Annotated in this window: 61 protein-coding genes, 1 tRNA gene and 4 pseudogenes (1 of these 66 running past the window's edge); 40 read left to right on the forward strand and 26 right to left on the reverse strand. The window is 39.2% G+C overall.

Going from position 1 to position 56,351, the window contains the following annotated elements:
- Positions 1 to 17 precede the first annotated feature (17 nt).
- Positions 18 to 1,133 carry an OmpW family outer membrane protein gene (locus RFW85_RS18795; protein ID WP_309171783.1) on the reverse strand — a complete coding sequence of 372 codons (1,116 nt, stop codon included), beginning with the start codon at positions 1,131 to 1,133 and terminating at the stop codon, positions 18 to 20.
- A 206-nt stretch (positions 1,134 to 1,339) separates the two neighbouring features.
- Positions 1,340 to 2,164 carry a type I methionyl aminopeptidase gene (map, locus tag RFW85_RS18800; protein WP_046811653.1) on the reverse strand — a complete coding sequence of 275 codons (825 nt, stop codon included), beginning with the start codon at positions 2,162 to 2,164 and terminating at the stop codon, positions 1,340 to 1,342.
- A 210-nt stretch (positions 2,165 to 2,374) separates the two neighbouring features.
- On the opposite strand from map, the gene rpsB reads away from it, so the two are divergent.
- From rpsB to RFW85_RS18830, 6 genes are all read left to right on the forward strand, one after another.
- Entirely contained in the window at positions 2,375 to 3,127 is a 753-nt protein-coding gene (gene rpsB, locus RFW85_RS18805) for a 30S ribosomal protein S2 (protein WP_002118204.1), read from the forward strand.
- A 137-nt stretch (positions 3,128 to 3,264) separates the two neighbouring features.
- The gene (gene tsf / locus RFW85_RS18810) at positions 3,265 to 4,140 is read left to right on the forward strand and encodes a translation elongation factor Ts (protein ID WP_002118238.1); all 876 of its coding nucleotides are present in this window, start codon (positions 3,265 to 3,267) and stop codon (positions 4,138 to 4,140) included.
- 65 nt (positions 4,141 to 4,205) lie between these two features.
- Positions 4,206 to 4,691 carry a DUF3465 domain-containing protein gene (locus RFW85_RS18815; protein ID WP_170248673.1) on the forward strand — a complete coding sequence of 162 codons (486 nt, stop codon included), beginning with the start codon at positions 4,206 to 4,208 and terminating at the stop codon, positions 4,689 to 4,691.
- 105 nt (positions 4,692 to 4,796) lie between these two features.
- A complete protein-coding gene (locus tag RFW85_RS18820; RefSeq protein ID WP_170248672.1) occupies positions 4,797 to 5,621 on the forward strand; it encodes an AraC family transcriptional regulator in 825 nt (274 codons plus the stop codon).
- 88 nt (positions 5,622 to 5,709) lie between these two features.
- Entirely contained in the window at positions 5,710 to 6,426 is a 717-nt protein-coding gene (locus RFW85_RS18825) for an AzlC family ABC transporter permease (RefSeq protein WP_309171784.1), read from the forward strand.
- Position 6,427: 1 nt separating this feature from the next.
- Positions 6,428 to 6,745 carry an AzlD domain-containing protein gene (locus RFW85_RS18830; protein ID WP_086265825.1) on the forward strand — a complete coding sequence of 106 codons (318 nt, stop codon included), beginning with the start codon at positions 6,428 to 6,430 and terminating at the stop codon, positions 6,743 to 6,745.
- A gap of 44 nt (positions 6,746 to 6,789) precedes the next feature.
- Here RFW85_RS18830 and RFW85_RS18835 read toward each other — a convergent pair whose 3' ends face one another.
- From RFW85_RS18835 to RFW85_RS18870, 8 genes are all read right to left on the reverse strand, one after another.
- Complete coding sequence (locus tag RFW85_RS18835) at positions 6,790 to 7,239, reverse strand: DUF962 domain-containing protein (RefSeq protein WP_108011225.1); 450 nt, start codon at positions 7,237 to 7,239, stop codon at positions 6,790 to 6,792.
- A gap of 574 nt (positions 7,240 to 7,813) precedes the next feature.
- The gene (locus RFW85_RS18840) at positions 7,814 to 8,425 is read right to left on the reverse strand and encodes a septal ring lytic transglycosylase RlpA family protein (protein ID WP_086265827.1); all 612 of its coding nucleotides are present in this window, start codon (positions 8,423 to 8,425) and stop codon (positions 7,814 to 7,816) included.
- A gap of 288 nt (positions 8,426 to 8,713) precedes the next feature.
- The gene (mltB, locus tag RFW85_RS18845; protein WP_170248670.1) at positions 8,714 to 9,715 is read right to left on the reverse strand and encodes a lytic murein transglycosylase B; all 1,002 of its coding nucleotides are present in this window, start codon (positions 9,713 to 9,715) and stop codon (positions 8,714 to 8,716) included.
- A gap of 19 nt (positions 9,716 to 9,734) precedes the next feature.
- Positions 9,735 to 10,877 (reverse strand): rod shape-determining protein RodA, encoded by a 1,143-nt coding sequence (gene rodA / locus RFW85_RS18850; protein WP_170248669.1) that lies wholly within the window; start codon positions 10,875 to 10,877, stop codon positions 9,735 to 9,737.
- A gap of 126 nt (positions 10,878 to 11,003) precedes the next feature.
- Positions 11,004 to 11,654: a hypothetical protein gene (locus RFW85_RS18855; RefSeq protein WP_033847654.1), complete on the reverse strand. Its 651-nt coding sequence runs from the start codon at positions 11,652 to 11,654 to the stop codon at positions 11,004 to 11,006.
- Positions 11,655 to 11,677: 23 nt separating this feature from the next.
- Positions 11,678 to 12,490, reverse strand: coding sequence for an NADPH-dependent 7-cyano-7-deazaguanine reductase QueF (gene queF, locus RFW85_RS18860; protein WP_170248668.1), 813 nt, complete (start codon positions 12,488 to 12,490; stop codon positions 11,678 to 11,680).
- Positions 12,487 to 13,260 (reverse strand): ABC transporter permease, encoded by a 774-nt coding sequence (locus tag RFW85_RS18865; protein ID WP_002118099.1) that lies wholly within the window; start codon positions 13,258 to 13,260, stop codon positions 12,487 to 12,489. The genes queF and RFW85_RS18865 overlap by 4 nt, the downstream gene beginning before the upstream one ends.
- Entirely contained in the window at positions 13,257 to 14,192 is a 936-nt protein-coding gene (locus RFW85_RS18870) for an ABC transporter ATP-binding protein (RefSeq protein ID WP_002118101.1), read from the reverse strand. The genes RFW85_RS18865 and RFW85_RS18870 overlap by 4 nt, the downstream gene beginning before the upstream one ends.
- A 298-nt stretch (positions 14,193 to 14,490) precedes the next feature.
- Between RFW85_RS18870 and RFW85_RS18875 the strand changes: the two genes are divergently transcribed.
- Complete coding sequence (locus tag RFW85_RS18875) at positions 14,491 to 15,477, forward strand: site-specific integrase (RefSeq protein ID WP_000135932.1); 987 nt, start codon at positions 14,491 to 14,493, stop codon at positions 15,475 to 15,477.
- Here the strand turns inward: RFW85_RS18875 and RFW85_RS18880 are convergent.
- The 3 genes and pseudogenes from RFW85_RS18880 to RFW85_RS20085 all read right to left on the reverse strand — a co-directional run.
- Positions 15,474 to 15,743, reverse strand: coding sequence for an AlpA family transcriptional regulator (locus RFW85_RS18880; RefSeq protein ID WP_000123991.1), 270 nt, complete (start codon positions 15,741 to 15,743; stop codon positions 15,474 to 15,476). The genes RFW85_RS18875 and RFW85_RS18880 overlap by 4 nt on opposite strands.
- Before the next feature lies 1 nt (position 15,744).
- Entirely contained in the window at positions 15,745 to 16,002 is a 258-nt protein-coding gene (locus RFW85_RS18885) for a hypothetical protein (RefSeq protein WP_309171785.1), read from the reverse strand.
- 3 nt (positions 16,003 to 16,005) lie between these two features.
- Positions 16,006 to 16,188 (reverse strand): annotated as a pseudogene (locus tag RFW85_RS20085) (hypothetical protein); the annotation flags it as partial.
- Here RFW85_RS20085 and RFW85_RS18890 point away from each other — a divergent pair.
- The 7 genes and pseudogenes from RFW85_RS18890 to RFW85_RS18920 all read left to right on the forward strand — a co-directional run.
- Positions 16,171 to 16,815, forward strand: a pseudogene (locus tag RFW85_RS18890) (ATP-binding protein); the annotation flags it as partial. The pseudogenes RFW85_RS20085 and RFW85_RS18890 overlap by 18 nt on opposite strands.
- Positions 16,812 to 16,925, forward strand: coding sequence for a putative phage replication protein (locus tag RFW85_RS18895; protein WP_002059542.1), 114 nt, complete (start codon positions 16,812 to 16,814; stop codon positions 16,923 to 16,925). The pseudogene RFW85_RS18890 and the gene RFW85_RS18895, both read left to right, overlap by 4 nt.
- Positions 16,922 to 17,326, forward strand: coding sequence for a DUF559 domain-containing protein (locus RFW85_RS18900; protein ID WP_002059524.1), 405 nt, complete (start codon positions 16,922 to 16,924; stop codon positions 17,324 to 17,326). Before RFW85_RS18895 ends, RFW85_RS18900 begins: the two co-directional genes overlap by 4 nt.
- Entirely contained in the window at positions 17,323 to 17,799 is a 477-nt protein-coding gene (locus RFW85_RS18905; RefSeq protein ID WP_001277128.1) for a hypothetical protein, read from the forward strand. Before RFW85_RS18900 ends, RFW85_RS18905 begins: the two co-directional genes overlap by 4 nt.
- Positions 17,771 to 18,025, forward strand: a complete 255-nt coding sequence (locus RFW85_RS18910; protein ID WP_000861102.1) for a hypothetical protein — start codon at positions 17,771 to 17,773, stop codon at positions 18,023 to 18,025. Before RFW85_RS18905 ends, RFW85_RS18910 begins: the two co-directional genes overlap by 29 nt.
- 485 nt (positions 18,026 to 18,510) lie before the next feature.
- Complete coding sequence (locus RFW85_RS18915; RefSeq protein ID WP_002059547.1) at positions 18,511 to 18,729, forward strand: hypothetical protein; 219 nt, start codon at positions 18,511 to 18,513, stop codon at positions 18,727 to 18,729.
- A 213-nt stretch (positions 18,730 to 18,942) separates the two neighbouring features.
- A complete protein-coding gene (locus tag RFW85_RS18920; protein WP_002059523.1) occupies positions 18,943 to 19,494 on the forward strand; it encodes a hypothetical protein in 552 nt (183 codons plus the stop codon).
- A gap of 174 nt (positions 19,495 to 19,668) precedes the next feature.
- Here RFW85_RS18920 and RFW85_RS18925 read toward each other — a convergent pair whose 3' ends face one another.
- Positions 19,669 to 19,902 carry a hypothetical protein gene (locus RFW85_RS18925; protein WP_000401164.1) on the reverse strand — a complete coding sequence of 78 codons (234 nt, stop codon included), beginning with the start codon at positions 19,900 to 19,902 and terminating at the stop codon, positions 19,669 to 19,671.
- A 644-nt stretch (positions 19,903 to 20,546) separates the two neighbouring features.
- Here RFW85_RS18925 and RFW85_RS18930 point away from each other — a divergent pair.
- The 18 genes and pseudogenes from RFW85_RS18930 to RFW85_RS19015 all read left to right on the forward strand — a co-directional run bounded on the left by RFW85_RS18930 (position 20,547) and on the right by RFW85_RS19015 (position 36,999).
- A complete protein-coding gene (locus tag RFW85_RS18930) occupies positions 20,547 to 20,891 on the forward strand; it encodes a hypothetical protein (protein ID WP_001039312.1) in 345 nt (114 codons plus the stop codon).
- Between the two features lie 208 nt (positions 20,892 to 21,099).
- On the forward strand, positions 21,100 to 21,336 hold the full coding sequence (locus RFW85_RS18935) for a hypothetical protein (protein WP_000152665.1): 237 nt from the start codon (positions 21,100 to 21,102) through the stop codon (positions 21,334 to 21,336).
- Positions 21,337 to 21,996: 660 nt separating this feature from the next.
- Positions 21,997 to 22,452, forward strand: coding sequence for a hypothetical protein (locus RFW85_RS18940; protein WP_139845890.1), 456 nt, complete (start codon positions 21,997 to 21,999; stop codon positions 22,450 to 22,452).
- A gap of 60 nt (positions 22,453 to 22,512) precedes the next feature.
- Complete coding sequence (locus tag RFW85_RS18945; RefSeq protein WP_078377864.1) at positions 22,513 to 22,947, forward strand: hypothetical protein; 435 nt, start codon at positions 22,513 to 22,515, stop codon at positions 22,945 to 22,947.
- On the forward strand, positions 22,916 to 23,557 hold the full coding sequence (locus RFW85_RS18950) for a putative metallopeptidase (RefSeq protein ID WP_309171786.1): 642 nt from the start codon (positions 22,916 to 22,918) through the stop codon (positions 23,555 to 23,557). Before RFW85_RS18945 ends, RFW85_RS18950 begins: the two co-directional genes overlap by 32 nt.
- Positions 23,558 to 23,615: 58 nt before the next feature.
- Complete coding sequence (locus tag RFW85_RS18955) at positions 23,616 to 24,131, forward strand: DUF2280 domain-containing protein (RefSeq protein ID WP_309171787.1); 516 nt, start codon at positions 23,616 to 23,618, stop codon at positions 24,129 to 24,131.
- Positions 24,091 to 24,576 (forward strand): annotated as a pseudogene (locus RFW85_RS18960) (terminase large subunit domain-containing protein); the annotation flags it as partial. The gene RFW85_RS18955 and the pseudogene RFW85_RS18960, both read left to right, overlap by 41 nt.
- 5 nt (positions 24,577 to 24,581) lie before the next feature.
- Positions 24,582 to 27,854: a transglycosylase SLT domain-containing protein gene (locus tag RFW85_RS18965; RefSeq protein ID WP_309171788.1), complete on the forward strand. Its 3,273-nt coding sequence runs from the start codon at positions 24,582 to 24,584 to the stop codon at positions 27,852 to 27,854.
- 80 nt (positions 27,855 to 27,934) lie between these two features.
- Positions 27,935 to 28,360: a hypothetical protein gene (locus tag RFW85_RS18970; RefSeq protein WP_000089177.1), complete on the forward strand. Its 426-nt coding sequence runs from the start codon at positions 27,935 to 27,937 to the stop codon at positions 28,358 to 28,360.
- A gap of 445 nt (positions 28,361 to 28,805) precedes the next feature.
- Positions 28,806 to 29,282 (forward strand): hypothetical protein, encoded by a 477-nt coding sequence (locus tag RFW85_RS18975; protein WP_309171789.1) that lies wholly within the window; start codon positions 28,806 to 28,808, stop codon positions 29,280 to 29,282.
- Positions 29,283 to 29,789 (forward strand): DUF1833 family protein, encoded by a 507-nt coding sequence (locus RFW85_RS18980; RefSeq protein WP_309171790.1) that lies wholly within the window; start codon positions 29,283 to 29,285, stop codon positions 29,787 to 29,789. It begins immediately after the preceding gene.
- Positions 29,786 to 30,106 carry a hypothetical protein gene (locus tag RFW85_RS18985; RefSeq protein ID WP_309171791.1) on the forward strand — a complete coding sequence of 107 codons (321 nt, stop codon included), beginning with the start codon at positions 29,786 to 29,788 and terminating at the stop codon, positions 30,104 to 30,106. The genes RFW85_RS18980 and RFW85_RS18985 overlap by 4 nt, the downstream gene beginning before the upstream one ends.
- Positions 30,103 to 32,934, forward strand: coding sequence for a host specificity factor TipJ family phage tail protein (locus tag RFW85_RS18990; protein ID WP_309171792.1), 2,832 nt, complete (start codon positions 30,103 to 30,105; stop codon positions 32,932 to 32,934). Before RFW85_RS18985 ends, RFW85_RS18990 begins: the two co-directional genes overlap by 4 nt.
- Before the next feature lie 60 nt (positions 32,935 to 32,994).
- Positions 32,995 to 34,716, forward strand: a complete 1,722-nt coding sequence (locus RFW85_RS18995; protein ID WP_309171793.1) for an SGNH/GDSL hydrolase family protein — start codon at positions 32,995 to 32,997, stop codon at positions 34,714 to 34,716.
- A gap of 2 nt (positions 34,717 to 34,718) precedes the next feature.
- A complete protein-coding gene (locus tag RFW85_RS19000; RefSeq protein WP_309171794.1) occupies positions 34,719 to 35,453 on the forward strand; it encodes a hypothetical protein in 735 nt (244 codons plus the stop codon).
- 247 nt (positions 35,454 to 35,700) lie between these two features.
- Complete coding sequence (locus tag RFW85_RS19005) at positions 35,701 to 36,090, forward strand: hypothetical protein (RefSeq protein WP_309171795.1); 390 nt, start codon at positions 35,701 to 35,703, stop codon at positions 36,088 to 36,090.
- A gap of 42 nt (positions 36,091 to 36,132) precedes the next feature.
- Positions 36,133 to 36,675, forward strand: a complete 543-nt coding sequence (locus RFW85_RS19010) for a glycosyl hydrolase 108 family protein (RefSeq protein WP_309171796.1) — start codon at positions 36,133 to 36,135, stop codon at positions 36,673 to 36,675.
- Positions 36,676 to 36,801: 126 nt separating this feature from the next.
- Complete coding sequence (locus RFW85_RS19015; protein ID WP_309171797.1) at positions 36,802 to 36,999, forward strand: hypothetical protein; 198 nt, start codon at positions 36,802 to 36,804, stop codon at positions 36,997 to 36,999.
- A 74-nt stretch (positions 37,000 to 37,073) separates the two neighbouring features.
- Here RFW85_RS19015 and RFW85_RS19020 read toward each other — a convergent pair.
- From RFW85_RS19020 to RFW85_RS19030, 3 genes are all read right to left on the reverse strand, one after another.
- Positions 37,074 to 37,150, reverse strand: a tRNA-Arg gene (locus tag RFW85_RS19020).
- Between the two features lie 102 nt (positions 37,151 to 37,252).
- Complete coding sequence (locus tag RFW85_RS19025) at positions 37,253 to 37,882, reverse strand: hypothetical protein (protein WP_170248661.1); 630 nt, start codon at positions 37,880 to 37,882, stop codon at positions 37,253 to 37,255.
- 144 nt (positions 37,883 to 38,026) lie between these two features.
- The gene (locus RFW85_RS19030) at positions 38,027 to 38,713 is read right to left on the reverse strand and encodes a putative quorum-sensing-regulated virulence factor (RefSeq protein ID WP_068563355.1); all 687 of its coding nucleotides are present in this window, start codon (positions 38,711 to 38,713) and stop codon (positions 38,027 to 38,029) included.
- Between the two features lie 118 nt (positions 38,714 to 38,831).
- Between RFW85_RS19030 and RFW85_RS19035 the strand changes: the two are divergent.
- Positions 38,832 to 38,975: pseudogene (locus RFW85_RS19035) on the forward strand (alpha/beta hydrolase); the annotation flags it as partial.
- Between the two features lie 32 nt (positions 38,976 to 39,007).
- Here the strand turns inward: RFW85_RS19035 and RFW85_RS19040 are convergent.
- Complete coding sequence (locus RFW85_RS19040; protein ID WP_170248660.1) at positions 39,008 to 39,160, reverse strand: hypothetical protein; 153 nt, start codon at positions 39,158 to 39,160, stop codon at positions 39,008 to 39,010.
- Between the two features lie 60 nt (positions 39,161 to 39,220).
- Here RFW85_RS19040 and glyA point away from each other — a divergent pair, with 60 nt between their 5' ends.
- Complete coding sequence (gene glyA, locus RFW85_RS19045) at positions 39,221 to 40,474, forward strand: serine hydroxymethyltransferase (protein WP_002118126.1); 1,254 nt, start codon at positions 39,221 to 39,223, stop codon at positions 40,472 to 40,474.
- A gap of 47 nt (positions 40,475 to 40,521) precedes the next feature.
- On the opposite strand, the gene RFW85_RS19050 is transcribed toward glyA, so the two are convergent.
- The 3 genes from RFW85_RS19050 to adeF are packed head-to-tail and all read right to left on the reverse strand — an operon-like array spanning position 40,522 to position 46,401.
- On the reverse strand, positions 40,522 to 41,982 hold the full coding sequence (locus tag RFW85_RS19050; protein ID WP_170248659.1) for an efflux transporter outer membrane subunit: 1,461 nt from the start codon (positions 41,980 to 41,982) through the stop codon (positions 40,522 to 40,524).
- 12 nt (positions 41,983 to 41,994) lie between these two features.
- Positions 41,995 to 45,174 carry a multidrug efflux RND transporter permease subunit AdeG gene (gene adeG, locus RFW85_RS19055; protein ID WP_170248658.1) on the reverse strand — a complete coding sequence of 1,060 codons (3,180 nt, stop codon included), beginning with the start codon at positions 45,172 to 45,174 and terminating at the stop codon, positions 41,995 to 41,997.
- 6 nt (positions 45,175 to 45,180) lie between these two features.
- Complete coding sequence (gene adeF, locus RFW85_RS19060; protein WP_170248657.1) at positions 45,181 to 46,401, reverse strand: multidrug efflux RND transporter periplasmic adaptor subunit AdeF; 1,221 nt, start codon at positions 46,399 to 46,401, stop codon at positions 45,181 to 45,183.
- Positions 46,402 to 46,601: 200 nt separating this feature from the next.
- Between adeF and RFW85_RS19065 the strand changes: the two genes are divergently transcribed.
- From RFW85_RS19065 to RFW85_RS19085, 5 genes are all read left to right on the forward strand, one after another.
- Entirely contained in the window at positions 46,602 to 47,630 is a 1,029-nt protein-coding gene (locus tag RFW85_RS19065; RefSeq protein ID WP_170248656.1) for a LysR family transcriptional regulator, read from the forward strand.
- Between the two features lie 175 nt (positions 47,631 to 47,805).
- Positions 47,806 to 48,591 carry an ABC transporter substrate-binding protein gene (locus RFW85_RS19070; RefSeq protein WP_005068246.1) on the forward strand — a complete coding sequence of 262 codons (786 nt, stop codon included), beginning with the start codon at positions 47,806 to 47,808 and terminating at the stop codon, positions 48,589 to 48,591.
- Between the two features lie 91 nt (positions 48,592 to 48,682).
- Positions 48,683 to 49,372 carry an ABC transporter permease gene (locus RFW85_RS19075; protein WP_170248655.1) on the forward strand — a complete coding sequence of 230 codons (690 nt, stop codon included), beginning with the start codon at positions 48,683 to 48,685 and terminating at the stop codon, positions 49,370 to 49,372.
- The gene (locus RFW85_RS19080; protein ID WP_170248654.1) at positions 49,369 to 50,082 is read left to right on the forward strand and encodes an ABC transporter permease; all 714 of its coding nucleotides are present in this window, start codon (positions 49,369 to 49,371) and stop codon (positions 50,080 to 50,082) included. The genes RFW85_RS19075 and RFW85_RS19080 overlap by 4 nt, the downstream gene beginning before the upstream one ends.
- 9 nt (positions 50,083 to 50,091) lie before the next feature.
- On the forward strand, positions 50,092 to 50,868 hold the full coding sequence (locus RFW85_RS19085) for an ABC transporter ATP-binding protein (protein WP_170248653.1): 777 nt from the start codon (positions 50,092 to 50,094) through the stop codon (positions 50,866 to 50,868).
- A 73-nt stretch (positions 50,869 to 50,941) separates the two neighbouring features.
- Here the strand turns inward: RFW85_RS19085 and abeS are convergent, their stop codons facing one another.
- The 4 genes from abeS to RFW85_RS19105 form a co-directional block, all read right to left on the reverse strand.
- Entirely contained in the window at positions 50,942 to 51,271 is a 330-nt protein-coding gene (gene abeS, locus RFW85_RS19090) for a multidrug efflux SMR transporter AbeS (protein ID WP_017402972.1), read from the reverse strand.
- Between the two features lie 242 nt (positions 51,272 to 51,513).
- Complete coding sequence (locus RFW85_RS19095) at positions 51,514 to 51,765, reverse strand: YfhL family 4Fe-4S dicluster ferredoxin (RefSeq protein WP_170248652.1); 252 nt, start codon at positions 51,763 to 51,765, stop codon at positions 51,514 to 51,516.
- 2 nt (positions 51,766 to 51,767) lie between these two features.
- A complete protein-coding gene (gene yegQ / locus RFW85_RS19100) occupies positions 51,768 to 53,138 on the reverse strand; it encodes a tRNA 5-hydroxyuridine modification protein YegQ (RefSeq protein WP_309171798.1) in 1,371 nt (456 codons plus the stop codon).
- Positions 53,139 to 53,194: 56 nt separating this feature from the next.
- On the reverse strand, positions 53,195 to 54,661 hold the full coding sequence (locus tag RFW85_RS19105) for a PLP-dependent aminotransferase family protein (protein WP_170248720.1): 1,467 nt from the start codon (positions 54,659 to 54,661) through the stop codon (positions 53,195 to 53,197).
- A 230-nt stretch (positions 54,662 to 54,891) separates the two neighbouring features.
- On the opposite strand from RFW85_RS19105, the gene RFW85_RS19110 reads away from it, so the two are divergent.
- The gene (locus RFW85_RS19110; protein ID WP_170248650.1) at positions 54,892 to 55,761 is read left to right on the forward strand and encodes a PhzF family phenazine biosynthesis protein; all 870 of its coding nucleotides are present in this window, start codon (positions 54,892 to 54,894) and stop codon (positions 55,759 to 55,761) included.
- A gap of 54 nt (positions 55,762 to 55,815) precedes the next feature.
- Here the strand turns inward: RFW85_RS19110 and RFW85_RS19115 are convergent, their stop codons facing one another.
- Positions 55,816 to 56,351: the 3' portion of a ferredoxin--NADP reductase gene (locus tag RFW85_RS19115; protein ID WP_002118187.1), read on the reverse strand. 244 nt of this gene lie beyond the right edge of the window; the window shows 536 of its 780 coding nt (coding positions 245-780); its start codon lies beyond the right edge, outside the window — the gene reads right to left on this strand; its stop codon occupies positions 55,816 to 55,818.

The following is a 56,351-nucleotide window of genomic DNA, read 5'->3' on the forward strand; positions in this document are numbered from 1 at the left end:
CATTATTTTGGCTAGGATCAGCGGTAACCGATACCAACATATGTAATGAGTGGGTCAATATCAATTTTGGTGTTCGCTTTAATTAGTTCTTTACCTGTATTTTGATCAGTCACATAGATTTTTGCTTCACTATTCATTTTGGAATATGAAACTGAGCCAACAGCAAACCAGTTTGGATTGAAGTCATAAGATGCACCTAAAGTTACAATAGGGGCAAAAGTATCGGTCGCTTCTAGTTTAACGATAGGATTTGCTGATGATGTTTTGCGATCTAATGCTGCACCAGCTTTACCATCATGGATATTCTGGATCATGTGACCCGCTTGAATTAAATCTGCCTCAATACTGGGATTCATTTTTAAATCATTAAAGTATGCATACATCACGCCAGCTCCGATATAAGGACGGAACTTATTTACTCCTGATTTACCAAATTGATAATGTAGTTCAACGGCTGGTAACCATGCACGAGCAGTCGCAGCCTTACCCCCCTGAGAAAGATCAGTAATATGCAGGTCTTGTTTTAAAGGAATATCTCCACCCGCCTCGGAAATTCCATCTCCTATGATTCCTCCTATTAAAGATCCGTCTTTTAGAGGAGTCGCTTTTCCAGAAAGGGGAGCATAAATATTACCTTTTCCATTAATATCTACTTTAGGTGGAATACCACCTTTAATTTCTAAAGATAAATTGTCCGTAAAGTTGTAATTAAACATAAGACCAACAGTATCAACATCAGCAGCTTCTAAGCCAGAACCTTGTTGTTGCCATTGAGAAAGACCATTAACTTCTGCTGTACCTGCAAGTGATGAGGGAAGAGTGTCTGTAAACTTATCAAGAAGGCTAATAGTGCTATACCAGAATTTTCCTGAAGTTTTACTTTGGTCGATTGCATCTAAAACGGCTTTTGTAGATACATCTCCAACTTTAGATGTTGTACCTTCTGCAACGCTAGTATTGATATTAACAGGGTTTCCTGAGCCTTGAGGCATGGCATGGAGCCAACCAGCTGAGACAGAAAAACGTTTGAAGCCATCGCCATCTTTTAAACTAAAATATGGAGATGCAGCGTAAGTGGCTGTTGGCAGAGCAAAAAAGGCAGCTGTCATACAAAATAATGACTTTTTCATCATAAAAGGACTCCATGTCCGGCATTTGTTTACTGATTTTTATTGAGCCCACCATAGCGTGTTTTATTAAAATGATTGTGTATTAAAAATTAATAATTGTAATTTTTTTGAAATATTTGTTTATATTTAGAAAGATTTATTAATGAAAAATACATAATAAATAATAAAAGGCTACATAAAGTAGCCTTTTATTTAAGTTTGTTAAACTATTAGTTGAAGCGAGATAAGTCTTCTTCAGGACGAGCAGTTAAGACTTCAATGCCCGTTTGAGTAACTAAAATAGTATGTTCATATTGAGCTGAAAGTTTATGGTCTTTGGTTACGACAGTCCATTTGTCACCTAACAATTTAGTTTGCCATACACCTGCATTTACCATAGGTTCAATCGTAAAAGTCATACCTGCTTCAAGACGCATACCTGTACCAGCTTGACCATAGTGTAATACTTGAGGTTCATCATGGAAAACGGTTCCAATACCGTGACCACAATATTCTCGTACTACGCTAAAACGTTCTGATTCGACATACTTTTGGATTGCATGGCCGATATCGCCTAAATATGAACCATCTCTAACGGTTGCCATCCCGCGATACATCGCTTCTTGAGCAACTTTACATAGACGGTTGGCTAAAATAGAAGTTTCACCACCAACGACATACATCATGTTGGTATCGCCGTGATAACCATCTTTAATGACAGTGACGTCAATATTAAGGATGTCACCATTTTTTAAAATTTTATTTTCAGAGGGAATACCATGACAGACAACATGGTTAACCGAAGTACAAATAGAGTGTTGAAAAGCAGGGCGCCCAGGAGCTCCACCATAGCCTACACATGCAGGAATAGCATGCTGCACATTTTCAATGTGATTACGACAAATGGTATCAAGTTCAAGTGTACTTACACCTGCCTTAATATGGGGCTTGATCATCTCTAGAACTTCAGCTGCCAGTCGTCCTGCAATGCGCATTTTTTCAATTTCATCTGGAGTTTTGATTAATCGACGTGGAGCTGTATAAGTACTGTTCATGATCTCTAAAAACTTTTGGTAATTTACAAGCGTCTATGGTATAAATAGCCGCCCATTTTATCAAATGCTTTTCGTGAATATCTTTTACGAAGAATTTTGATAGATGGAGTAAAAAATCCGCACATATATCGTCACATTACTCTGGGTGCCTGTAAAAGGGTGGAGAATGCGGATATATGGAGGCCTAACCCAACTTTTAAGGTAAAGAAAATGGCAGATTACAACGTAAGCATGCGCGACCTTCTTCAAGCAGGTGCGCACTTTGGTCACCAAACTCGTTTCTGGAACCCAAAAATGCGTCAATACATTTTTGGCGCGCGCAACAAAATTCACATCATCAACCTTGAGCACACTGTTCCTGCGTTAAATGATGCTTTGAACTTCGCTAACCAATTAGCAAGCAAAAAGAACAAAGTTTTGTTCGTTGGTACAAAACGTGCTGCTTCTAACATCATCCGTGAACAAGCTCAACGCGCTGGTCAACCATATGTAGATCACCGTTGGTTAGGTGGTATGTTGACGAACTGGAAAACACTTCGCCAATCTATCAACCGTTTAAAAGATCTTCAAACTCAATCTCAAGATGGTACTTTTGCTAAGCTTACTAAACGTGAAGCTTTAGAACGTGCTCGTGAGATGGAAAAACTTGAGCGCTCTTTAGGCGGCGTTAAAAACATGGGTGGTTTACCTGACGCATTATTTGTAATCGACGTTGATCACGAAGCGATTGCAATCAAAGAAGCGAAGAACTTAGGTATTCCTGTTATCGGTATCGTTGATACAAACTCTAACCCAGATAACGTTGATTACGTTATTCCTGGTAACGACGATGCGATCCGTGCAGTAACTCTATATGCTTCAGCTATGGCTGACGCAATTCTTGCTGGTAAAGAATACGCTCAATCTCAAGCGAACGCTCAAGCAAAAGGCGATGACGCTGCGAAAGACGCTTCTGAGGCTTAATGCGTTTTGACGCAGGCTTGTCATTTTTGCGACATGTAATGGTGGCAAATTAAGCGTCGAGAGTGCAAACGGCCCAGAGTTTCTTTGGGCCGTTTTTGTTGAAAAGATTTATTTTCTACCGATTTTAGGAGATCAACATGACTGCAATTACTGCAAGCATGGTAAAAGAATTACGTGACCGTACTGGTCTTGCAATGATGGAATGCAAAAAAGCATTAACAGAAGCGAACGGTGACATCGAGCTTGCTATTGATAACCTTCGTAAATCTGGTCAAGCTAAAGCTGCTAAAAAAGCTGGTAACATTGCTGCTGACGGTGCAATCACAATCGTTCAAGAAGGCAACAAAGCAATTTTAGTTGAAGTTAACTGTCAAACTGACTTCGTTGCTAAAGACGAAAACTTCTCTAACTTCTCAAAAGCTGTTGCTACTGCTGCTTTAGCTGCTGGTGAAACTGATGCTGCTAAAATCGCTGAATTAAAATTAGCAGACGGTCAATCAGTTGAAGAAGCTCGTATTGCACTTGTTCAAAAAATCGGTGAAAACATCCAAGTTCGTCGCGCGAAAATCGTTGAAGGCGAAAACTTGGCTATCTACAAACACGGTTTAAAAATCGGTGTTGTAGTTTCTTATACTGGTGATGCTGATACTGGTAAAGGTATTGCAATGCACGTTGCTGCATTCAACCCAGTAGCTGTAAATGCTGAAGCTGTTCCTGCTGACCTTATCGCTAAAGAAAAAGAAATTGCTGAAGCGAAAGCGTTAGAATCTGGTAAACCAGCTAACATCGTTGAGAAAATGGTAACTGGTTCAGTTGATAAATACTTGAACGAAGTTGCTCTTGATCGTCAAATGTATGTAATCGACAACGACAAGAAAGTTGCTGATGTATTAAAAGCAACTGGTACTACTGTTGCTGAATTCGTACGTTTCGAAGTTGGTGAAGGTATTGAGAAGAAAGCAGAACTTAGCTTCGCTGAAGAAGTTGCTGCTGCTCAAGCTGCTGCGAAGTAATTCGTATCACAATAAAAAAAGCCCCATTGGGGCTTTTTTTATCTCAGTTAAAATAAGGGTATACAATGACAAATAAAAAAAATCTCAGTATTGGTGGTGTGATTATTTTATTGATTGCTGCGTATTTTGGTCTGGATTTATCTGGACATAAGCAAAGTCAATCACCATCATCAACTATACCCGCAGCTCAGCGTAATGAAACTACACTTTCAAATAATGGGGTGGACACTGTAAAAGCTGCTTATGAGCAGAGACAAAGTAATGTTCAAGTGCAGGGAAGTGGTCGAGTCAAAGCAATTTTAAGAGATGATAATGATGGGTCAAGACACCAGAAATTCATTCTAGTATTAGAAAATGGCCTTTCAATTTTGGTTGCACATAATATCGATTTGGCACCTAAAATTTCTAATCTAAATAAAGGTGACATCGTTGAGTTTTATGGCGAATATGAATACAACCCAAAAGGTGGTGTACTACATTGGACTCATCACGATCCACAAGGTCGTCATGAAGGTGGATGGCTTAAACATGACGGACAGATCTATCAATAAAGCCCAAGTAAACGTTTAATCAGATTATTTTCATAGAGCAATTTTGTTCTATTCAGTTTGTTAAAACATGCTATGGTTTTTTTATTGAATAGATGAGACGTATTTATGCAGCGGGAGCAAGCCGATTATCTGCATGTGCGAGAGTTGGGCGGTTTAGAGTTACTAAAAGCACATTATCACCAAACACAATTTTCAAAGCATACTCATGAAGGGTACTGTATTGGGGTAATTGAAGAAGGAGCACAGTCTTTTTTTAGGACGGGACAGCTACATGTAGCTCCTAAAGGCGATATTATTTTAGTAAATGCTGACGAGATTCATACTGGCTCATCGGCTGTTGAATCGGGGTGGCGTTATCGAGCGATCTATCCAACACCTGAAATGTTGGCAGAAGTTAGCCAAGATTTTTTTGAAAATCCACATGGTGCACCATGGTTTCCTCAAGCTGTGATTCGCGACCTAGGTTTGGCTCAACAGCTTTGCTTGCTTTTTGATTTATTAGAACAAAAAGATAATTTTCTACTCAAAGAAACGATGTATTTAACGACGTTAGCTTGTCTTATGAAGAGGCATGGTAAATCAAATCATACTTTTTGTGAGTTACCTGAAGCATATTCAAAAATATTAAGAATTAAAGAATTGCTCGTAGAAATGCCTGAAACCAACTTTTCTTTACAAGATTTGGCTGACATGGTCGGCTTGAGCGCCTGGCATTTCTTAAGGCAATTTAAAAAATATGTGGGCTTGCCACCTCATGCTTGGCTTGTACAAGCACGTTTACAAAAAGCAAGACAATTATTAAAGCAGGGGGACCAAATTGCCATGGTGGCACAACAATGTGGTTTTTCTGACCAAAGCCATTTTAACCGTCACTTTAAAAAAGCAATGGGCGTCACACCCACTCAATATGTAGCAAGTTTGAACATATAAATAAATTAGTTTTAAAGCAATTTTATCCAATATAAGTCGGCACTCATCAAGCATGGTATAGAGATGTTTCTTATATTGGATTTTATATATGAATATTCAGCTTAATCAGCCAGTTGGGTTTTCAAAAAATAAGCCATCCTATTTATTTTTACGTGGTGCAATGGATATTTTGCCCTTGTCAATTTCTATTATTCCGTGGGCAATCTTAGCGGGATCTATGGCAATTCATGCAGGATTATCTTTCTATAAAGCACTCGCAATGTCTGGGCTCGTCTTTGCTGGAGCTGCTCAGTTGGTTAGCTTAAGCATGGCTATGGAAGGAGCATCTGTTTTTACAATTTATTTGACTATTTTCTTTTTAACGGCTCAGCATTTTATTTATGCATTAACTTTAAGAAATGACATTGCTATTTTGTCCCTACCTAAACGATTGAGTTTAGGCTTTTTATTAACAGATGAATTGTTTGCGGTGAGTGTTCCATTTGAAAAAAGAAGTTCGGAATATCTGCTCGGAGCTGGACTGTGTTTTTATTTATTTTGGGTTGCTTTTAGTTTGGTGGGAATACTGCTGGCAACTGTGATACCTGATCTTTTAAATTACCATTTGGATTTTTCGATCGTTGCTATTTTTATTGCCATGATTGTGCCGTTATGTAAAGGATTTCCGGTCATAGCTGGTGTGCTAACAACTTGTTTAAGTGGGTTTTTATTTAAATTTTATCAAATTGAGGGGGCGATTTTACTTTCAGGATTGATGGGAATGTTGATTGCAGTTTTAACTGAAAAAATGAGTAAGGAGAAATAGCATGTCTTGGTTTATGATTCTAGGCTTGGCAGCAATCGTCTTTTTTAATCGCTATTATTTTTTAGAACCTCAAGTAAAAATTAAACTGCCGCTTATTCTGAATAAGATGCTTAACTATTCTGCACCTTGTTTGTTAACTGCAATCTGTATTCCAGTTATTTTTTTCGATGGTGACCATTTAAGAGGTGTGATAAATAATTCTTATATTTATGCAGCAATATTTTGTATTGTAATCGCTATTTACCTAAAAAAAGTTCTTTTAAGTGTGATAGCAAGTTTAGGATTTTTTTATTTTATAAATTTTCTAATAAATTACTAACATGTAAAAGCTGAATCGAAAGGATTCAGCTTTTAAATTAATCTTTAAGCAAGAGCTTGTTTTTGTCTGCTTTTCCATTTAGGTAAGATTTTTGAGAGATAAGCATCCATACACCAAACTGGTCCAATTAGTAGGAATTGTAAATCTTTAAAGAAAGACGGTTTTTTGCCTTCGACTTTATGTCCGTAAAATTGTCCAACCCAAGCAATCACAAAAATAGCGATATAAAATCCGACTCCTACAGGTAGGGTGTAAATGAGCCATGCCATAACAACAAGTAAGGCAGCCATTGCAACAGCAAGTACAAGATCTAAACGTGCATAAAATACTAAGGTCAACACAAGTAATAAAGCAGTAAGCAATGTGCTGAAATGCGCAATGATTCCAATAATAGAAAATAAAATGGCGGGAACGCAAAGCCAGTGAATTTGTTTATTGGTTGGATTTTGATGACTTTCGCTATATTCAGCAAACCATTCAGTAATGGATTTCATTAGTAGCACACTCCTTGTTTTAACTTTGATTTATTTTTTGTGAGTATATTTTAGCCTGTTCTTGAGGATCTCGACAAGAAACTAACACTATTCAACTATAGGGAGCATTGCGTTAAAAAAATCTAGGAAAGAGCAGACGAAAAAATAATGTGACTGTGATTGAAAAAAATGGTCAATTCGACCTCAAAAATGATGCAATTTTTCATAATATTTTTTTTGTATTGCTCAATGATGAAATCATCTAAAAAAGGGTGATTTTGAGATTGATGGGAAAATTGTATGAAAAAGCTCTACTCATCTACTCTAAAAACGCCATAAATAGCCTTTATTTTGGAAAAATGGTACTAGGGTAGCGCAAATTTAATAAAGTCGCTCTAAACGCAAATTAGAGTTGAAATTGACTTGTACTAAATAAACATGGTTTTTTGTTTAAAAAATATTCAAATTCGGAGTTAGATAAGGGTTAAAAAAGAGGATTTTTTAACTTTAAGTTAGGCATCATTTTAATAACTTAAAATATAAAAAAAGCCGCAAAAAAATTGCGGCTTTTTACATGAACTCGAGAGGCTATAACTTATGAAGTTGGGCCATCAACACGCTCAATATTTACTTTTGCAGTTCCGGCATTAGTAATACCAAGACGTTTAGCTGCACCGTATGATAGGTCAAGTACACGATTGCCATGGAAAGGACCACGATCATTTACTTTTACAACTACACTTTTACCATTGTCCTTATTCGTTACGCGAATGTAACAGTTCAATGGTAGGCTACGGTGAGCAGCAGTTAGAGCATTCATATCGAATGTTTCACCACTTGCAGTTTTACGACCATGGAATTGGCGACCATACCAAGATGCTACACCAGTTTGGCTAAACTTACGAACAGTGTTTGAAGCTACTGTGTTAAGTTTTTCAATCACTGAAGGCTCATCTTCAGGGATTTCAATTTTTGCTGCGATAGCTTGACGACGGATTTGATCGCCAGAACGTTCAGTGATTGAAAGACTGTTAATGTTAGAAAAACGAGAATTAAAGTTTTGAGTATCTTTACTCAATACACGTGCTGCTAGATTAGGACCATCTACATCACTGTTTAATGATGATGACTGCACCATTTCAGCGTGCAGTGGGGCCATACTTAAACTAGCCGTCAGTGCAAGAACGTATTTCAGCGATAACTGCATTTGTATAAACTCCTGAGAACATGTACTTTTTTCTTTCAGCCATTGACTGAAATTTAAAGTGAACATGCCTTATTATTCACTTTTGCAATTGCTATATTGGGGTGGATAATATTCATCGGTTACGGAGAGTGTCTAGTCTTTAACGAGAAATCTTTACAAAAAGGGCAAAAACTTACAGTTTTAGGTTAAAAAGTAATCAATAATGTAACAAGTTATTAAAAATGTATGTATTGTGATCTATTTAACAAAAATATTTATTGACTTTTACATAAAGTATAAAAAGCTAGCCTATCGGCTAGCTACTTCAGTGCCTAATAACCATACAGCAGTAGCGTACATGCGGCTCTTGTTATAAGTCGTAATCACTTGAAAATTTGGGTAAGTTAAATAGTAAATTGGACCATTATAGTCTTGTAATTGAATAACATTCACCATATCGAGATCATCAATTTTAACTAAAGGATTCAACGGAGAAATACCGAGCGTCTTTAATGCGCCATATGGAAAAGGTTGCGTTAAATCTTTAGCAATAATGCTTTCCGGATTTGACCCAGTGTAACGTGCCATAAACCCAATTGGTTGATCCCGTTGCCAACCCTTTTTTGCTAAATAGTTTGCAATTGACCCGATTGCATCTTCTGCTGAATTTCTTAAGTCGATATGTCCATTACCATCATAATCCACCCCATATTTACTAATATTGCTTGGCATAAATTGTGGATAGCCAATCGCCCCTGCATAGGAACCTACAATACTATTTGTTGGGTAGCCTTCTTTATAAGTCCATGCAATAAGAGCAGCTAGCTCATCACCAAAATATTCAGCACGGCGAGGGTAGCCAAAAGCAAGTGTGGCCAAGGCATCACGTGTAATAAAAGAACCTTTATTTGCGCCATAACCTGTCTCAACACCCAAAATGCCTAAAATGACAGATTGAGGTACGCCATATTGTTGCTCTGCGCGATTTAAAGCATCTGCATATTGATTTTTAAAACGGACACCGCGTTGAATTGTTCCTTCAACCAAAAACATAGAACGATAGTCATACCAAGGCTTACTTTCACCTGGGCGAGTCATAATATTTAGAATGTTTGGTAAATTTTTTGCACCACTCATGGCTGCATCGACTTGGACGCTACTTAAACCATAAGCGCTCATGGCTTTTTGTTTAAAATTCAAATAATCAGGATGTGTGGCAAAATCGTTGGCCTGAGCGAAATGACTTGTACTGATTAGACCAGTACACAAAGCGAGCATTTTTAAAGTTTTATTTAAGTGTTGAGACAACATATCGTTTTAAAATTCCAGATTATCGATGTGTATGAATGGACATGACTAAACCAAAGGTGGCCATTAAAGTAATAATAGCTGTTCCACCATAACTCATAAAAGGTAAAGGAACACCTACTACAGGTAAAATACCACTGACCATTCCCGCATTTACAAATACATAAACAAAAAAAGACAAACCAAAGGCGCCAGCAACTAAACGTCCATAGTTATGGAAGCTTTGTAAACCGATCTGGAATGTTCTAAAAATAATAGCAAAATAAAGAATTACTAAAATTAGTACACCAATAAGCCCAAATTCTTCGGAATACGCAGCAATAATAAAGTCAGTATGTCCTTCGGGTAAAAAGTGTAAGTGAGATTGTGTACCTTCGAGGAAACCTTTGCCTGAAAAACCACCAGAACCAATTGCAGTTTTAGATTGAATAATATTCCAACCCGTACCGAGTGCATCTGCCTCGGGGTCAAGTAAAGTTAAAACCCTTTGACGTTGATAGTCGTGTAAAAGAAATTCCCACGCAATCGGAATTATTATCGCTGCACATGCTACTGCAGCTCCAATCATCCGCCATGATAGTCCACTTAAAAATAAGACAAATATACCGCTTGCTAATACTAAAAGTGATGTCCCTAAATCAGGTTGTTCTGCAATCAGTAAAAAGGGAATACCAATTAACATTAATGATAAAACAACTTGTGAAAAACTAGGGGGAAGAGGTTTTCGTGCTAAAAACCATGCAATCATCATTGGCATACCGATTTTCATGAACTCACTGGGTTGCACACTTCCGAAACCGGGAATATCAATCCAGCGCTGAGCACCCATTCGGACTTCACCGAATACCATAACTGCCACAAGCGAAAATAGGCCAAACAAATAAAAGTAGGGGGAAAATGCTTGATAGACCTTAGGCGGAATTTGGGCTAGACCAAACATCACTAAAAAGCCAATACCAAAACTCATGGCTTGTTTACTGACTAACCCTACATTCTGTGCCGAAGCACTATATAGTACAGTTAAACCTAAGAGTGCATTTAAGAGCAAAAATAGACATAACCAAGGGTCAATGTGGAGTTGTTGCCACTTAGATGGTTGCATAGCGGTGCTAAGACCATCTCGAGGAGCTTGGCGTAAAAACTTATATTGTGGGCTAGGAGACATGCGGTATTAACTAGGTCAATCAGTGCTTGGCGCATGCTAACATAAACCTGATTAATGGCAATGTATATCAATATTTTGCAATAAAAAAACCTAGCTCTTGCTAGGTTTTCGATAGGCTATTTTTTATTAGTTAAAGAATAAACTGTCATGATATTCAGCCATCGCTTTTAGCTCAGTGCGATTTAAGCTAGGGATTAATTTATCGATCGCAATATGAACTGCTTTTGTTACAGCTGCCGCACCAATATCAGCTGCTTTACGCTTGATCATGCCAAGATCTAATGTCTTGTTAAAATCAGACATAAAGTGTCTCACCATAGCATCACCAAACTGTTTATATAGTTCAGCTAACGCTGCTTTATTAATGTCATTGCCTGCCTGAAGTTCTGCAAAATTATGCTTAAGGTTGGTCACTAGGCCAGCATCTAAAGTTACACCTACTTTATATTGACCTTGTGGATCTTTAAATAAGCTTTTTTCAGAGAACTCTACTGATTGTTTAACAACATCGTTCGGTGCTTTGCTTAACAATTGTTTTAAAAGAACAGCAACTGTTGATTTGACATAGCCTGCAAGTTTTTCGGCAGTATCGCGCTTTTCACTTGCTGGGAAGTGCTGAACTAACTGAATTAAGACATTATCAATAATCTCTTCATTAAGTTGTAAAGCAATCTTATCGCGAAGTGGATATAAAGGTTCACTAGAATTTTTATTCGCAATTCCAGTTTGTATATCGTTCAATAAGCCTTCAGAAGGGGTAAAACCAAAAAACGGCATGGTATATCCTCAAATTATTCGTTTTATTGTCGTGCCAATCGAATCGGTTTTGGCATCCATGAAAGATCCGATACTCGGCAAGGGTTAATATCAAGTCCGCCGCGACGAGTATAAGTTGCATAAACCATCAGCTTTTCAGGCTGCAAATTTTGCCAAATATCAGCAAAAATCTGCTCGACACACTGTTCGTGAAAGCCGTTATGCTGACGGTACGAGATAATATAAGCTAAAATACTACGATAACAAGGTTTTTTGCCCTTAAAACGGATAAAAACTGTACCCCAATCCGGTTGTCCCGTGACTGGGCAGTTACTTCTTAAAAGATGAGAATACAGTTCAATTTCGACTTCTTCGTCAGACGCATCTCGTTTCAAAAGAGTCGCATCTGGATGTTGCTCTAAACGCTCTGGATCTAGGTCATCAATACAAATGCCTTGAGGCTTAGAAATCTCTAAATCATCTACTTGAAATAACGTTAACTCAACTTTTGCACCTGCCGCAGCAGATAGGTCTTTTTCAACCGTTTCAATAAACGACTGTTTAGAATCAAACTGAGTGAAGTTAAGGCTATTGAAGTAAAGTTTTAAAGACTTTGATTCAATCAAATTTGGTGAAGAGGCGGGCAGTGTAATTCTGCCAATAGCAACTTGCGGGATGGCATGAGCATTTAACCATGAAATTTCAAAAACATGCCACCAATCTTTACCTTGCGTAATACCTTCAATATGCGAATAAGCCTCACGAGACTGAGCACGAGCAATTGGAAATAAAACATCAGGTTGATAGTTAGTTGGATATTGAGTTTCTTTACCCAATAAAGATTGTTCGACACTCATTCACGCATTCCTGAACCACGAGCAAGTAAATAGTAAGCAATTCCGTAAAGTACAGCACAGCATAATGTCACAATGATTAAAGAGAACGTAACGTTCACGTCACTATGACCTAAAATGCCGAAACGGAAAGCGTTAACCATATACACAATAGGATTAATTAAAGAAAGTTTTTGCCAAAAAGGGCCAAGTGCACTAATGGCATAGAACACACCACCTAAATAGGTTAAAGGTGTAAGGACAAAGGTTGGAATAATAGAAATATCATCAAATGATTTTGCATAAACTGCATTAATAAAACCACCTAATGAGAAAAGAACCGAGGTAATTAAGACTGTATATATAGTCACGAACCAGTTATGTATAAAAAGGTCTGTAAAGAACATACTCATTGTCGTCACAATTGCTCCGACCAATACACCACGGCAAATACCACCAATGACATAGCCCCACAAAATAATATGTAGTGGTACAGGACTCATAATCAGTTCTTCAATGCTCTTTTGGAATTTCACACTAAAGAAACTTGAAGATACGTTAGCATAGCTGTTGGTAATAACAGCCATCATGATGAGGCCAGGCACGATAAACTGCATATAGCTCACGCCACCCATTTGTCCAATGCGAGATCCCACCAAATTACCGAAAATGACAAAGTACAAACTCATCGTAATCGCAGGTGGTAATAGGGTTTGTGGCCAAATACGCAAAAATCGGCGTACTTCTTTACGCACTAGAGTCCAGAGGGCAATTTGCAGTTGGCTAAAATTCATTTTGCCTCTCCTTCAAGATTTTTCTCGACCATTTTGACGAATAGCTCTTCTAGACGGTTCGATTTGTTACGCATACTACGAACACGAATACCTTGTGATTCTAAAAGTTGGAATAAGTCATTTAATGTATGTGCTTTATCCATCGTCACTTCTAAAGTGCTGCTATCAATTAAGTTGAACTTCACACCAATAATATTTAACTGGAGTGGGGCAATAGGTTCTGCCAAATCGAAAATAAAAGATTCTTCACTCAGCTGGTTTAAGAAACTTTTCATGCTGGTGTCTTCTTTAATGACACCGCGGTCAATGATAGCAATTTGACGACATAACATTTCTGCTTCTTCAAGATAATGTGTAGTCAAAATAATAGAAGTACCGCTTTCGTTCATTTCGGTCAGAAAATCCCACATAGAACGGCGTAACTCAATATCTACACCTGCGGTAGGCTCATCTAAAATAAGAAGTTTAGGCTCATGCATCATGGCACGTGCAATCATGAGGCGGCGTTTCATACCACCAGATAACATGCGTGCTTGTATATTACGCTTTTCCCATAGACCTAGTTTTTCTAAATAATGTTCAGCGCGTTTTTCTGCAATCTTTTTATGAATGCCGTAATAGCCAGCTTGGGTGACTAAAATATCGAACGCTTTTTCGAACTGTCCAAAGTTAAATTCTTGAGGCACAACACCAAGTTGTTGTTTTGCCAAGGATGGATGAGTGTCGAGATTATGTCCAAAAATCTCAACTGTTCCTTCGGTTTTTTTCGTGAGGGAACTGATAATACCAATGGTTGTCGATTTGCCGGCCCCATTTGGGCCTAACAACGCATAAAATTCACCTTCAGGCACAGTGAGGTTAATACCTTTTAACGCCTGAAAACCATTACGATATGTTTTGGACAAATCTCTTAAAACCAAAGCATCAGTCATGAAATTCTCACATTATGAAAGAGGGGTATATTTTGAGCGATAATGATTAATAAACCAAGTAAAATAGTCGGAATTTTATAAAATTGAGATAAGTTTATGAAGTTATTATATATAAACTGGTGCGCCCGGCGGGCACTTGATCAAAAATAACAACTTCTTAGGTTTTTTTATCTTTTCTTATTATTTCATACAAAACAATCAAATGCCAAATTGGCTAATGATGTGTACTTCTATTATTTCTTATTTTTTCCTATTATTTCGGTTATCACAATTACGCCAAGATTACGCCACAAAAATTATGGCTTCATTTAGACAACGCAACGACACATGGCGAGCCGAGATAAGTGTAAACGGAATTCGCGAAAGTGCAACCTTTGATACAAAAGCACAGGCTAGGGCTTGGGCCTCAAAACGTGAGACTCAATTACGCGAACAGTCACATGGAAAACTTCCGGACCATTCATTTTTAGAAGCAATTGAACGCTATCTTAATGAAGTAAGTATAAAGAAGAAAACTCATGAGAATGAAGTAAAGCGAATGGCTTTCTTTAAACGTGAGTATAAGAAATTATGCCAAAAACAGTTGTCAAAAGTTACCACTGACGATTTAGTCCAGTGGCGTGACTCCCGGTTAAAAGAGGTGCAGGGCGCTACTGTCAGACGTGAAGCAAATATTTTAGCTTCCTTATTTACTGTTGCTCGCAAAGAATGGAAATGGATTAAAGAGTCGCCTATGGCTGACCTCACTTTGCCACCACCATCTAAGCACCGAGATAGACGAATTGCTCAAGATGAAATCGATAGATTATGTCTTGCAGCAAATTGGGATAACAATGTTCCTGTGAATTCAACTCAGCAAATTATTATTGCCTTTCTCTTTGCGATTGAGACAGCTATGCGGGCTGGTGAGATTGTTGGCTTGACTTGGGATCGTGTTTATTTAAAAGATAGATATCTAGTTTTAACTGAAACAAAGAATGGTACTAAACGAAATGTACCACTATCTAAGCGTGCAGTTGAGTTGCTTACTTTATTAAAAGGTCTAGATAAAAAGCAGGTCTTTACTTGTAATTCCCAAAGCTTTGATACGCTTTGGCGTAAATTGAGAGATAGATGTCAAATCACTGACTTGCACTTTCATGACACACGCCATGAAGCTTGTACACGCCTTGCAAGGAAATTAGAAGTTTTAGACTTGGCCCGTATGATTGGGCATAAAGACTTAAGAAGCTTGATGGTCTATTACAATGCTACTGCAAGCGAAATTGCAACGAGGCTTGATTAGCCCCGTTTACGTGGTCTTCCTTTCTTTGGCTCATCATCCGATTGTTCATTCAACCAGTTTGATAGCTCTGCCAAGTTCCAGCGTCTTCCTTGACCGCACTTAATAACATAGCGCGGCTTAGGGAAGGTTGGTAAGCAGCAAACCGCTGCTTTAAAGTGTACGTCTCGATATCCCAAGAATTCAGCAGCTTGAGAATCATTTAGCCAAATATCTGAAGGTGGTAACGCTACTACAAAGTTACTACCTATATTCGCAATTGCTGTCATTTCACCCCTCCTTACTTTCCGCTTTAACTTCTAATTGAGTACCCTCATAGGTGCCGTCACCCCCACAATTCAGACAATGTGTATACATGCCTAAACCATCCCCATCAGGACAGAAGTTTTCAGGTAATGACTCGTTTAGAAAAACGTTGCCCCCAATTGGCTTTGTGTGAATATGAGGGGCAAGACCGTAATAGGGGTAAATGCATTCACCATTTCCATCATCACAAAAATCACATGTTTTAACTTTTACTTCACTCATCTATTAGCTCCTCAACTCATTACGTTCTTTCTTCAATTGACGCAAAAGGTTGTGAAGAGTAACGGTTACAGCTTTATCTAAACTTTTAGTTGAATGGAATTCGGCAAGCTGAGAAAGCGCTAAACCAAAAATGTGGTATGCAAAAACCTTTGCAGCCTCCGGATTATTTTTGAGAAGCTCCAAATTGAACACGCACACCAAGTCAACCTTATGGTACGCGAGAAACATTTTGCCGGAGCAAAACTCCCTGAGCGCCACAAGGAAAGCGGATTTAAAAATTATGTGGTGAGTATTGATCCGCAGAAAGAAGCTAAAGCTGCTTGCCATAAATTTGTTCAAGATTTTAATTCAGGGAAGAAGCGCAATCTGATTATGGTTGGGCGTACAGGAACAGGCAAAACCCATCTTGCATGTGCTATTGCTCGTAACGTTTTAGACAAGCGTAGTTATGTTCGTTACGTCACCTCAGAAGACATGGCAAATGAAATTGCGACTGCATGGACAAAGCCAGATGACAATGAAGCAAATGCAATTTTTCGCTTCACGGACTGTGATTTATTGATATTGGATGAATACGGTTTGCACGACCAACACGAGAGTCGATTGCAGCTCGTTCATAAAGTTTTATATGCACGTTATGACGAAAAAAAACCGACAGTTTTAATTTCCAACATGACGCTTGAATCTACAGAAAAGGCGCAAGGTTTGAAGGAAAACTTAGGGGACCGTTTATGGTCTCGGTTTCAACATGACGGTTTGACAGTAGTCGAATGTGACTGGGATGACTTGCGTTTTGGTGGGGCGAATACATGACCAAATTCGAGATTTTTAGCTGGGGCTTACTCATTTCGTTTGTAACAGCAGTACTTTGCGGGGCAGTGGTTTTGTGGTGGTTTGCAAGAAAGGAGGTCGTTGAAGAATGAGTTCAATGAGCCTTGCCGATTACAAACGTCTTTATGCAAAACGAAGTAGCAAAACTAAGCGCCATGCTTCAGTAAAAAAAGAACGAGTTGTAAGTGAAGGCGAGGCAACGCTTGTACAACATTTAAAAACACACAAGATCAGTTTTGAGCAGGAATACAAATTCCACCCGAAACGAAAGTGGCGGACGGATTTTTTACTTACGGGTACAAAGATTTTAGTTGAGGTTGAAGGGGGTATCTGGAGTGGTGGACGTCACACAAGAGGTAAAGGTTACATCGGGGATATGGAGAAATATAACTCCGCAGCAATGATGGGTTTTACAGTTTTACGGTTTAGTACAGAGCAAGTTAAAGCAGGCGTGGCGATTAAACAAATTGAGCAATTGGTGGGTGAAAAATGAGTGCAGTTTTAAAAACACAACAAATGGATTGGTCTAAATATACTATTGACGGTTGGTTAGAGCAGTTTGGCGCATGGTGTGAAACAGTTAGAATGAAAGGGGGTGATTTGCCAGATGGGCTTCATATCAATCAAATTTACTGGTTGATGCGTGAAGCTGGCAAAGAAGTACAAAAAAGTAAATCTTATATTCGATGTGAGATCAGTGATTATGAGGCGGATCAAATTCAAGCACTTTTACGAAGTCTATTAAATTCTGATAAAACAGATTTTACAACTAAGTTTGCATTAATTTGTTTAATTAAAAATAAGGTTGAAAATAAAGGATTGTTGAAGGTTGCTCAAGAAACAAACCAATCTAAAGCTCAGGTCGCAATTATGGTGAGTTGCGCTAGATTTTATTTATTAGGTCATGATAAAAGATTAAGACAAAATGGAGGTTCAAATGAAAACATACACTGTAAAACTATATGAAGGCGTTAGTCGGGAGAAAGTTAATGAAACTTTGAAATACTACCCTGATTATTTTGGTAAAATATCAATAATTACAAATGTAATTAATAATAAATTGCAATTAACACTAAAAGCATTTGAAGGAATCGACGTTATAACTGCCAATGATCTAATGATTAAAATCGTTGAACGTTTAAAAGCTTCTCAATTAGTAGAAAAGCATAATTTAGACTTGTTGACTGTCTAGACGCTTTATGGCATATTTTTGATATAGTGGACGAAGTATAAGTAATTCACTGATCTAAAGCTCATCGTTTGATGGGCTTTTTGTTTTTATACTTGCTAGATTTCAATTATGATTTAAAATTAAATCAGGTGGCTCGTCGCCAAACATCGCCACCTGAAATTCTATTAGAAATGATAGTTATTTGTTTGTGTCACCTCCATATTAATTAATTGTAGAGTTGATATTGTGTTGTACTGGTGGTGGGCACCAAGCGCCACCAGTACAATCGTTAAAAGCGCCCCTTTTCTTTGCATTAAGTAATGTTCCTTTGATTTAATGGTTAGATTTACACCACACATTAGCTGTCTTCATCCTAAATACATGGTCGTTACATTATAAATCATCTAAATTGAATGCTTGTCTAAATGTTAAGCGTTTAAGAATGCCCACTTAAGCATGTTTATATTTATGCTATAGTCCAGTCTAATTAAAAACTGGTACTTAAAATGAATATCTGTGTTGGTGGTGAACTTGATGGGCAAAAGATAGAAAAAGAAGGCAGATTACTAAAAGCTTCTGATATCGTCCCATCTTTTAAAACTGATTACTACAAGCAAGTTTTTAACCGTGACAACATTAATTATCATTTTTGGCTACCAATAGGGTCCAACTTGCATGAAATGTCAAAGCGAGTTTTGGATATTTTGAGAGCATCAAAAAATTAAGCTTAAAGTATATTGTAAATACATCTTCTAACTTGTATGATATGTCACAAATACTGCGCTGAAAGTTTTTTGTTTTTTGACCCGTTTCTTTTTAGAAGCGGGTTTTTTAATTTTTCTTTATGTATTTAAATTAGATGAAAGTATATGTTGCTTTTATTAGGTAGCTTATTGTTTACTTCGCATTAAAATTATTCTTTCTAAGAAGTTAATAAAATGAAAAATTATTTAATAGGGTTAGTTATTACTTTGGGTATTAGTGGATGTGTATCTATACCGTCCATAGACTTTTCGCAGCAAAAAGTTGAAAGGTTTAATCCAGTTAAAAATTGGATTAGTGTTGATACCGCTCCAGTCAAGGATATGCCAAATGGCAAAGAAATCTTTAAATTGAAAGGGGGAAGTGAAGTTTATGTATTCTGGTACCAAGATGAATGGGCGTTATTAAATCCAAATATGGATAGACAACAATGGATTGATACTAAATATTTGTGCAGTTTTGCTGGTTGTTATACTCCACCAGTCACCTATAGATATTCAAAAGGGAGGTTTGATAACAGGCAGCCTGTTTACTCAACTCCTCAAAGAGAATCAAAAGGCTATAATAATACTAGAACTAGAAGTTCTACTACTACACGGACTCCAAGAAGTTATAGTAAAACGACTAATAACTCTTGTTACTGCACATCTGGAACTTATTGTGTTGGGCCTAGAGGTGGACATTACTGCCTTAATAGCACAGGTTCAAAAAGATATCTTCCACGATAAACTGTATAAGCTTTAAGAAGCTCTGCTAAATATCGATTGTTGGCGGGGCTATTTTATTGTTAAGTATTTCTGTAAGATCTGAGTGTTGCTTTAAACAACAATAAACCTTAATGATCAGCGCAAAAGTCATAAGGGGAAAGCCTACTTGAAAGAGTAGGCTTTTTTTATGAGAAATCATTCAAGTTCAAGTTGATTGTCATCCTTAGTAACTTTTATTTTTAATTTTTTGTATTTGCGTTTGTTTGGATCTAAAGCGGAGTTTGATACTTCATCGGCAAATTTAGGATTCTGCATTAATTTGTAATAGGTTTTATACCCAATACGAATTCTAGTTGGTGGGCAGTCAGTTCTTTTTGAGTAATATTCAATCTGCGAATTTAATTCGTCTAAAAGTGTTTGGTGTTCCATTGTGTTATTGATTTTGGCAGTTAGGTAAACTAAGGATACTGTAATTTACAAAATCAAGCAGAAGTAATTGATACACATTGTGTTTATTGGTTGTAATGGTTAGTGCATTAATAAGATTAAATGTGACTTATTTAACAAAAAAAAGTGTTGAGTGAAATTTAATCAAAATGTCACATGGCTGGTTTAAATTATATTTATAAAAATAAAAATGATAGAAGATTGCAACGGACAATAACTATGCAAGCATGATTCTCAAACGATTGAATTAAGCTGACTCTAACAAGTTGGCTTTTTTTTAGCTATCGATTTTTAAATGTGCTAGCCGGGAAATACGGCAAAGCCTCACTATTGATTAGTGGGGGCTTTTTCTTTTTGTGTTAAGCTGATCTCCATAATTTTATGGATTAGTACAATGTTTATTTGTGGTGATGGTGAACTCAATGGGCAAGTGATAGAAAAAAAGGGGTGTTAAGAACAAAGATGTATATAAATATTATAAAACTCAGTAATTGCATAATAAATTCAAATATTTACTTATAATCAGGGTGACCGAATTTAAACAATCTTTACCTAGGCGAAGGATTTAGTAACTCAAATAAACATTATTTTAGACGGATAATTATAAAAAACGGAGTACAAATGTCATGAATAAGAATGTAGAGCTAATAAATTACATTGATGTAGCTGAGACAGTTTACGAACGGGTATATGAAAATAATAAAATTTCAAATAATTTGATTGTTAATCTAAATCGCATTATGGCTGAGATAAAGAATCAAGCTGCAGAAAAAAGACTCAAATTGAAGTACAGCTCAATAGACTTTGAACATTGTTTAAGTTTGCCTTTAGCTGATCGCAAAATAAAAGTAGATTTAAGCCTTATACCTCATTTTGAAGATCGTGAAGAAAGTATTTTGTGGTTAACTAACTTTATTGGAAAAATTTGTGAGCCCAGAAAGATGCAAAGACAGAAAAAAAATCTTCATTAAGTACCTGTGAATTTTAGATGAACCGCCCTTAAAGCGGTTTTTTATTGCTAGTAGAATATTTAAGGTATCTTTTCTAATAGGCACATACTATTGAAGTGTATTTTATTTATTTTTTAGATTGAAAAGATTGCTATTTAAGTAATTTAAATATAAAAATCTTTATTGATTGAGAGTAGTTGTTATACAGGATATTTATAAGGATTTTAAAATGACAATTATCACATTGCTCGATGTTAAGACGAAGAAGAAGGTGATAGTTCGGTCCGTAATAGACCCAATAGCAAGAATAGACAAAAAGGGGAATATACAAATTATTCAAATTCATAAATGGCTATATGATGAATCTGGAGATTTCGTTGATGAAGACTTATATGAGGCACTCAACAATGGAGAAGTTGGAATATACATAACTTTGCAGTATATGATCATTAATATTGAAAATTAATTATTTTTTATTTTTAGTCAGTTTGAGTTCTTAGTCTCTAGAGCCTAATGGTTACTACACATAAGACCTTATTAAGTATTACCTATTGATGGGCACATATTCTTTATAACTCTTGATAAGTAAAAAAATTATGTAGGCTAAAAATAAAACTATTTAAAAATAAATCTTTATCTATTTAAATATGAATATTTGATATTTTTAATTCAATCCCTATTGCTAGTGCTTAAATATTATGCCAATATGAAGTTGGAGATATTTCCGAATAGATATTTCCTATTTCAGGTTTAAGCGTTTTTTTTCGCTAAGCCCATTTCTGAATAAAAATAGGAAGTGGGCTTTTTTATTTTTAAATATTTCAGTATTATCAGTGTGTTGCTTTAAGTAACACTAAACCTTATTGATCAGCGCAAATATCAAAAAGGGGGAGCTTGCCTACTAGGCAAGCTTTTTAAATTGATGATTTAAACACAATAATCCATTTTAAAGCTCAATAGAAAGATCAAACTTCCATAGCTTTTATTCGTACTAATTTATTGAATATAATCGTTTTTATAATTTTTAAAATTTCCTTAAACTAAAAATGGAAAATTTCTTGTTGCAACATTGTTATAATAGGACTACCTTAAGAAAAATACTTTATAAAAATGAGGAGCTGCTGAAATGCCACAGTATCTCATGTTTGCGGAAAATATTTATAACAAAATTAAAGATGAGGAATTGTTTTCACATGACTGTATTGAAAATATGAACTTACTTATGACATGTATACGCAGAGAAATTGAGGGAACAGAATTTAAATTAAAATTTAATTTTATTGATTTTGTTGAATTGTTCAGTAGACCATTAGATGAATGTAAAGTAAAAATAGATGTGAGTTTGATTCCTCCTCATAATTCAGAAGGTGAGTATATTTTATGGTTAGCTGGATTTATCGAAAAAATTACAGAAGGTGGACCTAAACCACCTCCGCCTATAAAGAAGTTTATTCCAGAGTATATGAGCTTGAAATTTGAATTAGATTTTTTACCCTTAAATGAGGAAAAAATTCAAAACGAAGGTAAAGAAATTACGGATTACTTTAATTCAAAGCTCTATAAGTCAACTTTTAAGAAGTAATACTATATTGCCTGTGAGTTTAGCCACCGCCTTAGGGCGGTTTTTTTATGGGTGAGAATAATGGATTCTACAGAATACTTTTGGCTTACTCGGAAAAAAGAACCTAAAACTAAACCTAAAAGCCGGCCATTGCCTAAGGCGAAGCAAAAATATCTCGAGGCTGAGGCAACACTTAAGGAAGAGCTTGAGGATTTGTCGATTGGATTTGAACAGAAGTTTCAGCCGATCCATACCAAACACTGGCGCTTTGACTTTCATATTGTGAAATTGCGTTTGCTCATTGAAATTGAGGGCGGTTCCTGGTCTGGTGGGCGTAGTGGAAAACTGTCAAATAAAGCATGGAGTCTTGATCGATATGATCATGCTGAAGAGATGGGTTACAAAATAGAGCGCTTTCATCCAGACTCTGTTTTGTCGGGATATGTCATTAACTGGATAAAAGACGAATTAGCGAGAATTGAAGATGGAGCAGATCAGACCATTTCCACCGACTGATTTTATTGATCAAGCAGATGAAGAAGAAGCAATAAGACTAACACCAGCACCAGATCTAAAAAAATGGGTTGTTGCTAATTACTTAACTATTGGTGGACCTCTTTATAACCCCGATCATGATCACATAGCTGAGCTGCTTCACGATAATGAAGAATTTTTAGCATTTGCTTGGGCCTCTTCTGCATATAAAAGCAAGCAAGCTATGGTGTTAGGCCAGTGCGAAAAAGTCATGTTCAATGTTGGTGGCTGGCGTAAAGCTAGACAAGAGCAACAGATGCGAGACTGGTTCGGCTTTGTGCCAACATACTTAATAACTGTCGACGCTTCTTTCTGTGAGCGTGCAAACGATACAGAGTTCTGTTACTTACTTGAACATGAGCTTTACCACATTGGAGTGATGAGAGACGAGGACGGAGAAATTGTTTATAGTGATAGTTCTGGTCTTCCTAAGCACTATCTTGCTGGTCATGACGTTGAAGAGTTTATTGGCGTAGTTAAACGGTGGGGACCAAGTAAGAATGTTAAGCGACTTATTGAGGTCGCAAAAAATCCGCCGTTTGTTTCGAATCTTGATATTTCAAAATGCTGCGGAAACTGCGTAATCAACTGAGCCGAATGGCTCTTTTTTTTGCCTTCTTTGCTAGACGTAGCTAGACAAAGGTGGGGGTATGGCTGCACTTAAAGAACAGGTAAAAATATTTATTGTTCAAGCGCTTGCCTGCATGGATACCCCTCAACAGGTAGCTAATGCTGTCAAGCAAGAATTTAACATTGAGATTGATCGAAAACAGGTACAACTTTATGACCCGACAAAAGCGGCAGGAAAGAATTTAAGTAAGCAATATAAAGACCTTTTTCATAAAACCCGAGAGGACTTTAAAAAGAATGTTTATGACATCCCTTTAGCCAATAAAGCCTATCGGCTTAAAGAACTTCAGAAGATTTATGAAGACTGGAAGAACAACAGGCTTATGAAGCAAGGGGTTATTAAACAGGTTCGGGAAGAAATGCAGGGTTATGACCTGATGTTATTAAATCTTGAGTTAAAGCAACTTGAAATTGAAAAGTTGAGAGAGGGTGAAGGTGATGAAGATCCAACACCAGTCAAGGTAACTATTCAAGTTGTGGATGCGAGTAAAAAAGATGCCGAACATCAATCCGACACTGAATGTACCTCAGGCTAATTTTTTGCAGATGGAAAAGAAGTTCCGCGCATTCGTCGCTGGCTTTGGATCGGGAAAGACTTGGGTTGGATGCTCCAGTTTATGCAACAAAGCTTGGGAATTTCCAAAAGTACCTTTGGGTTATTTTGCTCCAACATACCCGCAGATTCGCGACATTTTCTTTCCAACTATTGAAGAGGTTGCTTTCGATTGGGGGCTTAAAACTAAGGTTTATGAAACCAATAAAGAGGTGGATATCTATTATGGTCGCCAATATCGAACGACAATCATTTGCCGGTCTATGGAGAAACCAGCAACAATTGTAGGTTTTAAAATTGGCCACGCCCTGATTGATGAACTTGATGTTATGGCCAAGGTCAAAGCTCAACAGGCTTGGCGTAAGATCATCGCACGTATGCGTTACAAGCAAGCTGGTTTGCTCAACGGTATTGATGTGGCCACAACACAGGGATGCTAAGTAATGCTATTACAAAATTCGTAGGTGAAGCAGGTAAAGGATCTGGAACAGCCCAAGTATTATCAGGATCTATTCAAACTCTGGCTGGCAACTTAGATGTCTTAACCTCTGCAATGATGGTTGGTGGAGCATATTGGCTTGGAACCTACATTCCAGCAATCTATGCCTCTGGTGTTGCTGTAGCTGCAAAAACGAAGGAATTAGCGGTTCAAACCGTAACGCAGTATGCTGCAATTCAGGCCGAGCGCGCTGCTGCTGCTCAACAAGTAATTAGCACTCAAGCCGCTGTTGCAAATACTCAAGCAACTTTAGCTGCTATTGCGGCTGAGAAAGCTCTAGAAGTACAGCGCCTTAAATCTCAAATTACTGAAAAAGGCAGAACAGCGACATTAACTCGTATGGCTGAGTTAAAGAAAATTGAGGCTCAAGTTACAAGAGAATTGGCAGTAGCGGAAGGTGCACTGGCAACGGCTCAGGCTAGATCGGCAGCAGCTGGTGCGGCAAGTGTAGGGATTGGTACACGACTTTTAGGCTTACTAAGTGGTCCTGTTGGTATTGGCATCACAGTAGCAAGTTTAGCAGCCGGATATCTTTTAATGCGAGACAATGGCGATAAAGCCAATGACATGCTTGAGAAGCAATCACGTTATGCAGGCATGGCAGCTGATGAACTCATGAAGCTTGAAGGTGCACAAAAGCGAGCAGCGGAAGGTGAACTGACAAAGCAACTAAGTTTACAGAATGCTCAACTATCTAAATCTCAGAACGAGTTCTTGTTACTTACTCAGTCTATCACTGACAACAATAAGCAAAGTGCTGAAGCTTATCGAATATGGGCAGAATTAAAAACTGGCGTTATTGATGTAAACCAAGCTTTCAATAGATTAAATCAACTTTCGTTCATCAGTTCGGATCAAATTAACCAGCTGGCTGATAGCAAGAAGAAAGTAGATGAAAACTCAAAAGCTGTTAAACAAACAAACGCAGAGTTAAATCAGGTTCGCGCGTCTGGTGCCAATGCAAAAGCAGGTTTCAATGATGTTAGTCAAGGTGCGAAAGGAGCAGTTCAAGACGTAACTGAGCTTAATAAAAAGCTTAAGGACATCAATAAATCACTTGCAGATCGTAAATGGGATGCAGACTTTAAGTCGGTTTTGATCACTAAATATGGTAGATCAGCAGAAGAAGCAGAGCTTCTGTTACAGACTTATCGAGAAAACCAGAAAAAAGGTTTTGCAGGCGTCACAGTTGAACAAGACAAAATTATTAAAGGCATTATTAGTCAGGAAAGTGCTCTTGATAATCTTGTAAATAAGGATAAGGAGCGCACTAAAGAGCTTGAAAAACAGCAAAAAGTGCTTTCTGTTAATGCCAAAGTTCAGGCTAATGCTGCAAAGTATGGTTTTGCTGGAATTGAGTCTAAATATAATTTGCCAGCTGGTACTTTGTCTGCGCTACATATGATTGAATCACGTGGCAATGCCAGAGCATATAACAAGACTACTGGTGCTACAGGTGGGTTCCAATTTCTTGAAGGCACAGCTAAGCAATATGGCGTAAAAGACCGATATGATTTAGCTCAGTCTGCCGAAGGTGCTGGAAAGTACATGTCTTATCTTTTAAAGCTCTTCAAGGGGGATTTAGAGAAGGCAGTACGTGCTTATCATGCTGGTGAAGGTAATGTTCAAAAGGGTAAAGGTATTGGTAAATATAACAACCAATACTGGAAGGATTATCAGGGCTATATGGCTGGTATTAATGGCTATGCAGCTGGCGATATCACCTCTAAAGATTTTGATAGGCTTATTCAAGACGCCACAAAAATGGCAGAAGAGCAGGCTAAGTTACGCCTTCAATTGGAAAACGATGTAGCCAATGAAGTGACCAAGATCAGAAATGATCTTGCCAAGAAATTGGAAGATGTTGATAGAGCCAACTTTACCCCAGAACGCAAAGCTGAAATTAAGGCAGAACTTCAAGCTCGTGCTGACAATGATGTTGCCATAGCTCAGCAAGCTCTTAAAACAAAGCTTGATGACTATAAACAGTTCAACATGACTGAGGAGCAGCTACTTAAGGAAAGTTTTGATCGTAAGAAATTTTCTGCGGCACACGACATTGAATTAAGTAAGTCTGAGCAGAAGCAAGCTGTTGAATTGCTAGAACAGCAATATCAGGATGAGTTGGAATTAATCAACCTCACAAAGGCAGCACGCCAAGCGTCATATGATCAAGCTAATTTAAAGGCATTGCAGGAGCTAAAACAGGAGCGAGACATTTTAGCAGCACCAATATGGCAAAGAGCTGGACTTTCTTTACAATTTGGAGAAAGAAATACTCTTTCTGAAAACGACGCCACTCTTATTAATAAGGGTGACGAGGCTAAAATGAAGCTCAAGCGGAAAGAAATTGATCAGCTTGAATACAATAAGCGAATTGAAGATGCTGTTAGGATCCATGAAGAGAACAAATTCAAGATCCAAGAGGAATATGCACAGAAATATCAAGATTTGCAGCAATCACAGCATCAAACTCAGCTTGAATTGTATGGTTCTCTATTGTCACAGGCTTCAACAGTTTGGAGCAGTATGACCGAGATGGTTAAAAGCTCGGCTGGTGAGCAAAGTTCTGCATATAAAGCCATGTTCTTAATGCAGCAGGCGATTGCAATTGGTCAGGCGATAATAAGTACTGAGCTAGCAGCAACAAAAGCCTTAGAGCTTGGCCCTGTTCTAGGTATTCCAGCATCTACTTTAGTTCGTGGAATGGGTTATGCAAGTGTTGGCCTAATTGCGGCACAAACAATCGCAGGCTTTGCAAATGGTGGTTACACTGGTCGAGGTGGAAAGTATGAACTGGCTGGCGTTGTCCACAAGGGTGAAGGAGTTTTGACTCAAGAAGAAATCAGAGCTTTAGGTGGCCCACAAGGTTTCGAGAGTTTGCGAAGGTCAATTCGTGGAGGCTACGCGACTGGTGGACAGTCAGATTTTATTGCTTCTCAGCGTGAAATGAACCAGTACAACGCGATTAACTCTAATCCTACTAATGGTAGTGCCACTGTCTTAGAACCAATCGTGAATGTCTACGTCATGGAAGGACAAACCGCTGACGTGACTAGAAATGATGATGGTTCATTAGATGTTCGCATTAGGCAGATTGCTGGGGAGGTTGCGGAGAAAGTTTTCCTACAGGGAATTCAAAACCCTAATAGTAGAATCAGCAAGGCATTCAAGCAAAACTACAATGCAACACCTAGACGGCAATAATTGGTAGCCACTTCGGTGGCTATTAAATTTATTCTTTGATAGATTCTAATCTTCTTAATTAAACTTTATGGAAAAGAAGAATGAGTAGAAATGATACTAATTTATTGATAAAAGCAATTTCTGAAAATGCACATAGAGAAGATTATTATCCAGATTTCTATGTGACAGTTGGGGTTGGTGGCAGCGTAATTACTGGTACTGCAATCAGTGAAGAAGAATTTTTCGAACTCGAAGAAAATTCACTTTGGAAGGAATTCTTTTATTCCCATATCAAAGAGCCAAGAGAAGAGATAATTAAAAAGTTAGATGATGGTGAGGAAATTAAATTTCCAGACTCACTTAAAGAACATTTTTTGTATCTTAAAGATGCAAAATATATTCAAAACTCAAAATTGTTCCCAGCTGCGGGCAGACCATTAAGTATTCAGATCCGTGTTTCTGATATTTCAACTTTAAGCCTTGTTGAATTTTGTCAGGGCAAGCCTGCTGATGAGCAAAACCCTTAATTAGAAGTACACACATAAGAGAAGAACTGTAAACGGAATGTAAGTAAAACCGTTAGAAGTATCACGTATAAGAGAGAACAAACGAAGAGCTGCCTAAGGGCGGCTTTTTCTATTTCTGAACTCGGAAAAACCGACGGAGGAACTAAAAGATTGAAGGATTTAAAATCCTAAATAAGCAAAAACCCCAGTGTTGACGCACTGAGGTTTTTTTAAATCAACTTAACCAGAGCAAGATTAAGGAGAAAACAAATCTATATGGAGCATTTTAAACCAATAGTGGAGTTAATGAAAGTGTGTATTGAAAAACATGGGTTATGGCAGACCATTATTGCCTTTATGATCCTATTCTCGGTGCCAATAGTACTTTGGAAACTACCTGAAATTATCGCAGCAATTAAAGCTTAAAACCGACCCACTTAGAGGTCGGTTTTTTTATGGGGCTAATATGAACACATTAAAATACTGCTCAACACAAGAAGGCTATTCTGTCGCATTCCAAAGTGGGGTAGCTTCACAGGATTTGGATGGAGGAGCACCGCGCAATAGAAGGCTGAGTAAAAATAGCTTTCACACTGTTAGCGTTCAATGGAAGGTACTTGAAGCTGGATTTCAATATCTTGATGCGTTCTATAACGTTTGGTGTGAAACACCAGGAGAGATGTTTAATGCTTCACTTCGGGTAAATGGACCAGAGTTCAAGCCCTATAAATGCTTATTTGTTCCAGATAGCTTCCAACTAACAAGTATGCAAGGACCAGTTTATACAGTTACTGCTCAGTTACGCGTTAAGCCAATAGTAGACTCTGAACTTAATAAGATCATTGTTGAGACTGGCAACGATGGGGAGGACTTGGCGTCATTAGTAAATCCACTCGAAGAGCTGGTGAATGACGATCTGCCAAGAGCGATGGAGGGTATTTAGATGCCTGACTATACATCCTTCTTTCTGAATTCAAGCAGTGGCGTAGTGCCATTAGAGTGTGTTGAAATTTCTCATCCTGACTTTACAGAGCCATTCCGATTCGTAAAAAACGATACTGAAGGTGTGACTGTTAAGCATGAGTCGGCAGGACCTGATGTTCAATATGAATATCAACCCATGTCTATTCAGCGCTCTACCGTCACTAACGACCTTGACCAGAAGCTTAGCCTAACCATTGGTGATGTAGATGATGAACTAATTAAATCGGTTGTTTCTGCACGTTTAGGCACTAATTGGAAAGTAAGACCTTCTGTTAGATGGCGGTTATATCGTGACGATGATTTAACAGCTCCTATGGTTTCATTGCAGACATTGGAGATTGCCACTTTATCGAAAGACAATTCAGGCAACTGCACTTTTGATGCTCAAGCACCGGAACTTAACAGCGTGAAGACTGGTGAAATCTATTCTCTAGAAAGGTTCCCATTGTTGCGGGGCATGATATGAACCTAGACCATCTCCATAATCGCGTTTGGACTAAAGACTATACCTGCAATGAATTTCTATGTGATGCATGGAAGGACGTCACAGGTCGCGATCTAAAAAAACGACTCGAACGATTTTTAAATGGGAAGGGTAGCTTCAAGAAACTGAAGGAACCTATTTCCCCCTGTATTGTCTTTTTTACTAATGGCAAAAGAAGCTCGGCACATGTCGGGCTTTTTTATTGCGACAAGGTTTGGCATTTAACTGGTCGTGGTGTTCAGTATGTTGAGCTTGAAGCAATTTCTATGAACTTTCGGGAAACGAGGTTTTATAAATGAGTTTGAAAAAAGTCATCATCGTTCCTGATCCGTACAGTGAAGAAGGGCGTTCTGAAGAATATGTTGAGGACGTTTTAGCTTATATCTATCAACAGTTTTCTGTTTGGCCTGAAGATGCAAGGATTTATCATAATCACATTGCTGATTCTTGTGATGTAACGCCATGCAATCCTAGAATTATTGACGCTCAAATTAAGCACTTGCAGGCACTTGATGGAACGTTCTATGTAGTAATTAAGGGCGCAGTAGTTTTGTGGCTACCTTATCTATACTATGCAATTGTTGCAGCGACTGCGGTTTACAGCCTTTATACCGTTTTAACTATGCCAAAGCCTCAAGCACAACAGGCAGGCTCAGCAAACAATGAATTGGCTCAGCGTACTAACCAAGCAAGGCTTAATGCACGTATTCCAGACCCATTTGGAAGAATTCGTTCTTATCCCGATCTAATCGCGCAAACCTACACGATTTATAAAGATGGCATCGAGATTGAAGAATGTTTGATGTGTATTGGTCGCGGTTATTACCAAATATTGGATATGCGAGACGGTGATACAGATGTAGCGAATATTGCCGGTACATCAGTTTCAGTTTATGACCCTTTTACTTCGATTATTGGAACACCGATTTATCAAGTAGGCGAGTCATTTACAGAGCTTCCGAAGTTCGTACGCAACTCAGCATCTATCAACGGCCAAACTCTTGAACTTCCCAATAATGCAGTCCTCGAGTCGAGCAATGTATGGTTCCAAAGCCCTAATCTAATTAAGGCCACAGGGCTAGACTTTACACAGTACTTTGCAGCGACTGATCGAGTTGCCTTAAGTGGTGCTGTATATGGTGTTCAGAATGTAAACCTAAGCGGATCTATCATGGTGAATGAAGACAAGATAGTTATTATCGAGTCATCTACTAATATTGATAATCCAAACTTATTTAAAGGTTTGCAGCTCACTGGTGCGCTTGTAGAAATAGAAACAACTTCTGGCACACCACCTGTTACTGAGACAAATACACGGGACTTATCGGGGCAATTTGTAGTATCTGGAGTAACTAAGACTGTTATTACTGGCGGCTTCCACTATGAAATAACTTTATCTAACCCAGAGAAGGCAAATGCAAACTGGTCTTATGTGGATAGTAGTTACACCATCACAGCCGGTGCTTCGCTAAACCGTAATACCAATTCAATTACTCTCGATGACACTTATACGATTAACAGCGTAACAGCCGATACGATTGCTTTAGTCAATCCATCTGCGATTAACAGTGAGTGGGATAAACTGCTGACACTGCCCGACCAAAGCACACAAGGGCAAGAGGTTTTAGTTCGCTTTGATGCTGTAAGTAACAAGTATGTCGGCTGGTTTAACTTTGACATGCCAGAGGCGACACAAGCTGTCTTTAACTTCTTCTTTCCGAATGGCCTGTTTTATCAAGACAGCAAAGGTGGGGTCTGGGAAGAAAAAATTACAGTCATTATTGAGTTGCAGGCGATCGATAGTAACGGTGATCCAGTGGGATCCATCACTACCATTAACCAAGAGATTAAAGCTAACAATAAGTCCCAGTTTGGTAAAACGATTTACATTGATTTGCCTACTGTTGGCTCGTTCCGTTTTCGCTTAAGCCGAACTACAGCAACTCAAGCGGGTAAAACTCAAGACACATGCAAGATTAAGTCTGTCTACGGCATGGCTGATTCTGATATCAGTGACTATGGCAATGTAACTGTTGTTCGCTCTCGAACTGTAGCTACTGATGGTGCTCTAAGCATCAAAGAACGTAAGCTCAATTGCTTGGTTAATCGCAAACTTCCACTTGATGGTACAGGGCCTTTACAGGTCACACGTTCAGCAGGGCAAGCACTTATTAATCTGGCTTTAGATGAGCATATTGGTCGTCGAACTAGCACAGAAGTAGACATTGCACAAATCAATGCAGAGATAGCCAAAGTTAATGCTTATTTTGGTTCAGACCTCATGTCTGAGTTCAACTATACCATTGACGATGACAATCTAAGTTTTGAGGAAATTGCAGGGATGGTGGCAAGTGCTGCTTTTTGTGAGCCGTATCGGTTCGGAAGTCTAACCCGTCTCAAATTTGAGCAGCCGCAAGAAAATGCTGTTTTACTTTTTAACCATCGAAACAAAGTGCCTTTAACTGAAAAGCGCTCTTATACATTCGGTGTGCAGAAAGACTATGACGGGGTGGAGCTTGAATATACTTCTGATGTCGACGATGCGCGTGTGAAATACATCATTCCTGAAGACATCACGCCTAAGAATCCGTTGAAGATTACTACAACTGGTATTCGCAATGAAGCTCAAGCGAAAGTAAGAGCTTGGCGTGAATGGAATAAGCTTCGCTACAAGTACATGTCTTGTGAAGTGGAAGTTCTAGACGAGTCTGAATTGCTGATCCGAAATGACCGTATTTTGATTGCTGACAACACGATTGTAGACACTCAAGACGGTGAAGTTGAAGCAGTAAACGGATTGATTATCCAGACATCGCAGCCTTGCACATTTGATGTTGGTAGTGATTACTTCATTCACTTGCAGATATCGAATGCCACTGTAGATGTGGTGCCATGTACGGCAGGTGTTGATAAATACCATGTAGTGCTTAGTCGGCCGCCAGTACAGCCTCTAGTAGTAAGTGATGATCGATACGTTAAAACACTTTACACACTAGTTCGTGCCGATCAAACAGAAGCGCAGGAATTCATGCTTGAAGAACTTACGCCTCAAACACAAATGACCAATACGCTTAAGGCTTCAAACTACGATGCCCGATTCTATGAGCGTGACCATGACTTTATTTAATTAATTAACAGAAATCCAAGCCCCTTAACTGGGGCTTTTTTTATGCTTGGAGATTTTACAATGGCTGACATTGTTACGCGTACTGAGCTTGAAGAGGCGAAAGTAGATTGTAAGGACTTGGGGGACACCCTTAATACAAAGCAAGTCATAAACCCTCGATGGGGAGAAGCGTTTTACTCACTTCCTTTAGCTATTCAAAAGATCATGGAAACTGGTGGTTTTGAACCATTTCCGACTGAAGCTGAATTGCTTGCTAGTACGCCAACAGTTTCGCCCAAAGCGGCAAAAGCTATGGATACCAAGAAAATTTGGTATTGGGGAAAATACGAAGGGGAAACTGTTGATGCCTGGCATGACACTGGGTTAAGTGAGCTAGATCAAGCACTAGCTGCACTTGATACAAAAATTGGTACTTTAGAGGATTTGTCAACAGTTTTTCCTTTAATCCTTGATCGGCTAAATCAATGTGCACTTTGGCTTGATGCAAATGGAAACTTGGGTTTTCCTGACTTAGCATTGGGTACGCAGCAAAGGGTTAAAGAGGGTGTTGGTATCGGTGTTTTTAATATCGGTACTGCTACTATTCCAATATTGGTTGACAAAATTGGACAAAGTCCGTTCTGGTTGCGCAATGGAAAAATAGGATTTGCTGGCTTGGCTGATGAAACAATCGTTTTGCTTCAGGAAATTCTTAGCATTGACGTGTCCACAAAAAAGAATAACGTAACCAATGCTGCATATCCAATTGTTAGTGATGGCGCATCATTGACTCAATGGCGCGCTAAAGCAGCAAGACTCAAAAAAGGAGATACTCAACAGCTTAAGGTGACTCTTGCGGGTGACAGTTGGACTGAACATAGCACTATTGCAACTCAACTTTCAGATATTCTCAAGGCTGAATATGGGGTGGCGGGTTCTGGCTGGATTAATATTGCGCCTGAGAAAAACATGTTGGACGGTGTGGTAATTAATAAATCTGGTAGCTGGTCTATATTTGATTTAAACACAACAACGAATCAGCCTGCGTATGGGTGTGGTCCGGATGGTTTTAGTGCTTCAAGTAGCACGTTAGGCTCTAAAATTAATCTTTCTAACCTTGTGAATGGTGATCAACTAACCATTTTTTATGGCAATAGTGGCGGTACTTTTTCGTATAAGTTAAATGGTGGCCCTGCAACTAACGTTGTATCTTCAACCTCTGATAATAATGTAAAAAGCGTAACTATTTCAGGACTTACTGGAACAAACGCGGTTGAGATTGAAGTAATTAGCGGTACTGTCGCAATTCACGGTTTTCACTTAAGGAAAACCACGGGTTCGGGAGTTGAGCTAAATAAATGTGGTAATGGGGGGGCAACTGGTGAAGACTACATTCGTATCTCACCAACTTATCCACAAAAATACGCCTCATTCTTAGATTCTGACGTTGTTGTGATGATTCTTGGTACAAATGACTATCGGTTGGGCAAAACAGTGCAATCTTTTAAAGATGGTATTACCAAGTTGATATCAGCATATCGAGCAGTAAATGCGAATTGTGGGGTTATTTTGATTGCTCCAGCTCGTTCAAATGCAACCCAGTTAACCCCTTTATCTGAATTTCAGAAAGCTATCTATGACCTAGCTTTAGAAAATTATGCTGAATATTACAACATGTATGACGATTGGAACGTGTGGTCAATTGAGAATGTGAATGATCAATGGGCTGACTATTTGCATGTCAGCACTAAAGGGGCTTTTCGCTTATCTAAAAAATTATTTAAATCATTTTTGGAGATTTAATCATGAGTAACTTTTTAAAATTAGATGTCGTATTGCCACCGAACCCAAACTATTTGATTTTAAGCCAACTTGAGCTTCCACCATCTGTGGCTAATATTGGTTCTGTAGCACATGCTACAAAACTACAAAATAAACTAATGACAGTGGTTGGGACATCAACTGTTATTGGCAATCTTACATTTGATGAAACTGGGGCTACAGTTGGGGCGAATGGTTACATTAATACTCATACTGATGATGCATTGCAGCAGACTCTTATTGTGGTTGCAATGCCGCTCATAAGTGCAGGTTCGCACCTTGCTTTATCAAATTTCTTATCAGAAACAATTGCTACGTCTGGTAAAGCTGGCGGCCTATCTTTGACACACGCAGCTGGTTATTACCCAAATACCAGTCAATCTGCTATGGCAAATACGCCATTAAATGGAGAATTGAATACATGGTCCATTCTAGCTGTTTCTCGTAATAGTGGTAGTTATAGCTTTGTGAGTAGAAAAAAGGGCGCTATTTCAAATCAAATCACTGTAACAGGCTACGCAGATTTGCAAGCAGAATTACAAGCATTCTGTATCGGTGGTTCACTCACAATGGGAAATTATGCAGCGAATGTTAACAATCATTCAAAAGTTGCTTTGTCTGCAATACATAATAAAGCATTAACTCAAACTGAGCTTGTTGCTTATGTAAATGCATTGGCTGCTGACATGAATGCGATTGATTCAAGCTACAATTTATAATTAATTATGAAAAATTTAGATGCAGTTAATGACGCCAACGTGGACCGGCACAGATTTAACAACTACATTTGGAGGATTATAACCAACAACCCCATATTACATTCGTGTCGCTGTACGTGACGTATGGGAAAACACAGTCTGGAACTATACAAATCAGATTACTCAAAGTACTTCTGAAGGTTAATTTAAATTATTTACTTAGCACCCGATCGGGTGCTTTTTTTTGCCTACTTCTGGAGTAAAAGGCATGGAACCAGTTTCTACAAGCGGTTTAACAGCACTATTAAAATTTTACGGTGCAGCAATTATGATTACGCTTGCAATTGCATTAGTTGCAGCAGTTGTTTTGATGACACGTATGCCACGCTCACCGAGAGAATGGGCAGTCGGCCTGATCTGTACGGTTGTATCAAGCTTGGCGGGTGGTTCATTCATTATTGTGAAGTGGGGACTTCATGAATGGGTTACTGATGTATGGGGGATGATTGCACTTGGTGGGTTCTTCTTTGTTTGTGGATTACCCGGTTGGGCTTTAGTCCGATGGATCTTTAACTTCATTGATAAGCAGGAAGGTAAAACGATCGTTGAAGTGATCAAAGAGTTTAAAAAAGCCAGAAAAGACATTGAAAACAGTTAATGCCGCCTTCGGGCGGTTTTTTATTACCTAAGGAAAAGTTAAATGAACATTGAACAATATCTTGACGAACTCATTAAGCGTGAAGGCGGGTATGTAAATAACCCAGCTGATCGCGGCGGTGCAACTAAGTATGGAATTACTGAAGCAGTTGCTCGAGCGAATGGATTCAAAGGTAATATGCGAGATTTACCTCTGGATGTAGCCAAAGCAATTTACCGCAAAAACTATTGGACAGCTCCACGTTTTGATCAGGTTAATGCAATTTCCTCTGCTGTAGCTGAAGAACTTCTAGACACGGGTGTGAATTGCGGTACCGGCTTTGCAAAACCTCTTTTACAACGAGCTTTGAACTTACTAAACAACCAAGGAAAAGCTGGGTATGCAGATTTAGAAGTCGATGGTGTTTATGGCTCAGCAACGCTAGGTGCCCTTAAAACATACTTGTCAAAACGCGGGAAAGAAGGCGAGAAAGTACTGGTGCGAGTGCTCAATATTATGCAAGGGCAACGCTACATTGAAATCTGTGAGCGTAATCCAAAGCAGGAACAGTTTTTCTATGGCTGGATCAATAACCGGATCGCATAAAGTCGTTATGTGCAAACGTACCAAAGTTGCATCGATCATCACATTGCTGTGTTTAATCTTCTCAGGTTGCACAGCTCACACAATTAATAGTAATGTGAATGTCTCGATTTGTGTAAGGGCTTTGTGATGTCGCAAGTCATGATAATGGTTTCGGAAGCGGGCAGAATGGAAAATACTTGCAATCTACCCGCTGATTTAGATAAGAACGGGGATGTTCTTAAAATCTATGACTACTCATTAAAAGAGTTGCCGATTAATTTAGATGGTACTGTCACTTACAACGGTAAAAGATGGACCTTTGATAAGAAGCAAAATTACCTCTAAACCTGTGGATAAATAGCGCATTACGCCAAATATACGCCAAAATATATCTAAGTTATTGATTTTATAAAATGTAATGGTGCGCCCGGCGGGGATCGAACCCACGACCCCAGGCTTCGGAAACCTGTACTCTATCCAACTGAGCTACGAGCGCACATGTGTGGGCCACATCATAGGAAAAAAACACCAATAGGTAAAGCACGAAATAGGTAACAAGTGAGTTTAATGCTTAATTAAACAGCAGCTTGTTGCTTTTTTAGATGCGTTGTTGAATAAGTTGAATTGAATAATTAATAGAATGAAGCGTATATGCTAGTTTATGAGGTGGAATACGCGACTCCTGTAAGTTGGTAATCCATTGCATTTGGCACATTTTAAGCTCTTGAATCGTTTTTATTTGTTCTATTTTCTGAATAAGTGGTTTTGCCATAAGCCCACAATATTGACTCAAGCTTTGCTTCATCAACTGTTGTATCTCTTCAAAAGAGAGCTGTTGAACTGGAATTGATGGCTGGGTAATTTCAGTAGGTGAAAGTTGAAAAGATGATGATTGAGTAACCTGAATTTCACTAACTATATCGTTACTTTTACTATCATCTATATTATTTTTTTGATGAGCTTCTATTGTAGTTACGGATGATGATGGGAAAGATATTTGTTCATTTAATTCTGAATAATTTTCGCCAGAAGGAGCAATGAGTTTTAAGTCGATAAGCTGTTGAATAAGCTCTGGAGATGCAATACGTTTTTTAAATTCGCTATTTAAATTTTGAAAATCCTCGTGATCTATTAATAGTAGTAAACGTCTTTGTTTTGCATTTAAAGTAATGTTGCGTTGTTGAAGCGCGACTCTTCCTAAATTAGTTCGATAAAAACCAGCCATCATTTTTCCCCAAATAAAAAATAAATCAGACTGTTCAATTTTCTCAGTTGAACAGTACTGTTTTTAATAAAATATAAATGGGGTTAACGATAAAACTCAAAAATGACAATATAATGAAGAATTGATGAATATCATCTATTTAAGACTTTAAAATGCGCCTTCTAACGCTTTACGTAAATAGACGTCAAGTTCATCTTGACGTAATAACCATTGAATATAGTCTTTAGGAAGTTCAGCAATTGCTGTGCCTTTATGCTTACCAAAATTAATAGTCGTAGGGATACGTGCTTCTTCAGAAACTCGGTAAAGCTCTTCAATGTCTTGAATATTTAAATGATAGACAATATGCATCAAAATATTAGCAGTCAAAATAATATCCGCATCGGCTCGGTGCGCGCCTTTGAGCAATTCTCGAGCTTTACTGCTGCCTTGAGAAATCATATAGATGAGTGCAGAAATATTATGCGCTTCTGCATCAGGCCAAGTTTTGCGCGCTAAAGCTAGAGTACAAATCGGTTTGATATTCGATACATCCACACCACAACGAGCAATCGCGGCAATATCGTAATCAATATTGTGACCAATAATATAAGTTGTAGTCTCTGGCAATTTAAAGTTTTTATAGTGGGGTTGGTTTTCTAAATCTGACTCTAATATATGGTGTACTGCCATAGCCGCGTAAGAGATAGGTGCACCAACCTGATAAAGTTGATCAAACAATTTGCTCTTATCTAAAGTCAGCTTACCTTCGTTAATTTCAATTGGTGCATACGCAATTTCAATAGGCAAACCATTTAGCGTATGTGTTTCTGTATCTAAAATAATGGTTTGCATAACTGGCCCTTTAAACAATCACGAGTAATCAAGAATGTTAACAGTTGGCTATCTACTTTAAAACATTTTCTAAGGACAGAATTAGATTAAAGTAGGCTACTAGATATTTGGTTGGAAAACAGTTTTATTGATATCTAATGCCACTGTCGTAGGCACTAAAATTAATAGTTATGTGACGAGTAACTGGGACCATGGCACGGTGATGAGCAGTAATGTAGATAATATTGTTGGAAATGTTCAGACCTTACTATCAGCTCAATAGAGTCATTGATATTTAAAAACTTTTTAATATTGTTATAAGCTAAAATTAACGATGAAGACATTTAAAATATAAGCTTTAGACGAGCTTTTTATTTGATTTATAAACAATGGCTCATTTTTTATAAAACTTGAGCCATTTTTATTTAAAACTGAGCTAACTTCATTCTGTTTAATTATAAAGTTCATGCTACAATATGCCGCAATCTTAGCACGGCTTAAAAGCCCTAATTTATAGGACCCCCGCTAATGTTTGCCAATATTTCCATTTCTGAATTTGATCCAGAATTAGCTCAAGCAATTGCTTCTGAAGGTGAGCGTCAAGAAGCACATATCGAGTTAATTGCATCTGAAAACTATTGCTCTCCTGCTGTGATGGAAGCGCAAGGATCAAAACTTACGAACAAATATGCAGAAGGTTATCCAGGCAAACGCTATTATGGCGGTTGCGAGTATGTGGATATCATCGAGCAAATGGCGATTGATCGTGCTAAAGAACTTTTTGGTGCAGATTACGCAAACGTTCAACCACACGCTGGTTCACAAGCTAACTCTGCTGTTTATTTAGCGCTTCTTAACCCAGGTGATACTGTTTTAGGTATGAGCTTGGCTCACGGTGGTCACTTGACTCACGGTGCTAAAGTAAGCTTCTCTGGTAAAACTTATAATGCAGTTCAATACGGTCTAAACGCTGAAACTGGCGAGATCGATTACGAAGAAGTTGAACGTTTAGCATTAGAGCACAAGCCACGTATGATCGTTGCTGGTTTCTCTGCTTATAGCCGTGTTGTAGATTGGCAGCGTTTCCGTGACATCGCGGACAAAGTTGGCGCTTACCTTTTTGTTGATATGGCTCACGTTGCAGGTCTTGTTGCTGCTGGTGTATATCCAAACCCAGTTCAAATTGCTGACGTAACTACAACTACGACTCACAAAACGCTTCGTGGTCCACGTTCTGGTTTAATCCTTGCGAAAGCGAATGAAGAAATTGAGAAAAAACTTCAATCAGCTGTATTCCCTGGTAACCAAGGTGGTCCATTAATGCATGCGATTGCTGCTAAAGCAATCTGCTTCAAAGAAGCTATGTCTGATGACTTCAAAGCTTACCAACAACAAGTTGTGAAAAATGCTCAAGCTATGGCTGAAGTATTCATCGCTCGTGGTTATGATGTTGTTTCTGGCGGTACAGACAACCACTTGTTCTTGTTATCTTTAATCAAGCAAGATGTAACTGGTAAAGATGCAGATGCTTGGTTAGGTGCTGCTCACATTACTGTGAACAAAAACTCAGTTCCAAATGACCCACGTTCTCCATTTGTGACTTCTGGTATCCGTATCGGTACTCCAGCGGTAACAACTCGTGGTTTCGGTGAAGCTGAAGTTCGTGAACTTGCTGGTTGGATCGCTGACGTGATTGACAGCAAAGGTGACGAAAAAGTTATTGCTGACGTAAAAGCGAAAGTTGAAACTGTTTGTGCAAAATTCCCTGTATACGCACAATAAGTTGTAAATATAAAAAAAGCGCCGTATGGCGCTTTTTTTATGTCACGTTAGTTAGTTGAAACAGCCTGCCATCCACCCCCTAATGCGCGGATTAAATCTACACTAGCCATCATTCTACTGCCGTTTAGCTGTGCAGAAAGTTGCTCTTGTTGCAAAATAGTCCGATCTGAGTCAATCACATCAAGATAGCTAATCGCACCTTCTCGATAACGTAAATGAGACAATTGATTTGCATGACGAGAAGAAGAGAGTGCTTGGCTTTGAGCCTGAATTTGCTGATCAAGTATTCTTTGATCTGATAAACCATTTTCAACTTCGCGAAATGCATTCAATACAGTTTGGCGATAGTTTGCAACGCTTTCTTCATAAGCAGCTCGTGCTTGAGCAATTCCAGCCTTACGTTGCCCGCCGTCAAATAATGGCAAAGATAAAATTGTACCTGCCACTGGACCAAGCAAGAATGTACGGCTCGACCATTTACCCAACTCACCTAAACTTGATGATTCATAACCGAGAGCACCAGTTAGGTCCAGTTTTGGGAAGAAAGCAGCACGCGCAATTCCAATACGTGCATTATCTGCTGCCATAGCACGCTCGGCAGCCGCAATGTCAGGTCGTCTTTCAAGTAAAGCCGAAGGTAAACCTGCTGGAAGACGAATGCTGTTTGCAGTTAAAGGTTGAACTGCCAAGCTAAACTCAGCTGGTGTTTTGCCTAACAATACTGCAAGTGCATGCTCTGCATTGGCTCTGTTACGAGCAATATTTAATGCGCTCGTTTGTGCTGTAGCAAGTTCGGTCTGTGCGCGAGAAACATCTAATTCACTGACTAAACCATTTCTAAAACGTGTTTGAACTAAGTCGCGTGTCTCGCCAAGTAACTTAATGGTGCGATTATAAATTGCTTGTTCGGCATCAAGCTGACGAATGAGAAAGTATCCTTGGGCAACATCTGCCTGTAACGCTAAAAGCGCCGATTGATATAGAGCTTCTTGTTGCTGTACATCAGCTGTTGCTGCATTGACACTACTGGCAATACGGCCAAATAAATCGAGCTCATATGAAACATTGGCTTGAGCACGCCATAAGGTCTGTGCAGACGTATGAGTATTGTCATCTAGACCCAATGAAGCGGGAGAAGGTTTTTGCCGAGTTGGACCAAAGCCAGCACGAATACTTGGCAAGCGTTCAGCTTGTGCTGCTGAACGTAATGCGCGGGAAGCTTGAATATTAGCAGCTGCGGCTTTTAGACTTTGGTTGCCGGCAATCGCTTGTTGTTCTAGCTCATTTAATTGAACATCATTAAAAACACGCCACCATTCACCTCGAACCTGCTGATCGGCAGGTTGGGCAATTTTCCAGTTATTATCCTCAAGTTTAGGGTCAGACTCTTTAAATTTGACGGGAACTATGACCTTTGCAGGTTGATATTCCGGAGCCAAAGAGCAGCCTGCAAGCAGCAGGCTTCCCATGAGTGAGGACAATAATAAGCTTTGTTTTGCTGTAGCCATCAAATGTCCTCCTTAATGATCATGTGGGGTAGATAAAGGTGCTTCATGAACTGCTGCCGAATGCAATTTATGTTTGCTGTTCAGTGTACGAATCAGGACATAAAAGGCAGGGGTCAGGAACAAACCAAACAACGTTACACCGATCATGCCGAAGAACACTGCAATGCCCATGGCATGACGCATTTCAGACCCTGCACCAGTTGAGGTAACAAGCGGTACAACACCCATAATGAATGCAATAGAAGTCATTAAAATTGGGCGTAAACGTAGACGACTTGCTTCAACAGCAGCTTTGAATGCAGTCGCACCTTGCATTTCAAGTTCCCGTGCAAACTCGACAATTAAGATGGCATTTTTGCAGGCCAGTCCGACCAGTACCATCAAACCGATTTGGGTAAAGATGTTGTTATCTCCACCTGTCAGCCAGACACCTGTCAGAGCCGCCAAGATTCCCATTGGTACAATTAAAATTACAGCTAAAGGTAAAGTTAGACTTTCATATTGAGCAGCTAAAACTAAGAACACCAGTAAGACACTAATTGGGAATACCCAGAGTCCTGCATTACCAGCCAAGATTTTTTGGTAAGTTAAATCTGTCCATTCAAACTTGATACCACGTGGTAGAGTTTGAGCAGCAATACGTTCAACCGCCGCTTCTGCTTGGCTAGATGAATAACCTGGTGCAGGGCCGCCGTTAATATCTGCTGAGGTATAGCCGTTATAACGAACGACCATTTCAGGACCATAGGTTTGAGTTACATTTACCAATGAAGATAACGGCACCATTTGTCCGGCACTGTTTCGGGTTTTAAGCTGCAAAATATCTTCAGGGTTCGCACGGAAAGGCGCATCGGCTTGTGCACGAACCTGATAAACACGTCCAAAGCGGTTAAAGTCGTTAACGTACTGAGAGCCTAAATAAATCTGCATGGTGTTGAAAACATCTGTCACGGCAACACCTTGCTGTTTAGCTTTTACACGGTCCAGATCTACATTGAGTTGAGGTACGTTAATTTGATAACTTGAGAACATTGGACCAAGTTCAGGGGCTGATTGTGCTGCTTTCATAAAGTTTTGTGCAGCATCATTCAAGGCTGAATAGCCTAAGGCACTTCGGTCTTCAAGTTGTAGTTTAAAGCCGCCCATGGTCCCTAAGCCCATCACTGGTGGTGGTGGGAAAACTGCAATATAGGCATCTTGAATAGCTGAATATTTCTGGTTAAGAGCACCAGCAATTGCATTTGCAGATAAGTCTTTAGCCTTACGTTCGTCGAATGGCTTTAAAGTCACAAAGACAATACCTGCGCTAGAGCTATTAGTGAAACCATTAATTGAGAGGCCTGGGAAGGCAACAGCACTTTCTACACCAGGCTGTTTAAGTGCAGTGTCACTCATTTTGCGAATCACCGCTTCAGTACGATCTAATGAAGCGCCATTTGGTAGTTGAGCAAAGCTAATCAAGTATTGCTTGTCTTGAGCAGGTACGAAGCCACCTGGAACAATATAAGAAATCCCAACGGTTAAACCTAGGAGTACTGCATAGACACCCATTGCCGAAGCTTTATGAGAGATAACACGACTTACACCTTTACCATAGTTGTCTGAAGCGCGTGTAAATACACGGTTAAACAGCGCAAAGAAACGTCCGAATACACGGTTCATAATGCGTGTTAATGCATCAGGTTTAGCATCATGTCCTTTTAGTAACATGGCTGCCAAAGCAGGAGATAGGGTAAGGGAGTTAAATGCCGAAATGACCGTTGAAATGGCAATCGTCATGGCAAATTGTTTATAAAATTGCCCTGTTAAGCCTGTCATAAAGGCAAGGGGAACGAACACGGCAACCAGCGTTAAAGCAATGGCAATAATCGGTCCGCTCACTTCTCGCATGGCGCGATAAGTTGCATCTCTTGGGCTTAAACCTGCTTCAATATTCCTCTCGACATTTTCGACAACGACAATCGCGTCATCGACCACAATGCCGATGGCAAGTACCATCCCGAATAGTGATAGTGCATTGATTGAGTAACCAAAAGTGAGCATGAGCGCGAATGTACCAATAATTGAAACTGGTACAGCAAGCAATGGAATGATTGAGGCACGCCATGTTTGTAAGAATAAAATAACAACCACAACAACCAGTGCAATTGCTTCAAGTAAGGTATGAACTACTGCTTTAATACTGGCACGTACGAATTGAGTCGGGTCATAAACAATGTCGTATTTAATTGAAGATGGAAAATCTTTTGAAAGCTCCTTCATCGTGCTACGCACTTGATCAGAAACTTGCAAAGCATTCGCACCCGGAGCTTGGAAAATTGGAATCGCGACTGCTTGTTTATTATCGAGTAATGAACGTAAGCCATATTGTGAAGCTGCGAGTTCAACACGAGCAACATCACCCAATCGGGTAACCGCGCCGTCGGGTGCAGTTTTTAAAATGATATCTGCGAATTCTTGCTCAGTCGTTAAGCGGCCTTGAGCATTGACTGAAAGCTGTAAAGGTGAATTACTTGGGGATGCACCGATTGTACCCGCTGCAACCTGAATGTTTTGTTCACGGATTGCATTCACAATTTCGGTCGCGGTGAGGTTGCGCTGTGCTACTTTTTGCGGGTCGAGCCATACACGCATCGCGTAGTCACCAGAACCAAATAATCCGACTTCACCAACCCCTTGTAAACGCGCTAAACGGTCTTTTACGTTGAGTACCGCATAGTTGCGTAAGTAGGTCATGTCATAGCGACTATCTGGTGAGGTCAGATGCACTACCATGGTTAAAGTCGGTGAGCTTTTTAAAGTAGTAACACCTAAGCGCTGTACATCTTCAGGTAAACGAGGCATAGCCTGAGATACACGGTTTTGAACCAGTTGTTGCGCTTTGTCTGGGTCGATACCGAGCTTAAAGTTCACCGTAATGGTTAAATTACCGTCGCTGTTAGCCTGAGATTGCATATACAACATGTCTTCGACGCCGTTGATTGATTCTTCAAGCGGAGAGGCAACGGTTTCAGCAATCACTTTAGGGTTTGCACCCGGATATTGAGCACGTACCACCACAGAGGGCGGAACAACTTCTGGGTATTCAGAAATCGGTAATTGGAATACCGAAAGCAGACCGGCGAGTAAAATCAGTACTGATAAAACACCAGCAAAGATCGGCCGATCAATAAAAAATTTAGAAATATTCATATGTGATTAACCTTTTGCCGGAGTTGATGTTTTATCTGTTGGCTGAGGTTGAGGAGGAGTAGCGTTAGCAGTGATTTGCGCATTTGGCATCGGAACGAGGTGTGGCGTAACAGGGTCACCCGGACGAATTCGCTGTAAACCGTTCACCACAATACGATCACCTGCTTGTAGTCCGCTATTCACGATTTGCAAACCATCTTGTTGTGCACCGAGTTTTACTTCACGGTAGGCCGTCTGATTTTTAGCATCAACTACTACGACAAAGCGTTTATCTTGATCGACCCCAACTGCGGTTGGGCTAATCAGAATTGCTGAACGAGGTTGACCACCGCCTAAACGGATTCGTGCATATAAGCCCGGTAATAAAACCCCATTTGGATTATCAAAAGTCGCGCGAACACGAATCGTACCCGAGGTTGCATCTAGGTTATTGTCAATTGAGTTGATCGTACCTTCGCGAGAGAAACCAGTTTCATTGGCAAGTCCCATATAAACAGGAACTTGTGCTGAGTTGCGCTGATTACTGATATATTTCAGATAAGTTTGTTCATCAACATCGAAAGATGCATAGAGGCGAGAGACAGATACTAAACTTGTTAAGACTTGTGCACCGTTACCCGCAGAGACTACATTGCCGACTGTTACTTCGGCACGGGAAATTCGACCACTAACTGGTGCTGTAATACGGGTGTACTCAAGATTTAAACGGGCAGATTGAACGGCTGCTCTAGCTGCTTGTAGGTTGGCACTGGCTGAGCGAGCATCATTTTGAGCTAAATCTAGTTCTTGACGTGAGACAGCATTACTTTGAATTAAACGTTGAATACGAGAAAGATTAGAACCCGTATAAGTGACTTGTGCTTCAGCTGAAGCGAGTTGTGCTTGGGCACGATTCAGTTCTGCCTCGAAAGGCCGTGGATCAATTGTAAAAAGTAAATCGCCTTTTTTAACGAGGCTTCCATCTTTGAAGTGTACGGCAATCAGTTTGCCGGAAACTTGAGGCCGAATATCGATTTGATCAATGGCTTCTAAGCGACCGGAATATTCTTGCCAGTCTGTAATGGTTTTGCTGATGACATTAGAAATATCAACAGTTGCAGCTTGTTGGGCAGAGGTCGGTGCAGCTTTTGCATCGGCATTTTCATGTAAAAACATAAAACTGCCTCCTGTTGCTAAGAGGGCAACAAAGATGGCAGACAGTGCGAACTGTTTGCGGGAAAATGACATGAGGTGCTCCTAGTTATTTGGATACCTGTTTTCAGACTTTTAGTTTTGGTCCGTATGGGAGAAACAGGGTTTATGGGATGGACGGAGCATAAAAGTTTGTCAATCACGAATAAATATATTAAATTCGATAACACTATTCGTATTTTTATAACAATTGATGTGTTTGATTAAAAAATGCATTGATTGATAGGAGTGTGCGTGTGGATCTATTTCATGCCATGAAAGTATTTAACAAAGTTGTCGAAACAAATAGTTTCAGTTTAGCGGCTGACAGTTTAGGCCTACCGCGTGCTTCAGTGACTATAACCATTCAGGCTTTAGAGAAACATTTACAGGTTCGATTGCTTAATCGAACAACCCGTAAACTTAGTTTGACACCGGATGGTGCGGTTTATTATGAGCGTACTTCACGAATTTTAGCTGATGTCGAAGACGTAGAATCAACTTTCCATGATTCGGAACGTGGGCCACGAGGACGACTGCGTATTGATGTTAAAGCTTCAATTGGGCGGCTGATTCTGATTCCGATGCTTTGTGATTTTCATTCCAAGTATCCTGATATTGATTTGGTGATTGGAATGAGTGATCGTCCGGTCGATTTGGTTCAAGATGCGGTGGACTGTGTCATTCGTATTGGTCAACTTAAAGATTCAAGTTTAGTTGCGCGCCGTATCGGAACAATTCAGTGTGTGACGGTTGCTGCACCACGTTATTTGATGGAGCATGGGGAACCCAAAACCATTGAGGATCTACAAAAACATCAGGTCGTGCATTACTTTAACAGCCGTACAGGACGCAATATCGACTGGGATTTCATGGTGAACGGTGAGATTCATAGCGTTGGTGTGAAAGGGCGTGTTTCTGTCAACGATGGTGATTCATATATTGATTTGGCAGTGCAAGGTTTTGGCTTAATTCAATGTCCATATTACATGGTAGCAAAACATTTAGAATCTGGTGCACTTAGGGAAGTATTGACTGAATGGTTACCTGCACCTATGCCAATATCAGTCGTTTATCTACAAAATCGTCATTTATCGCCTAAAGTTCGAGTCTTCGTAGATTGGGTCGCTGAATTATTTGCAGGTTGTCCATTGTTGAGTGGTTGTTCAATGTCATTGGATCAAAAATGTGAATTTGCCAGTGCCAAAGAACTTAACCATGAATATACCATTCGGACATTGGTCGAAAATGAAAATATGGCGGAAGCTTACACACTTAAAAACTAGCTTAAAATTTGAGTGATTTTTCAACATTTAAACAGTTAATAGAGTCCATTGTTTAGACACCTTCATAAATCCTTAATTTACTGGTATAGAAATTGCAATTATTTCGGCAGAAGAGTAATTTAGAAATTGCTCAAGTTTTTATCACCTTATTAGGATTTTAAGGAGAAGCTTCAAGATGGCAAGCTTTATGAAAAAAATGTTCGTTTCAACAACCTTAGTTTTGGCTGCTGTTGCAACGAATGTTCAAGCAAAGGATTGGAAGGTGATTCGTTTTGGTACTGAGTCGTCTTATGCGCCGTTTGAATATAAAACACCAGATGGCAAGTTAACTGGTTTTGATGTTGATTTGGGTAATGCAATTTGTGCAAAACTCAAAGCCAAATGTGTTTGGGTTGAAAACTCTTTTGATGGGATGATTCCAGCACTTAAAGCGAAAAAATTTGATGGCATTCTTTCATCAATGACCGTCACTGATGAGCGTGCAAAACAAATTGCATTTAGTAGCAAAATCTACAATACACCAACCCGTATGGTTGCAAAAAAAGGCTCGCCTTTATTGCCTACCGCTGCCTCTTTGAAAGGTAAACGTGTCGGTGTACAACAGGGCACAATTCAAGAAACTTATGCTAAAACCTATTGGGCGCCAAAAGGTGTAACGGTTGTACCTTATCCAGTCCAAGATTTGATTTATCAAGACATGATGTCAGGTCGTTTAGATGCAACTTTACAAGATGCAATTATGGTTGACGGTGCTTTCTTAAAACAAGCAAAAGGCAAAAACTTCAGTTTTGCTGGTGGCAATGTGGTTGATGCAAAAACACTAGGTGTAGGTGCAGCTATTGGTTTACGCAAAGAAGATGCAGATTTAAAAGCTAATATTAATAAAGCGCTTGCTGCAATCATTGCAGATGGGACATACAAAAAGCTCGAGAAAAAATATTTCTCCTTTAGCATTTACTAATGATGTGAAAAATGTCGGCTTAGTGCCGACATTTTTAGATCTATTCTCATCTCATCAATATTAGATATTGTTTTTAAGGAGAAGATGAGTCATGTTTTTTTCTGGCTTTGGGCCACTCCTGCTCAGCGGGACATGGATGACCATACAGCTTGCGTTGTTGTCACTTTTACTTTCTGTGATTATTGGCTTAATTGGTGCGAGCTCAAAACTCTCAAATATTAAAATTTTACGTTATATAGCAACAGTTTACACTACACTCATTCGAAGTGTGCCTGATTTGGTCATTATGCTGCTGTTATTTTATAGCTTGCAGTTGGGGCTTAACCAAATTACTGAAGCACTGCAAATGGACCAAATTGATATCAACCCATTTGTGGCGGGTGTGATTACTTTAGCGTTCATTTATGGTGCATATTTTACCGAGACCTTTCGTGGTGCATTTCAATCGGTTCCAAAAGGCCAAATTGAGGCAGCAATGGCTTATGGTATGTCGCCTTGGCAGGTTTTTCACCGAGTGTTATTCCCTCAAATGATGCGTTTTGCGCTGCCTGGTATTGGTAATAACTGGCAAGTTTTAATTAAGGCGACAGCACTAGTTTCTATTATTGGCCTGACTGACATTGTAAAAATTACGCAAGATGCGGGTAGAAGTACCATGCAACTGTTCTTTTTCAGCATCGTAGCTGCTGCGATCTATTTGGCAATTACAACAGTGTCGAATCTGATTTTAATGTGGCTTGAACGTCGTTATTCTGCTGGTGTAAGGAAGGGACAATTATGATTGAAATCCTTCAACAATATTGGCAGGCCTACCTTTGGACCGATGGTTTACAAATGACCGGTGTCGCGATGACTGCTTGGTTATTGGTGCTTTCTATTGGTATTGGTTTTGTGCTTGCTGTGCCCTTGTCACTTGCACTAGTATCGGAAAACTTTTGGTTGCGTGGCCCAGTTTGGTTATATACCTATGTTTTTCGTGGCACACCACTTTATATTCAATTGCTGATTATTTACTCAGGTATTTACAGCTTTGATTACATCCATGAACACCAGACTCTTGATGCTTTTTTTCGAGAGGGCATAAATTGCACGATTTTGGCATTTGCGCTCAATACTGGTGCATATACCACTGAAATCTTCGCTGGGGCGATTCGTTCTATTCCACATGGCGAGATTGAGGCTGCACAAGCTTTCGGTATGTCAAAATGGAAACGATACACTCGCATTATCATTCCGTCGATGTTACGCCGTGCTTTACCATTTTACGGCAATGAAGTCATTTTAATGTTGCATGCGACAACCATTGCATTTACAGCAACAGTTCCTGATATTTTAAAAATTGCGCGTGATGTGAATGCGGCAACCTATGACACTTTCAATGCTTTTGGAATTGCCGCGGTGTTGTATGCAATGCTGGCATTTATTTTGATTTGGATATTTCGTAAGTTGGAAAAACGTTGGTTGGCATTTTTAAAGCCATCGAATCATTAGGAGACATAAATGGAACAAGTTGCAAAACTAGTGATTCGCGATTTACACAAGACATTCGGCGATCATGAAGTGCTTAAAGGAATATCACTTGATGCAAATGCCGGTGATGTAATTAGTATCATTGGTTCATCGGGTTCAGGTAAAAGTACCTTGCTGCGTTGTATTAACTTTTTGGAACAACCGAGCAATGGCACCATTAAGCTTAATGGTGAAAAACTGCGTACAGTCTTTGATAAAAAAGGCAATTTAAAAGTAGTCGAACCAAAGCAACTACAAAAAATGCGTACCCAGCTCATGATGGTATTTCAGCATTTTAATTTGTGGTCACACATGACAGTGCTAGAAAATGTCATTGAAGGGCCGATTCACGTACTTGGGGTAAAACGTGCTGAAGCAGAAGAGCGTGCACGCAAATATCTGCGTAAAGTTGGGTTACCTGAAAGTGTTGAAACTAAATATCCGGCATTTTTATCTGGTGGTCAGCAGCAACGTGTAGCAATTGCCCGTGCTTTGGCTATGGAACCGGAAGTTATGTTGTTTGATGAACCAACCAGCGCGCTTGATCCAGAGTTGGTGGGTGAAGTACTAAAGGTTATGCAGGGCTTGGCTGAAGAAGGGCGGACCATGATTGTGGTGACACATGAAATGGGCTTCGCGCGTCATGTCTCTAATCAAGTGATTTTTTTGCATCAAGGAAAAATTGAGGAACAGGGCCATCCGGATGAAGTACTCAATAATCCGAAAAGTGAGCGTTTAAAACAATTTTTGACGGGCAGTTTGAAATAAGCTGTTCATACCGAGTATGGTGGAATTTTTAAAAAAAGGATTCGCATCGTACTCGGTTGCTTTTTAATTATATTTATAGATGAGTATTTTTAGAAAACACATTAATAATCACAATACCTGCAATCATTAAAGTAAGACCAATGCATGCAGCTAAGTCTAAATGCTGTTTGTAAAATATCCAGCCTATTGCAGAAATTAAAATAATACCTGCGCCCGACCAAATAGCGTATGCGATCCCGATCGGAATTGTTTTTAGCGTCAGGGATAATAAATAAAAAGCAATCGCATAGCCCACTACCGTAACGATGGACGGAATGGGAACAGTAAAACCTTGAGATGCTTTTAAAGCGGAAGTTGCAACGACTTCACAAGCAATCGCAATTGCTAAATAAAGATAAGACATGGGGAGCTACGCCAGAAAGAGTTTTAATCAATCTATATGAAATGTTGAAATGGTTAGATCAGCTTTAACGATTATTCAATTTTTTTGGTACCAAGACACCGTTAAACCAAACTGATCATTTGATTTTATCATTAGCAAAGTGGTCTCAGCTATTTATTCGTTTATTTATTCATTGAGCAGCTTAGTCATTGAAGAGGATCAGTAACTTTAGCCTGATCCTCTATAGACTTTTTAAAGATAGATTAGCCGAGTAAATTTAACCCTTTAAATTTCTCTAGCAGTTGCTCTTTATTTTCAATATGCGCAGGGTCTGGTGTTATACAATCGATAGGGCAAACCGCTTTACAGGTTGGAGTATCATAAAAGCCTACACACTCGGTACAACGCAGTGGATCAATCTCATAAACTTTGTTCCCTTCAAAAATGGCGTTGTTGGGGCATTCTGGTAAGCACATATCACAATTGATACAGTCATTCGTAATCAAAAGCGCCATTTTCAACTCGCTGAATAAGCTAATGTAGAGGCAGTAATGTTTTCCTTGGCATGAGGCAAATTGCGTATGAGTAGGGCATAACTAACATCAACATCTTGTGAGAGTGGAATCTCAATAAAATGCCCCGAACCTTTAGCATCTGTAATTGGGTTACCTTTTAAATCGCGCATTTCGTTTAAGGTAAAGGTGATATTGCCTTGAAGCGTCATCAGCTCAAGTGAGTCGCCCACTACAAAACGGTTTTTAACTTCGATGCGGATATAATCGCCGTGACGTTCTAAAACCTCTCCACAAAATTGTTGGTAGTCGAAATGCGATGAACCATCGGCATAGTTTTGATATTCACTGTGTACATGACGTCTTAAAAAGCCTTCGGTATAACCACGATTTGCCAAACCTTCGAGCTGAGACATTAAGCTTGGGTCAAATGGTTTGCCTGCTAAAGCATCATCAATAGCTTTTCGATAAATTTGGGCAGTACGGGCACAGTAAAAATATGATTTAGTACGACCTTCAATTTTGAGTGAGGCGATGCCCATTTTGGTTAAACGATCTACATGCTGTACCGCACGTAAATCTTTAGAGTTCATAAAATAGGTGCCGTGTTCATCTTCTTCAGCCGCAAACATTTCTTCATCATTGCGTTGTACCAGCAGCGTTTGAGCCGAGGTTGTTTCTGATTGTGCTGATGAGCAGTAAGACTTTTCTGACGCGTTGAGCTGAGTAACTGGAATCACATCTCCATTTGCATCTTCTTGGGCTTCATGCAACTTATAGTCCCAACGGCAAGCATTGGTACAAGCACCTTGGTTGGCATCACGTTTATTCATATAACCAGAAAGTAGGCAGCGGCCTGAGTAGGCCATGCATAGTGCACCATGTACAAAAACTTCGAGTTCAATATCTGGTACGTGTTGCTGGATTTCTTCTATTTCTTCTAAAGATAACTCACGCGATAAAATCACGCGGCTTAGACCGTAGTCTTTCCAAAATTTAACAGTGGCCCAGTTAATGGCGTTGGCTTGAACCGATAGATGAATTTGCACATCAGGAAAATGCTCACGCACCATCATAATTAAGCCCGGATCAGACATAATAAGAGCGTCTGGTTGCATCGCTACAATAGGTTCAAGATCACGAATAAAGTTTTTTAATTTACTGTTATGTGGTTGAATATTCACTACAACATAAAACTTTTTACCCAAAGCATGCGCTTCATCAATTCCGATTTTTAAGTTGTCATGATCAAAAGCATTATTACGAACACGTAAGCTATAACGTGGTTGGCCGGCATATACAGCATCTGCACCATAGGCAAAAGCATAGCGCATGTTTTTAAGTGAACCTGCGGGAGAGAGAAGCTCAGTTTTCATAAAATAAAAGGCATAAAAAATATATGGTTTTATTTTATTAACTCCACATTTGGGATTCAACCTACTGAATTAGTAGGGATTTGACCCCTATCCTTTTGTACGGGCAGCATATTTTTTGCTAGCTCTCCTAAGCGCATCAAAGCATTTAACATTTTGGGATTTAACTCAAAACACGCTGCTATTCTTAAACAATGACTAAAACGTTTATCAGCCGAACATAAAACTCCCGGCATACATAAGATTTTTTCATCCATTGCCTGGTGAAACAGTTCTAGGGTATCAATTGATTCGGGTAGTTCTAACCATAGGATAAATCCTGCTTGTGGACGACTGACTCGAGTACCGTTTGGAAAATAACGGCAAATATAAGATTTGATGGTGTCAATTTGCTGTTGATAGCGTTTTTTGAGTTGACGTAAATGCAGGTCATAACCACCATTCTCTAAGAAAAGTCCTAAAGTTTCTGTGAGTAAAGCTGGCTCTGCAACAGTGGTTGTAAATTTAAGCTGCTGCACAATATTACGAAAGCGCCCAGCTTCTAACCAACCAATCCGATAGTCGGGTGCTACAGTCTTTGTATAGCTACCACATACCAAAACCCATCCGTTTTGGTCAAACGCTTTGATGTTGGGTAAGAGGGGCTCGGTGAGTTGCAATTCGGCATACATCGCATCTTCAATGACAGGAACTCGAAACTGATTAGCTAACTCTGCCAAGCGACGACGGTTACTTTCAGGCATGCTAAAACCGAGAGGATTGTGTCCTGTTGGAATGGTTAAAATGGCTTGTACACTTTGAGATTTTAATAGTTCTTCAAGAGTATCTATGCACATACCTGTATGTGGTGAGGTCGGCACTTCTACAATTTTTCGACCTAAATTATGAAGGAGTGGGTACAGGTTGTGAAATGTAGGAATCTCAAGCGCTACACTGTCGCCCGCTTGAGTTGTTGCCATGATCGCGAGACTTAAAGCCTCCATCGTGCCATGAGTGAGCACAATATCATCTGCTGAAAGAAACATACCGAGTTGTAAGCTTCGCCTAGCAATTTGAGTGCGTAAACGTATAGAACCGGGCGGTAAAGTATAGTTTTTAAAAATGTCTGGTTGTGTCCGTAAAACTTGAGCAGTTAAGCGTTTTAAACGTTCAATTGGATAGAAATTTTCCCCAGAAGGGCAAGCTAGGGCCAAATTGACATAGTCGGGGTCCATTTGCTTTTTAACAATTTGTGCGAGAAAACAGCTAATTCCTGAAAGAGATACTTTTTCTTCACTGACATACCGCTCTTCGAGTTCTAGTAAGTTGGACGGCGCATGACAAACATAGTAGCCAGACTGTGGGCGAACTGAAATTAAACCTTGATCTTCAAGCTGGCGATAAGCTTCTTTTACGGTGTTAATACTGACCTGATAATGCTGGGCACAATCTCGAATTGATGGCAGCCGAGAACCAATAGGCTGCCTGCCATTCTGAATTTGAAGAGTGAGGTCATCACTTACTTCTTTATATTTGTACATATCAATTCATTAAAAAGACAAAGCGATGGATACACTTTATAGTGATCTCTTATTTATCTCAAATATTGTGATTACTTTTGATCAGTTCATTTAACGCAAATCTAAACTTAAAAACTGTGTCTATTATTTTTTATATTAATTGATACTGTGACCATTAAAAATAAATCAGTAAGATCAAAAAATGGTAAGGACTTAAAAGCCATATTTTTTAATTTTAAAATCAGTAGGAGAGGTCTATGTCTGTTGTTGCATTTAAACAAGTTGATGTTTTTACTTCACACGCATTTAAAGGTAATCCTGTCGCAGTTATTATGGATGCCAGTACCTTAACATCTGAGCAGATGCAGGAAATTGCGAACTGGACCAATCTTTCTGAAACCACATTTGTGCTCCCCGCGACCGATTCACAAGCTGACTATCAGGTTCGAATTTTTACTCCACAAAGTGAATTGCCATTTGCAGGACATCCTACAATTGGTACTGCCTATGCTTTGCTTGAGGCTGGTCTAATTAAAGCGAAAGAAGGTAAGCTGGTACAGCAGTGCGGTGCTGGTTTGGTGACTCTGACTGTGAGTGAATCAAGTCATATTTCATTTGAACTACCTAAGCCTAAAATTACTCCACTAGATGCAATGCACACTGAGAAATTAGCAGAAATTTTAAAATGTGCAGTTAATACTCAATGGAACGCTGCATTGGTGGATGTAGGGGCGCGCTGGATTGTATTGCAAGCTGTTAATGCTGACGCTGTTTTAGATAGCCAACCAGACTTTGTTGCTTTAAAAGAACATGACTTAGAAATGAAAGTTACGGGTGCGACAATTTTTGGTTTTCATGAAAATAATGATGAACAAAAACACATAGAAGTTCGTTCATTTGCTCCTTCATGTGGAATAAATGAAGATCCGGTTTGTGGTAGTGGTAATGGTAGCGTAGCTTCATTTATTCGTTACTATGGGATTCTTCCTGCACAAAATGATGTCGTACTTTCTTCACAAGGTTGTGCGGTAGGTCGAGACGGACAGCTTCAACTTGAATTGTATCAAGATAAAATTTTAGTGGGTGGAACCGCTGTCACCTGTATCGATGGCACAATTAAGTTGTAAAAACAGACATAAAAAAACCGAGGACTTTGCCTCGGTTTTTTATATCTAGAAAAATTATTTTTCTACAAACGCACGTTCAATGACGTAGTCGCCCATTTCACCCATACGAGGTGATTCAACTAAACCGTGTTGGTCAAGTAATGCAGCAACGTCTTTTAAGAATGCAGGGCTACCGCAAAGCATTGCACGGTCAGTTTCACGGTTGAAGCGTGGTAAACCGATTTTTTCGAATAAAGCGCCAGTTTCAATTGCAGTTGTTACACGGCCTTGAGTGTGAAAAGGTTCACGAGTAACAGTAGGGTAGTAAACAAGCTTATCTTTAATACCTAACTCTTCAAAGAATTCATGGTTTGGTAATTCGTTCAAGATAAGGTCTTGATAAGCTAATTCAGAAATATAGCGTGTACCGTGAACAACGATGACTTTTTCAAAGCGTTCGTAAGTTTCTGGATCACGAATAATTGATAAGAATGGAGCAAGACCAGTACCAGAAGATAAAAGGTATAAGTTTTTACCTGGTAAAAGGTCATCATGAACCAAAGTACCTGTTGGTTTTTTAGAAACTAAGATTTCGTCACCAACTTGTACTT

Source organism: Acinetobacter sp. 12966, from assembly GCF_031196995.1.
In the GTDB taxonomy this organism is placed as follows: Bacteria; Pseudomonadota; Gammaproteobacteria; order Pseudomonadales; family Moraxellaceae; genus Acinetobacter; species Acinetobacter geminorum.

Excerpts from the sequence above, each read along its gene's own strand:
- RFW85_RS18795 (WP_309171783.1), bottom strand. The coding sequence starts at position 1,133 with ATGATGAAAAAGTCATTATTTTGTATGACAGCTGCCTTTTTTGCTCTG.
- map (WP_046811653.1), bottom strand. The coding sequence starts at position 2,164 with ATGAACAGTACTTATACAGCTCCACGTCGATTAATCAAAACTCCAGAT.
- rpsB (WP_002118204.1), top strand. The coding sequence starts at position 2,375 with ATGGCAGATTACAACGTAAGCATGCGCGACCTTCTTCAAGCAGGTGCG.
- tsf (WP_002118238.1), top strand. The coding sequence starts at position 3,265 with ATGACTGCAATTACTGCAAGCATGGTAAAAGAATTACGTGACCGTACT.
- RFW85_RS18815 (WP_170248673.1), top strand. The coding sequence starts at position 4,206 with ATGACAAATAAAAAAAATCTCAGTATTGGTGGTGTGATTATTTTATTG.
- RFW85_RS18820 (WP_170248672.1), top strand. The coding sequence starts at position 4,797 with ATGCAGCGGGAGCAAGCCGATTATCTGCATGTGCGAGAGTTGGGCGGT.
- RFW85_RS18825 (WP_309171784.1), top strand. The coding sequence starts at position 5,710 with ATGAATATTCAGCTTAATCAGCCAGTTGGGTTTTCAAAAAATAAGCCA.
- RFW85_RS18830 (WP_086265825.1), top strand. The coding sequence starts at position 6,428 with ATGTCTTGGTTTATGATTCTAGGCTTGGCAGCAATCGTCTTTTTTAAT.
- RFW85_RS18835 (WP_108011225.1), bottom strand. The coding sequence starts at position 7,239 with ATGAAATCCATTACTGAATGGTTTGCTGAATATAGCGAAAGTCATCAA.
- RFW85_RS18840 (WP_086265827.1), bottom strand. The coding sequence starts at position 8,425 with ATGCAGTTATCGCTGAAATACGTTCTTGCACTGACGGCTAGTTTAAGT.
- mltB (WP_170248670.1), bottom strand. The coding sequence starts at position 9,715 with ATGTTGTCTCAACACTTAAATAAAACTTTAAAAATGCTCGCTTTGTGT.
- rodA (WP_170248669.1), bottom strand. The coding sequence starts at position 10,877 with ATGTCTCCTAGCCCACAATATAAGTTTTTACGCCAAGCTCCTCGAGAT.
- RFW85_RS18855 (WP_033847654.1), bottom strand. The coding sequence starts at position 11,654 with ATGCCGTTTTTTGGTTTTACCCCTTCTGAAGGCTTATTGAACGATATA.
- queF (WP_170248668.1), bottom strand. The coding sequence starts at position 12,490 with ATGAGTGTCGAACAATCTTTATTGGGTAAAGAAACTCAATATCCAACT.
- RFW85_RS18865 (WP_002118099.1), bottom strand. The coding sequence starts at position 13,260 with ATGAATTTTAGCCAACTGCAAATTGCCCTCTGGACTCTAGTGCGTAAA.
- RFW85_RS18870 (WP_002118101.1), bottom strand. The coding sequence starts at position 14,192 with ATGACTGATGCTTTGGTTTTAAGAGATTTGTCCAAAACATATCGTAAT.
- RFW85_RS18875 (WP_000135932.1), top strand. The coding sequence starts at position 14,491 with ATGGCTTCATTTAGACAACGCAACGACACATGGCGAGCCGAGATAAGT.
- RFW85_RS18880 (WP_000123991.1), bottom strand. The coding sequence starts at position 15,743 with ATGACAGCAATTGCGAATATAGGTAGTAACTTTGTAGTAGCGTTACCA.
- RFW85_RS18885 (WP_309171785.1), bottom strand. The coding sequence starts at position 16,002 with ATGAGTGAAGTAAAAGTTAAAACATGTGATTTTTGTGATGATGGAAAT.
- RFW85_RS18895 (WP_002059542.1), top strand. The coding sequence starts at position 16,812 with ATGACCAAATTCGAGATTTTTAGCTGGGGCTTACTCATTTCGTTTGTA.
- RFW85_RS18900 (WP_002059524.1), top strand. The coding sequence starts at position 16,922 with ATGAGTTCAATGAGCCTTGCCGATTACAAACGTCTTTATGCAAAACGA.
- RFW85_RS18905 (WP_001277128.1), top strand. The coding sequence starts at position 17,323 with ATGAGTGCAGTTTTAAAAACACAACAAATGGATTGGTCTAAATATACT.
- RFW85_RS18910 (WP_000861102.1), top strand. The coding sequence starts at position 17,771 with ATGAAAACATACACTGTAAAACTATATGAAGGCGTTAGTCGGGAGAAA.
- RFW85_RS18915 (WP_002059547.1), top strand. The coding sequence starts at position 18,511 with ATGAATATCTGTGTTGGTGGTGAACTTGATGGGCAAAAGATAGAAAAA.
- RFW85_RS18920 (WP_002059523.1), top strand. The coding sequence starts at position 18,943 with ATGAAAAATTATTTAATAGGGTTAGTTATTACTTTGGGTATTAGTGGA.
- RFW85_RS18925 (WP_000401164.1), bottom strand. The coding sequence starts at position 19,902 with ATGGAACACCAAACACTTTTAGACGAATTAAATTCGCAGATTGAATAT.
- RFW85_RS18930 (WP_001039312.1), top strand. The coding sequence starts at position 20,547 with ATGAATAAGAATGTAGAGCTAATAAATTACATTGATGTAGCTGAGACA.
- RFW85_RS18935 (WP_000152665.1), top strand. The coding sequence starts at position 21,100 with ATGACAATTATCACATTGCTCGATGTTAAGACGAAGAAGAAGGTGATA.
- RFW85_RS18940 (WP_139845890.1), top strand. The coding sequence starts at position 21,997 with ATGCCACAGTATCTCATGTTTGCGGAAAATATTTATAACAAAATTAAA.
- RFW85_RS18945 (WP_078377864.1), top strand. The coding sequence starts at position 22,513 with ATGGATTCTACAGAATACTTTTGGCTTACTCGGAAAAAAGAACCTAAA.
- RFW85_RS18950 (WP_309171786.1), top strand. The coding sequence starts at position 22,916 with ATGGAGCAGATCAGACCATTTCCACCGACTGATTTTATTGATCAAGCA.
- RFW85_RS18955 (WP_309171787.1), top strand. The coding sequence starts at position 23,616 with ATGGCTGCACTTAAAGAACAGGTAAAAATATTTATTGTTCAAGCGCTT.
- RFW85_RS18965 (WP_309171788.1), top strand. The coding sequence starts at position 24,582 with ATGCTAAGTAATGCTATTACAAAATTCGTAGGTGAAGCAGGTAAAGGA.
- RFW85_RS18970 (WP_000089177.1), top strand. The coding sequence starts at position 27,935 with ATGAGTAGAAATGATACTAATTTATTGATAAAAGCAATTTCTGAAAAT.
- RFW85_RS18975 (WP_309171789.1), top strand. The coding sequence starts at position 28,806 with ATGAACACATTAAAATACTGCTCAACACAAGAAGGCTATTCTGTCGCA.
- RFW85_RS18980 (WP_309171790.1), top strand. The coding sequence starts at position 29,283 with ATGCCTGACTATACATCCTTCTTTCTGAATTCAAGCAGTGGCGTAGTG.
- RFW85_RS18985 (WP_309171791.1), top strand. The coding sequence starts at position 29,786 with ATGAACCTAGACCATCTCCATAATCGCGTTTGGACTAAAGACTATACC.
- RFW85_RS18990 (WP_309171792.1), top strand. The coding sequence starts at position 30,103 with ATGAGTTTGAAAAAAGTCATCATCGTTCCTGATCCGTACAGTGAAGAA.
- RFW85_RS18995 (WP_309171793.1), top strand. The coding sequence starts at position 32,995 with ATGGCTGACATTGTTACGCGTACTGAGCTTGAAGAGGCGAAAGTAGAT.
- RFW85_RS19000 (WP_309171794.1), top strand. The coding sequence starts at position 34,719 with ATGAGTAACTTTTTAAAATTAGATGTCGTATTGCCACCGAACCCAAAC.
- RFW85_RS19005 (WP_309171795.1), top strand. The coding sequence starts at position 35,701 with ATGGAACCAGTTTCTACAAGCGGTTTAACAGCACTATTAAAATTTTAC.
- RFW85_RS19010 (WP_309171796.1), top strand. The coding sequence starts at position 36,133 with ATGAACATTGAACAATATCTTGACGAACTCATTAAGCGTGAAGGCGGG.
- RFW85_RS19015 (WP_309171797.1), top strand. The coding sequence starts at position 36,802 with ATGTCGCAAGTCATGATAATGGTTTCGGAAGCGGGCAGAATGGAAAAT.
- RFW85_RS19025 (WP_170248661.1), bottom strand. The coding sequence starts at position 37,882 with ATGATGGCTGGTTTTTATCGAACTAATTTAGGAAGAGTCGCGCTTCAA.
- RFW85_RS19030 (WP_068563355.1), bottom strand. The coding sequence starts at position 38,713 with ATGCAAACCATTATTTTAGATACAGAAACACATACGCTAAATGGTTTG.
- RFW85_RS19040 (WP_170248660.1), bottom strand. The coding sequence starts at position 39,160 with ATGAACTTTATAATTAAACAGAATGAAGTTAGCTCAGTTTTAAATAAA.
- glyA (WP_002118126.1), top strand. The coding sequence starts at position 39,221 with ATGTTTGCCAATATTTCCATTTCTGAATTTGATCCAGAATTAGCTCAA.
- RFW85_RS19050 (WP_170248659.1), bottom strand. The coding sequence starts at position 41,982 with ATGGCTACAGCAAAACAAAGCTTATTATTGTCCTCACTCATGGGAAGC.
- adeG (WP_170248658.1), bottom strand. The coding sequence starts at position 45,174 with ATGAATATTTCTAAATTTTTTATTGATCGGCCGATCTTTGCTGGTGTT.
- adeF (WP_170248657.1), bottom strand. The coding sequence starts at position 46,401 with ATGTCATTTTCCCGCAAACAGTTCGCACTGTCTGCCATCTTTGTTGCC.
- RFW85_RS19070 (WP_005068246.1), top strand. The coding sequence starts at position 47,806 with ATGGCAAGCTTTATGAAAAAAATGTTCGTTTCAACAACCTTAGTTTTG.
- RFW85_RS19075 (WP_170248655.1), top strand. The coding sequence starts at position 48,683 with ATGTTTTTTTCTGGCTTTGGGCCACTCCTGCTCAGCGGGACATGGATG.
- RFW85_RS19080 (WP_170248654.1), top strand. The coding sequence starts at position 49,369 with ATGATTGAAATCCTTCAACAATATTGGCAGGCCTACCTTTGGACCGAT.
- RFW85_RS19085 (WP_170248653.1), top strand. The coding sequence starts at position 50,092 with ATGGAACAAGTTGCAAAACTAGTGATTCGCGATTTACACAAGACATTC.
- abeS (WP_017402972.1), bottom strand. The coding sequence starts at position 51,271 with ATGTCTTATCTTTATTTAGCAATTGCGATTGCTTGTGAAGTCGTTGCA.
- RFW85_RS19095 (WP_170248652.1), bottom strand. The coding sequence starts at position 51,765 with ATGGCGCTTTTGATTACGAATGACTGTATCAATTGTGATATGTGCTTA.
- yegQ (WP_309171798.1), bottom strand. The coding sequence starts at position 53,138 with ATGAAAACTGAGCTTCTCTCTCCCGCAGGTTCACTTAAAAACATGCGC.
- RFW85_RS19110 (WP_170248650.1), top strand. The coding sequence starts at position 54,892 with ATGTCTGTTGTTGCATTTAAACAAGTTGATGTTTTTACTTCACACGCA.